The following is a 54,473-nucleotide window of genomic DNA, read 5'->3' on the forward strand; positions in this document are numbered from 1 at the left end:
CCTGATCGTCGTACAGCGCCGTGCCAGGCAGCGCGTTCGGGCCGAAGGTGGACTGATCCGCGCGTCAGAGATCCTCGTCGTGATCGAGATCGTCTCTCCCGGTTCCCGTCGCACGGACAACGTGGTCAAGCGAGCCGAGTATGCGGACGCCGGTATTCCGCACTACTGGATCGTCGACATTCAGGAGCCGGCTTCCCTCCTCGCCTGTCATCTGACCGACAAGTTCGGCTACCTCGACTCCGAAGTGGTCGGCGGCACCTTCGCCGGCACCGACCCGTTCCAGGTGACTCTGGACCTCGAAGACCTTCACTGACAAGGCAGAACACAGGACAGCAGAACGCGCAGGTCAGCGGGGCTGACCTGCGCGTTCTCAAGGGGTGGAGGTGGCGGGAATCGAACCCGCGTCCTTCGGCGTTGCTCCAAGACTTCTCCGGGCGCAGTCTGAATGGCGCTTTTCTCGGCCCCAGCGTTTATACAGACATCTCGCTGACAGGCTCAGTCACTGTAAATGTCCCGTGTTAACCCCGTGACCGGGCTAACAAAGCAAGCTCTCTAGATGAGGCCAGGGGCCGGGGCGAGAGCATCCCCGGGCTGACCGCTTCTTTAAGTGCTCAGGCCGTCAGGCGGCGAGAGCGAAGCTACTGCGCGACTTAGAGTTGGCAGTTGTTGGTTTCCAGAGATCGTTAACGAGATAACCCTGGATCCTCGGCCCGCTTCTCTTCGAACATACGTCCAAAGTCGAAACCGTTCACCCCCTGTTGAGTTGTCAAACTCCCACCCGTACCGCGGTGGAAGGACCACACTACCAAGTCCAACCAGGCGGCCGCACCCGACATTCCCTCAGCCCGCCGGGGCCAGGACGAAGATCGTGGCCGCGGCGGCGACCACCGCGCCGGCGAGGGCGATCACCCAGGCGGTGCTGGCCTGGAGCAGGAGCGCGCCGGCCGCGGCGCCGGCGAGCATCGCGAGGATGGAGCCGAGGCGGCGGTACGGCGGGGCGGCGCGGCCGTTGCCGAGGACGCTGTCGGCGGCCAGGCCCGTGAGGGTGAGCGTGAGGACCGTCGTGGTCATGTCCTTCGGGGCGACGTGCCGTACGGTCGCGTTCTGCAGGCCGAAGCAGCCCGCGAGCGCGAGGATCAGCAGGTACGACGTACCGCCGGAGTCCCGCAGTACGCCGAGCCCGACCAGCAGGGCGCACACCAGCAGCAGCCCCGCCTGGACGCCGAACGCGATCCCGAGCCAGCGCCGCGGGCGGGCCTCCAGGAGTCGGGCCGCCCGGCCGCCGAGGAGCGAGCCGAGGACGAACCCGAGGACCGCGACCACCGGCGGCCCGAGCCGGAAACCCGACTGGGGCGCGACCGCGAAGCCGAGGAACACGACGTTCCCGGTCATGTTCGCGACGAAGGTATGTCCGAGCTTCAGGTAGCTGACCGCGTCGATCAGGCCGGTCGCCGCGGTCAGGCCGAGGAACGCACCGACCTCCCACCGCGGCCCGACCGGAACACCCATTCCAGCAGGGTAGGGCCTACTTGATCAGGCGCAGCGTGAACGGGTACCGGAACTTGCCGCCGGCCGCCGTCGCGAGGCCGCCGATGCCGGTCAGCAGGAACCACAGGATCCCGAGGATCGGGAACAGGAACCCGAGGAACCCGTGCGTGAACCCGGTCATGATGCCGAGCAGCGCGAACGCGCCGACCGCGGTGAGCTGGAAGTTCAGCGCCTCGACGGCGTGCCGGCGTACGGCGGGGTTCTTCTGGCCGGCGGTCGCGACGACGAGCGCCGGGCCGACGAAGAACGTCGGGTACCCGAGCCAGTGCGCGATCGTACCCATCCCGCGGCCGTCGCCCTGGTACGTCTGCAGCGGCGCGGGCCGGGTGAAGGCGGCCGGGGCGAACGTCGGGACCGGGCGGGCGACGAGGCCGTCGAACGTGCTGTTCAGCTCGGCCCGGGTCCGCGCCTTGAGCGCCTTGTCCAGCCGGAGGTCGAACTCCATGTGGTCCAGGCGGCCGTCGGCGTACATCTCTTTGAGGATCTCGACGGCCCGATCCCGCTGCGCCGACGTCACCAGCAACTCTGAAGTGGACATGCTTCCACTGTGCGCGCCCAACCACCCCCACCCCATCCGGTTCAGCCCGGACCAACCCCTGACCGAACCCCAACCTCAGCCGCGGCGGCGGTCGGAGAGGGCTCGTTGGGCTTCGCGGTCGGCCTGGCGTTCGGCGAGGGCGTGGCGTTTGTCGTAGTCCTTCTTGCCGCGGCCGGTCGCGAGCTCGACCTTGGCGTAGCCGTCCTTGAAGTACAGCGACAGCGGGATCAGCGACACGCCCTGCTGCTCGACGGCGCGGATGAGTTTCTGGACCTCGTCCTTGTGCAGCAGCAGCTTGCGGGTACGGCGGGGCTCGTGGTTGGTCCAGGTGCCGTGCTTGTACTCCGGGATGTGCATGCCCTGCAGCCACAGCTCGTGGCCGCGGACGGCGGCGAACGCGTCGACGAGGGAGGCCCGGCCCTGCCGGAGGGACTTGACCTCGGTCCCGGTCAGCACCAGCCCGGCCTCCACCACGTCATCGATGTGGTAGTCGTGTCGCGCCTTGCGGTTCTGCGCGATCGGCTTCTCCCGGCCGGACTGTTTCACCATCCGGCCAGTATCCCAGATACCTCAGAGGGTGTCCGGGAATTCTGCGCCGTAACGAGGAGGTGCCCGGTGCGGTAGCTCGGCGTGCGGGGGCGAAGGTCTCGATGCGGAGCATCGTGGCCTTTGCACCCGTGCGGCGAGGTGCCGTGCCGGGTGCCCCGCAGTAGGCGCAGAATTCCCGGACACCCTCTTACAGCCACCCCATGGGATTAACGACGTTGCCGTCCTTGTAGACCATGAAGTGCAGGTGGCAGCCGGTCGAGTACCCCGTCGTACCGGACCAGGCGATGATCTCGCCGCGCTGGACCCGGTCGCCGACGTGCGCCTTGTACTTCGACAGGTGGTTGTAGACCGTCGTGATCGAGTGCCCGCCCATCACCCCGTGTGAGATGAACAGCCGGTTCCCGTAGCCACCGTTGAAGTACTTGTCGGTCACCACCCCGTCGGCCGCGGCGCGGACCGGCGTACCGCAGGGTGCGCGGAAGTCGGTGCCGTCGTGCAGCTTCCAGATGTGCAGGACCGGGTGGAACCGCATCCCGTACGGCGACGTGATGTAGCTGCTGACCGGGTACCCGAGCCGCCCGCCACCGGTCGGCACCGGATCCGGGACGTTCCGCGGCGGACGGTGCTCCTTGCGTGCCTTCGCCCGCTCGGCCGCCTCGGCTGCCGCCTTCCGGCGGGCGGCCGCTGCCTTCTCGGCCTTCGCCTGGGCGATCAGCATCTGCTGGACCCGGTTGCGTTCCTTCAGCAGCGAGTTGTACTGCGCGAGTTCGGAGTTCTTCTCCTTCTCCGCAGCCTTGAACGCGGTCAGCTTGACCGCCGCGACCGATGCCGCCTCCGCTCGGTCGGCCGCGACCTGCTTGGTCAGCTCCGTGACCTTCTTGACCGTCGCGGCCGCGTCAGCACGGGCGGTCTCGGCCTCCTTCTCCGCGGCGGTCAGCTTGACCTGCTTGCTGGCCAGCTGCGCCTGCGCGGTGTTCAGGTTCGCGATCGCGTTGCTCTGGATCCCGAACACGTTCCGCTGCACCTGCATGCCGGTGGCGATGTCGGCCGGAGCCGCGCCGCGAAGCGCGATCGACAGCCCGACCAGGCCGTTCTGCTGCTGGTACGCCGACCGTACGGCGCGGCCCGCGACGGCCCGCTTCTCGGCGATCTGGCGCTGGCCGGCGGCCACGTCCGAGGTCGCCGTACGGAGCGCCGCCTCGGCCGCGACAAGCTTGCCCGCGGCAACCGCGTCGGCGGCCTTCGCGGCGGCGAGCTGCCCCTGCGCGGCGGCGTACCGGGCCTGCACGGCCTGGTACTTCGCGACCGACTGGTTGTACGCGGCAACGGACTTGCCGAGCTGGTCGGAGGCGTCGTCGAGATCAGCCTTGGACTGGTTGATCTTCGAGTCGAGTTGTTTCTTCTTGGCGGCTGGATCCGGTGGTCTCGCCTCCGCGGACGGAGCGTACGGGACCGCGGCCAGGACGCCGGCGGACAGGGACAGGACAAGGCAGCAAGCGGTAACAACGCTCTGCCGGCCCGGCGGTCGATTGCGTGATCGCGGGTACGGCGCGGCTGGGGTACCGGTGCTGTCGTCTCGCTTGATGCTCCCCCGCTCAGGCGGGTTCGCACCGGGGAAGTGCGGGACCACAGGTCGACCCCTTGCTCTGGATGAAGTTTTCGTGCGGTACAGGAGTTACTCGTGTGACTCCTGATACTGCACGATAGGTCACCAGGGTCAGACTTTGAGGTATTTCCGCGTTGTCAGGAATGTCGGGATGACCGCCAGCACCAGGCCGACCAGCACCATGATCAGCGTCACCCGGAACGTCTCGGACGCCCCGACCCACTGCCAGACCCGGAACGTCGCCTGCGCCTGCCGCATGACCATGAAGTACACGATCATCCACAGCGTGCCGCAGGCCAGCGCGGCGCCGATCACGGCGGCCAGCACCGCTTCCAGCAGGAACGGCAGCTGGATGTAGAAGTTGGACGCCCCCACGAGCCGCATGATCCCGATCTCACGTCTGCGCGCGTACGCCGCCAGCCGGATCGTGTTCGCGATCTGCATCAGCGCCGCGACCAGCAGCAGGCCCGCTCCGAAGTACGACCCGACCTGGAGCCAGTTCAGCGCCTTGAACAGCGGGTCGAGGTACTGCCGGAGGTCCTGGACGGTGTCCACCCCCGGGAGGCCGGCGACCGCGCTGACCAGGTTCTGGTACCGCTGCGGGTCCTTCAGCCGGATCCGGAACGACTCCTGCATCTGGTCCTGGGTGACCGTGCTGACGATCGGCGAGTCCTTGTACAGCTTCTTGAACGACTCGAACGCCTGCGCCTTCGACTCGGTGAACACGCCGTCCGGCGCGGTGTCCGGGTTCGACTCGATGACCTGCTGGATCCGGTTCTTCTGCTCCTGGGTCACCTCGGCGCCGGAGCAGCCGCGGCCGCCGGAGTCCTTGGTGCAGAGGAAGACCGAGATCTGGATCTTGTCGTACCAGTTCCCCTTCATCAGGTTGACCTGCTCGTGAGCGAGCAGCGCGCTGCCGAACAGCGACAGCGAGACCCAGATGGTGACGACGACCGCGATCGTCATCGAGAGGTTCCGCTTCAGACCGATGCCGAGGTCGGAGAGGATGTAGTTCAAGCGCATCTGTAAGTCAGTCCCCTGGTCAGTGCTGGTAGCCGTAGACGCCGCGCGACTCGTCGCGGACGACATGACCGTTCTCCAGCTCGATCACGCGCTTGCGCATCTGATCGACGATCGACACGTCGTGGGTCGCCATCACGACCGTGGTCCCGGTGCGGTTGATCCGGTCCAGCAGCTTCATGATGCCCACCGACGTACCGGGGTCGAGGTTTCCGGTCGGCTCGTCGGCGATCAGGATCATCGGCCGGTTCACGAACGCGCGGGCGATCGCCACCCGCTGCTGCTCACCGCCGGACAGCTCGTCCGGGAGCCGATCCTCCTTGCCGTCCAGACCGACCAGCTCGAGCACCTCGGGGACCGTCTTGCGGATGTGCGAACGCGGCTTGCCGATCACCTGCAGCGCGAACGCGACGTTCTCCGCGACGGTCTTGTTCGGCAGCAGCCGGAAGTCCTGGAACACGGTTCCGATCTGCCGCCGCATCTGCGGGATCCGCCAGCTGGCGAGCCGGTTCAGGTCCTTGCCGGCCACCATGATGTGGCCCTTGGACGTCCGGTGCTCACGGAGGACGAGGCGCAGGAACGTCGACTTGCCGGACCCGGAGGTACCGACCAGGAAGACGAACTCGCCTTTCTCGATCTCGACGTTGACGTTCAGCAGAGCGGCCTTGGACTGGCCCTCGTACGTCTTGGAAACATTCTCGAAGCGGATCACGGATTCATCCGGCCGTGGTCGGGAACAGGGAGCGACGCGACGGTAACCACGAAGTGCACCGTACGCCACCGGAGCGGCCGGCAGTCAGTCTAGGGCTTCCACGGCGTGCCGCGGACCGGACCTGCCGCTCCGTACGCCGCCGTCCGATACCCGGAGCGCGGACCTACGCGTCGGACAGCCGGGCGATCGTCGCGGAGGCGCGGCGGACGATCGGGACCGGGCCGGCCGGCAGTACGTCGCCGATGAACGCGTAGTGCCGCAGTACGTCGGGATCGACGTCGCCGGGGCGGTGCCGGCTGTGGTCGCGGACCCAGTCGATGATGTCGCCCCAGCCCGGCGCGGCCAGCGAACCGCCGAAGTGCTGCACGGACAACCCGGCGCACAGGTTGCCGAACGCCAGCCGGTGGGCCAGCGGCCAGCCGCGGAGCGTGCCGAGCACGAGGGAGGCCAGGAACACGTCGCCGGCGCCGGTCGGGTCGTACGAGTGCACCGGCAGCGCCGGGACCTGCTCCTCCTCGCCGGTCGTCTGGTCGATCGCGAGGACGCCGTCGGCGCCGTTCGTGACCACGGCGAGCGGGACCCGCTCGGCGAGCTTGTGCAGCGCGGCCTTCGGGTTGTCGGTCCGGGTGTATGCCATCGCCTCGTCGGCGTTCGGCGTGAACGCATGGAAACCGTCCAGTACGTCGAGCACGGCCGGTGACCACTCGTCCGTCGGGTCCCAGCCGACGTCCCCGAACAGCAGCGCGCCGGACTCGCGGGCCTCGACCGTCCAGCCGGGCAGGTCCTCCGCGACCGGGACGATCGCGGAACGGGTCTTCAGCCCCGGGCCGACCAGCTTGCTCGGGTCGCCCGGCGCCTCGTGAGCGTGGGTGACCATCGCGCGGTCGCGGTTGATCGACATCGACACCGTCACCGGGGAGTGCCAGTGCCCGATCCGGCGGGAGTGCGACAGGTCGACGCCCTCCTGGTCGGCGAGCGTCCGCCAGCAGAAGTCGGCGTACACGTCGTCACCGAACACGGCGGCCAGACCGCTGCGCAGGCCGAGCCGGGCGGCCGCGATCGCGAAGTTCGCGACACCGCCGGGGCAGGAGCCCATGCCTTCGGCGAAGATCTCGGTGCCGGTGGTCGGGGCGGACGCCAGGCCGGTCATGACGATGTCGTAGAACACGGTCCCTTGTACGAAGACGTCGTACCCGTCCTGCTGGTCCGTCACGGTGACACTACTCCTTGTCATCCTGGTCGGTCGGTCGTGGAATGCTCCTTCGTAGCATCATCGTCCGTTCAAGACCACGGAATTGGGAGGGCAACGATGAGCATCGGGATGTGTCTGTGATTCCGACCTGGATCTCGGTCGTCGGGGTCGTGATGACGGTGTTGTCACCGCTGCTCGCGCTCGGCGGCGTGGTGCTCGGGGCGTACCTGACCCGCAAGTCCGACCGCGAGCTCGACACCTGGCGGCACCGCGAGGAGACGATGCGGATGGTGCGCTGGGCGGTCGAGCAGATCCTCGAGGGCGAGGACGCGGGCACCGACGCCGGCGTCGTCACGCTCCGTTCACTGATGCGCTCGGAGCTGTTACAACCCGAGGACTACGACCTGGTCGCCGCGCTGACCGCGGCCGTTGCGATCGACCGGGTCGGGGCGGACGCGTACGCTGATATTGCGGAAGCTGACATCGAGGTCGTCGAGGGAGACAGTGACCATGGCTGACAAGCGGACCGTCAAGGTCTCCCGCCAGGTGATCGAGCTGGCCCGCCTCCACGTCGAAGCCGCCCGCCGAGCCGGCCGCAAACCCGACGAGGCGGTGGCCCGGATCGCCAACGCACACCCCGACAACGGCAACGAGTCCCCTACCCCCGCACCTGCCTGAGCGCTAACAGGGCCAGGAGGACCCCTCCGGCGACGAAGCCCCAGGTCGGGCTGGTGTGCTGAACGAGGACGCCGGCAGCGGCGGAGCCGGCTGCGGAGCCCAGGTTGTTGCTGGTGTTGATCCACGTGCTGGCTTCAGTGCGTTGGTGGGGTGGAGTCACCGTGTCGGCCGCCAGGTAGGCGACTACGAAGAGTGGTGCTACAGCTGCACCCGCTACGCCTAGTACTGCGCCCAACGGGATCAGGCCAGGCACGACGGACGCTGTGAGTAGACCAGCGGCCAAGACGGCGATCAACGCGGCCAGGTGGGTCGACAGCGAGCGCGTGTGGGAGCGCCGCGCCCAGAGGATCCCGCCTACGACGCTGCCGGCTGCTATGGCTGCTTCGACGTACCCAGCCGCGCCAGGGTGGGCCGCCTGCTGAGCTACCGCGGCTACGCAGAGGTACGCCGTACTGATGCCGGCTGCGGTGAGGAGGATGACCACCAGGACCCGGCGGAGGCCCGGGAGGACCAGCGGACCTAGCGGGTGGCGACCGGGTGCTGGTAGAGCAGTGTGGGTGGTCACTGGGCTGGTGACCATTGCGAGGGTGCCCAGCAGCATCAAAGTGGCTGAACAGGCCAGGGAGATCGGCGCGGCGAAGACCCCGATCAGCGTGCCGGCGATCAGCGGCCCGCCGAGGAACAGGCATTCCTCCGCGACCGCGTCCAGCGCGTACGCGCGCTCCTTGAGCGGGAGGCCGTCGGTGAGGAGGCGCCAGTTCGAGCGCATGGACGGCCCCAGCGGCGGCGCTAGCAGGCCGGCTACACCGACCAGGACGAGCAATACGGCGGCGTTCGGCGTACCGGAGATCAGGAACAGGCCGGCGGACGAACCGGCGGCCAGGACCGGAAGGACGCGGCGTTGGCTGAAGCGGTCGACCAGGCGAGCCTTGTACGGCATCGACAACGAGCTGACGCCGAAGAGGGCGACGGCCGCGCCGGCGGTGGCGAAGGAGCCGGTGGAGTGGCGGACGGTCATGAGCAGGGACAACGGGAGCAGACCGTACGACAGCCGGCCGACCAGCGCGGGCACGAACGTGCGCAGCGCTGACGGCAACAGCAGGACGTCACGGTAGCTCCCGGCACGAAGAGTGCCGGACACAGGAACGCTCCTAGGAATTCACGACGGAATGGGGGCTCAGGACGGGAGCCGCGCTCTAGTCACGAAGTGAATGCATGCCGCACAGCATACGCGAGAAATACCCCCGGCATCAGCCGTTCCGGTCGTAAGGTCGGTGTTCGGTGCGCAGGCTGTGGGACTGCGCTGAACGGAGGCGGCACATGAGCGGGATGACGCGGCGGCGGTTGCTGGGGATCGGCGCCGGACTGTCGGCGATGGCAGTGGCGGGCTGTGGCTCCAACAGCGGACGGCCTTCCACGAGCGGCGGGTCGAAGCCGACCTTGCAGCAGTGGTACCACCAGTACGGCGAAGCGGGCACGCAGCAGGCGGTGGAGAAGTACGCGAAGGCCTACCCGGACGCCACCGTGACGATCCAGTGGTCGCCGGGCGACTACGACAAGAAGGTGTCCACGTCGCTGCTCACCGACCAGGGCCCGGACGTGTTCGAGAACGGCAACGGCCCGTCGATCGACATGATCAAGGGCAAGCAGGTCGTCGAGCTGACCGACCTGCTCGGCGACGCGAAGAGCGACTTCAACCCCGCGCTGCTGGAGCGGATGTCCTACCAGGGCAAGCTGTACGGGATCCCGCAGGTCGTCGACATGCAGCTGCTCGTGTACCGCAAGAGCCTGCTGAGCGCGGCCGGCGTGCAGCCGCCGCAGACCGTGGACGAACTGCTGGCCGCGGCGAAGAAGCTCACCACCGACAAGGTCAAGGGCCTGTTCGTCGGCAACGACGGCGGCGTCGGCGTCCTGGGCGGCCCGGCGCTCTGGTCGGCCGGGCTCGACTACCTGACTCCCGACAACCAGTTCGGCTTCGACGACCCGGCGGCCGTCGAGTCGCTCCGCAAGCTGCGGGAGTTCTGGACCGCGAAGGTTCTGTTGCTGGGGGCACCGACCGACTGGTCCGACCCGTCCGCCTTCACCCAGGGCCTGACCGCGATCCAGTTCACCGGTCTGTGGACCCTGCCTGCCATCGAGAAGGCGCTGCCGGGCGACTACGGCGTCCTCCCGTGGCCGAAGCTGAACGCCACCACAGGCAAGCCGAGCGTCCCGATCGGCGCATACGGGTCCTGCGTGAACGCGAAGTCGAAGAATGTCGACGCGGCCAAGAAGTTCGTGAAGTGGCTGTGGGTCGACCAGACCGACGACCAGCTCGACTTCGCGCAGTCGTACGGGTTCCACATTCCGGCCCGGAAGAGCCTGGTCGAGAAAGCGACCAAGCTGAAGTCCGGCCCGGCCGCCGACGCGGCCAAGCTCGCCACCGAGAACGGCCACGCCCAGACGCCGATGCTCTGGTCGCCGAAGGCCGGCTCGGCGTACACCGACGCGCTGAACAAGATCATCCGCAGTGGTGCCGACCCGGCCGCCGAGATCAAGACCGTTCGCACCGTCACCGAGGCCGAGCTGAAGCGGATCGCCGGATGACGCTCGCGCTGCAGCCGCTGACCGACGACGACCGCGAGCTGATCGAGCTGGCCCGCCGTACGGTCGACGCGAACACCGACGGACCCGACGGCGTCTACACGATGGGCGCCGCGGTCCGCGGGATCGACGGCCGGATGTACGCCGGGATCAACCTGTACCACTTCACCGGCGGCCCGTGCGCGGAACTCGTCGCGCTCGGCCGGGCCCGCGCCGACGGCGCCCGCGAGCTCACCACGATCGTGGCCGTCGGCAACGAAGGCCGCGGCGTGGTCGGCCCGTGCGGCCGGGACCGCCAGGTCTTCGTCGACTATCACCCGACGATGCGCGTCATCCTGCCGTCCCCGGACGGCCCCGCCTCGGTACTCGCCACGGACCTGCTACCAGGCGCATACCGCTGGACGCCCTAGACGTTCGGGATGATGTCCTTCCCGTACGACGCCAGGGTCTGTTCCTTGGCGTCGTGCTGGAGGTAGAGCGCGAACTGGTCGACGCCGAGGTCCTTCAGCTCCGCGAGCCGGGCCAGGTGGTTCTCGACCGGGCCGAGGATGCAGAACCGGTCGACGACCTCGTCCGGGACGAACGCCGTGTGCGTGTTCCCGGCCCGCCCGTGCTCGGCATAGTCGTAGCCCTTCCGCCCTTCGATGTAGTCGGTGAGGGCCTTCGGTACGGCGCCGGACGTGCCGTACCGCGCGACGATGTCGGCCACGTGGTTCCCGACCATGCCGCCGAACCAGCGGGTCTGCTCGCGCTGGTGCTCGAGATCGTCCCCGACGTACGCCGGCGCCGCCACGCAGAACTTGATCGCCTGCGGATCACGGCCCGCCTGTTCCGCGGCCCGGCGTACCGCGGTGATCATCCACGCGGCGATGTCCGGGTCGGCGAGCTGCAGGATGTACCCGTCGCCGACCTGTCCGGTCGCTTCCAGGGCCTTCGGGCCGTACGCCGCGACCCACACGTCGAGCGCCCCGTTCTCGACCCAGGCGAACTTCAACTGCTGACCGCGATAGGAAACGGTCTCGCCGCAGGCCAGCGCGCGGACCACCTCGACGCACTCCTTCAGCTCGGCGATCGTCCCGGGTTTCGCGCCGAGCGTACGGAGTGCCGAGTCGCCGCGGCCGATCCCGCAGATCGTCCGGTGACCGAACATCTCGTTCAGCGTCGCGAACTGGGATGCGATCACGGTCCAGTCCCGGGTCCCCGGGTTCGTCACCATCGGGCCGACGATCACCCGCTCGGTGGCCGCGAGGATCTGGCTGTAGATGACGAACGGCTCCTGCCAGAGCAGGTGCGAGTCGAAGGTCCACACGTACCCGAACCCCGCGTCCTCCGCCTGCCGGGCCAACTGCACGACCGTGGACGCGGGCGGATCACACTGGAACACCACACCGAACTCCACGGCGTCTCCCCCTACATCAAGTACGACGACAGGCCGCGCTTGAGGAACTTCCCACGCCCCTTGCGGCCCTGGTAGTTGCCGTCAGCCACGATCACCTCGCCGCGCGAGATCACCGTACCCACCCGGCCCTGGATCTCGACCCCTTCGTACGCCGAATAGTCCATGTTCATGTGGTGCGTCGCGACACCGATCCGGGTCGTTCCGTTCGGGTCGTAGATGACCAGGTCCGCGTCCGAGCCGGGCTGCACGATCCCCTTCTGCGGGTACAGCCCGAACATCCGGGCCGGCGTGGTCGCGATCGTCTCCACCCAGCGCTCCAGCGAAAGCTTGCCGTCGACAACGCCCTGGAAGACCAGGTCGACCCGGTGCTCGACGCCGCCGATCCCGTTCGGGATCTTGGAGAAGTCGCCGAGGCCGAGCTCCTTTTGGTCCTTCATGCAGAACGGGCAGTGGTCGGTCGACACGACCGCGAGCTCGTTGGTCCGCAGGCCCTTCCAGAGGTCGCGCTGGTGCGACTCGTGCTTGCTGCGCAGCGGCGTCGAGCAGACCCACTTCGCGCCCTCGAACCCGGGCGCGCCGAGCTGGTCCTCGAGAGTCAGGTAGAGGTACTGCGGGCAGGTCTCCGCGAACACGTTGCGGCCCTCGTGCCGCGCGGCCGCGACCTTCTCGAGCGCCTGGCTCGCGGACAGGTGCACGATGTACAGCGGGCAGTCGCGGGCCACCTCGGCGAGCGCGATCGCCCGGTTCGTCGCCTCGGCCTCGAGCGCGGCCGGGCGGGTGATGCCATGGTGGATCGGGTCGGTCTGCCCGCGTTCGATCGACTGCTGGACCAGGACGTCGATCGCGATCCCGTTCTCGGCGTGCATCATGATCATCGCGCCGTTGTCCCGCGCGGTCTGCATCGCGCGCAGGATCTGCCCGTCGTCGGAGTAGAAGACGCCCGGGTAGGCCATGAACAGCTTGAAGCTCGTGATCCCCTCGTCCGCGACCAGCTGGTCCATCGCCTTCAGCGCGTCCGCGTCGACACCCCCGAGGATCATGTGGAACGCGTAGTCGATGTGGCACTCGCCCTCGGTCTTCGCGTGCCAGGCGGCCAGCCCGTCCTGCACGACCTCGCCGGTGCGCTGGATCGCGAAGTCGATGATCGTCGTGGTCCCGCCGTACGCCGCGGCGCGGGTCCCGGTGTCGAACGTGTCACTGGCCGACGTACCGCCGAACGGCATCTCCATGTGCGTGTGCGCGTCGATCCCACCCGGGATCACGTACTTGCCGGCAGCATCGATCACCTGATCGGCGGTGATCGTGGGCGTGACCGACGGATCGAGGACAGCAACGATCTTCTCGCCGTCGACGAGCACGTCGGCTGTTTGGGTTCCGGTCGGTCCGACGACAGTTCCACCTTTGACGAGCAACGACATGCGTGGTCTCCTCTACGGCGTAGTCAGGTCTCCGTAGGCGTCCGGCCTGCGGTCGCGGTAGAACTGCCAGCGGTCGCGGACGGTGTCCAGCAGCCCGAGGTCCAGGTCGCGGATGATCAGTTCCGGATCGTGGTCGTGCCCGACGTCGCCGACGAACTTCCCCTCCGGGTCGACGAAGTACGACGTACCGTAGAAGTCGTTGTCGCCGAACTCGGCCTCGACACCGACCCGGTTGATCGCCCCGATGAAGTACTCGTTCGCGACCGCCGACGCGGGCTGCTCGAGCTTCCACAGGTACGCCGACAGCCCGCGGCTGGTCGCCGACGGGTTGAACACGATCTTCGCCCCGGCCAGTCCGAGCGCCCGCCAGCCCTCCGGGAAGTGCCGGTCGTAGCAGATGTACACCCCGATCCGCCCGACCGCGGTGTCGAAGATCGGATACCCGAGGTTGCCCGGCCGGAAGTAGAACTTCTCCCAGAACCCCTTCACCTGCGGGATATGGTTCTTCCGGTACTTTCCGAGATAGGTGCCGTCGGCATCGATCACGGCGGCCGTGTTGTACAGCACCCCCGGCTGCTCCTGCTCGTACACCGGCAGGACCATCACCATCCCGAGCTCCCGCGCCAGCTCCGCGAACCGCTCGGTGGTCGGACCCGGCACGGACTCGGCGTACTCGTAGTACTCCGCGTCCTGCTGCTGACAGAAGTACGGCCCGTAGAACAACTCCTGAAAACAAATCACCTTCGCCCCGGCCGCGGCAGCCTGCCGCGCGTAGTCCTCGTGCGCCTTGATCATGGACTCCTTGTCACCCGTCCACGACGTCTGAACAAGCGCAGCCCTGACAACCTCCGCCACAAGAACCTCCCCAAGTAGCCGAGCCCCCATGCTCCATCCGCCACCACCCACCCGTCAACGGATGCACCGATGCTGGGCCTGGTGAGGGCGTACCGGAGTGCGGGGTCGGTGGGGACCCGGACGACCTCGATGCGCAGGTCGGTCGGCTAGAGAACGGCGATCGCGGCGACGACGGCGATCAGGATCACCGCGGCACCGACGATGGCCAGCACCCGGCCGTTGATCTTCGGTTCGGTCTTGGCCTCGGTCTGGGCCTCGTTGACGAAGGCGCGGAACATCTGCGTGCTCGCGCCCGGGTCCTGCTCGTTCTCCACGTTCTGCGGGACGTTCTGGTCAGCCATGGCCCAAGACCCTACCTGCCGCCGGTGCCCGGCAGGCAGCCCGCCCGGCCAGACCTCACACAGACCTGATGTACCATTTGGTACATGCGCTTCGATCACTCCACCACGATCCAGGCCGCGCCCGAGCGGGTCTGGGAGGTCTTCAGCGACGTCGAGCGGTGGCCCGACTGGACCCCGACCGTCGATTCCGTCGAGCGGCTGGACGCGGGCCGGATCCACGTCGGCTCCCGGACCCGGATCCGCCAGCCCAAGCTCGCCGTGGCGGTCTGGGAGGTCACCGAGTTCAAGGACGGTGAGTACTTCGAATGGGTCTCGAAGGGCCCCGGGATCAGGACGACCGGCGGCCACCGGGTGACGAGTACGCCGGAGGGTACGGTGGCGACCTCCACGATCATCCAGGAAGGTCCGATGGCGTGGCTGTTCGGCCGGATGTACGCCCGGCTGACCCAGAGCTACATCGAGACCGAGACCGCCAAGCTGAAGGAAGTCAGTGAGTCGCGCAACGCTGCTAGCTGATGCGGTTGAGCATTTCGCGAAGAACGGGATCGGGGATGCGAGCCTGCGGGCGATCGCGACCTCGATCGGTACGAGTCACCGGATGCTGATCTACCACTTCGGCTCCCGCGAGGGCCTGCTGGCCGAAGTGGTCCGCACCGTCGAGCAGCAGCAACGCGACCTGCTGGCGGACCTGTCGGACCTGCCGATCGAGGAGCAGGCGGAGCAGTTCTGGCGCTGGGTGACCGAGGCCGCGCTCGTCTACGGCCCGCTGTTCTTCGAGTTGAGCGCGCACGCGATGCAGGACCTCCCGCACACCGAGCCGCTCAAGGCGGACCTGATCAACGTCTGGCTGCCGCCGCTGATCGACCTGTGCGTCCGCGCCGGCATCCCCGCCGATCAGGCGCCGGCGTACGCGCGGCTCGGTCTGGCGGCGTCCCGCGGCCTCCTGTTCGACCTGCTGCTGACCGGTGACCGTACGGGCGTCGACGAGGCGTCGGCGCTGCTCACCCGGCTGTTCACTCCGCCGGTTCGGTAGGTACCTCGACCGAGCCGGCGACGATCGGCAGCCGCGAGTCCCGCAGTACGGCGACGAACGCGAACGGCCGGTCGAGCGTGACCTCGAGCCGCCGCCCCTTGCTGGTCACCATCGCGGCCCGCGTCATCGCCATCGCGGTCACGGCGGCCGCCTCGAACCCGGTCGCGAAGAACCGGGCGAGCACCCGCTGCCGGGCCTGGTCGATCCGCAGCGGCGTCGGACTGAGCGCGCTGAAGTGCCCCTGCGCTCCCGGATCCGACGACACCGTCGTCAGCCCGAACAGCTCCCGCGACGCCATCAGGTCGTGCTCGACGTCGACGCTGAACGCCGGTACCGACAGCCGGACCTGCTGCCGCGACGCCGTCGTCTCCCCGATCCGCACCCCCGGCGCGGCCTCCGACCCGACGTCGCCCTGCTCGATCAGCGCCTCCCCCGAGACCCCGCCGTCAGGATCACGAGAGGCGTCGAGCAGACCAGCCAGTACGTCGTCCTGCGCCGTCCCCGGCTGCCCGATCCCGAGCAGTACGTCGACGTCCGCGTCGCCCGCGACGGTGGCGACCGTGAGCCAGGCCGCGGACGGATGCTCGTACCGGCGGACGCTGTCGAGGTCCGTCGTGGACCGTTCGAGCCAGCCCCAGGACCCGGCCCACGGACCGTCCGGGATCCGCCGCGTGTGCTCCTCGAACGGGCGGACCCACTTCGTCCGCAGCAGGATCGCCGACGCGAGCAGCAGCTCGATGCCGCCATCCAGGTCGACCGGCATGTCGCGGATCAGGTCGTCGGTGTGGTCGGCCGCCCACGCGTCCAGTTTCGGCTTGTCGACGGCGGGGTTGCCGGTCAGCATGCCGACCAGCGGCGCCGGCACGACGCTGTCGAAGGTCTCCGCGAGCTTGAGCTGCTCGTCCACCCAGACGCCGAGCGCGGCGTGCAGGTCGGCGGACTGCTCGATCGCCTCGATCAGCCGGATCGCGTCGGTCGCGCCGGTCGCGGGGTCGACCCCGGCGGCGGCCGCGAGCTCCGTCCGGCCGGGTTCGTCCGCGCCGGTCGACAGCATCGCCAGCAGCGGCCACAGGCCCAGCCCGGCGATCACCTGGTTCTCGCCGTTCCCGGCGGGCAGCGCCCGCGCCCAGCGGCTGGTGAGTTCGTTGACTGCACGCACCACGTCGGCATCCATACCTCAACCCTGCCACACGGCCAGCAATGACGGTGATTTTCATTTCCAAAGGATTTCTGCCAGCATTTCGCGCATGCCGACCGCCAAGCAGGAGGAGTCGACGGGGTCATCGGTCGCCTTCACCGTGACACTGGTCCTGCTGGTCGCCGCGGCGCTGTTCGGACGGCGGCTGTTCGCCGGGTGGTTCACCGCCGAAGGGATCCGGACGTGGGCCACCGTGTTCGTCGGCGTGACCGTGCAGGCGGTGCCGTTCCTGGTGCTCGGCGTACTGCTGTCGGCCGCGCTCACCGCGTTCGTCCCGGCGTCGTTCTTCGCGAAGGCGCTCCCGAAGCACCCGGCCCTCGCCGTACCGGTCGCCAGCGCGTCGGGCGTCATCCTGCCCGGCTGTGAGTGCGCGTCCGTACCGGTGTCGGCCGCGTTGATGAACCGCGGCGTCACGCCGGCCGCGGCGATCGCGTTCCTGCTGTCGGCGCCCGCGGTCAACCCCGTCGTCCTGGCGTCGACCGCGGTCGCGTTCCCCGGTCAGCCGAAGGTGGTGGTCGCGCGGGCGGTGACGTCGCTCGCGGTGTCGATGATCCTCGGCTGGGTGTGGTTGCTGACCGGCAAGGGCATGCGGCCGCGGGTGGACCGGCATGCGCACGGCGACGGCAAGTTCGAGATGTTCCGGTCCGCGATGCTGCACGACTTCCTGCACGCCGGCGGCTTCCTGGTGATCGGCGCGGCGGCCGCGGCCACGCTGAACGTCGTCGTCCCGCGCACGTGGCTCGACCACGTCGCCGGGAACCTGCTGTTCTCGGTGCTGATCCTCGGGTTGCTCGCCGTCCTGCTGGCGATCTGTTCCGAAGCGGACGCGTTCGTGGCGGCGAGCCTGACGCAGTTCTCGCTGACCGCGCGGCTCGCGTTCATGGTGGTCGGCCCGATCGTCGACGTGAAGCTGATCGCGATGCAGGCCGGGACGTTCGGCCCGAAGTTCGCGGTCCGGTTCGCGCCCGCGACGTTCGTGGTCGCCGTACTGGCCAGTCTCCTCGTCGGATGGTGGTTGCTGTGAAGCGCAGTGTTGCCGGGCTGGTGATCGTGTTCGTGGGGGCCGCCGTACTGCAACTCGCGATCTCGGGGACGTACCTGCGGTACGTGAAGCCCGGGATGCGGTGGATGCTGCTCGCGGCCGGGGTGGTGCTGATCGGATTGGCGGTGAGTGACGTGTTCGCGCGCAATCGGCAGACCCACGACCACGGGTTGCCGCGGGCGGCGTGGCTGCTGCTGATCCCGGTGTTCGCGTTGCTGGTGGTGGATCCGCCGGCGCTCGGCGCGGACGCGGCGCGACGGCAGTCACCGGTCGCCGCGAAACCTGCCGCGCCGGAGGGGAACTCGTACTGGCGGGGGCAGCATTCGTACGACGCGCAGCAGATCGCGGTGCGCGACTACGCGACCTGGGCGGTGTGGAACCAGGACTCGATGAAGGGACGCACGTTCCGGCTGACCGGATTCGTCACCCCGGACAAGAAGGGCGTCTGGTACGTGACCCGGATCGGCGTCACCTGCTGCGTCGCGGACGCGTCCGCGTTCATGGTCGAGGCCCGCGGCCACGCCGCACCGGCGAAGAACCAGTGGGTGATCGTCACCGGAACGTGGGCCACACCAACGAGACGGGTCGACGGCGACGTCGCCGCGCTCGTCGTCCAGTCGGTCGAGCCGACGACCGCGCCCGCCAACCCCTACGAGTAGTTCACCCAGCCGGCCACCACCGGTACGCCGGTCGGCCGATGCACCGCGACGAATCCGAACGGCCGGTCCAGGTTCACCGACAGCGCCCTCGCGGTGACCGTCGGCGCCGCCCCGGCCGCCACCGCCATCGCCGTCACGGCCGCCGCCTCGAACCCGGTCGCGGAGAACCGGGCCATCACCACCTGCCGCGCCTGGTCGATCGCGAGCGGCTGCGGGCTCAACCCGGGGAAGTGCCCGCGGCGCGGGTCGGCGGCGGCCGTCAGCCCGAACACCTCGCGATGCTGCAGGAGATCGTGGTCGGCGTCGATCTCGAAGTACGGCAGCGAGAGCAGCACCGCCGGCGCATCGCGTCGACCACCTCGATTCCCGGCGCGGACCGTTCCGCGGCGAGCACCTCGGCGCCCGGCATCCCGTCGTCCTCGACCGTCAGGGCGGCGGACAGTACGGCCGCGCGCCCACCGTCCCCGACCACCAGCCGTACGTCGAACTCCCCCGCGCCCCGCACCGTCACCACGGTCAACGGACCCGTCGCGCCCTCGTACACGCGCAGGCTGTCCAGGTCCTCGTCCGCCCGGCTCAGCCACCGCCGAACGCCCCGCGTGTACTCGTTGAACGGCAGCTCCCAGTCCGTCTTCAGCGCCAACGCCGACGCCAGCACCAGCAGAACGTCGGGCGTCAGCTGTACCGGCATCTGCCGCAGCAACCCGTCCGTCTGCTCGACGACCCACGCATCCAGCGCGACCTGATCGGTCAACGTCCCGCGGACCTCGGGCGGCAGGAACCGGTCCACGCCGGCCTGCAGCTCGACGTCCGGCCGTGTCCACAGCCCGAGCGCCATCCGCAGACCGGGCGCCTCGAGCAGTCCGCCGTACCGCTCGCCGGCCGCCTCGGCCAGCTCGCTGTGGGCCGGCTCGTCCGCGACTTCGGCGAGCATCGCGAGCAGCGGCTGCACGCCGAGCCCGGAGACCACCGTGCTGTCCTCGCCGGGCAGTTCGGCGATCCAGCGCGCGGTCAGTCGGGCGATCTGCTGAGCGTCCACTCACACATCCTCGCGCATCCGCGTTCCACGCGCATGAAGCGAACAGTCCAGCCCAAGGTCCTCTACTTCGGTACGCCGGTCGTCCTGATCAGCTCCCGCAACCCCGACGGCAGTACGAACCTCGCGCCGATGTCGTCCGCGTGGTGGCTCGGGTACACCGCGATGCTCGGGATGGGGACCAGCGCGCAGACCGTGAAGAACCTCGCCGTCCGGCCGGAGATCGTGCTGAACCTGGTCGATCCGGACATGGTCGCAGGCCTCGACCGGATCGCCCTGCTGACCGGGTCGGAGGAGATGTCGGAGGCGAAACGCGGCCGCGGGTACCGGTACGAACCGGACAAGTTCGCGGCCGCCGGGCTGACCCGCGAGGCCACCGAACTCGGCCTGGACGGCGTCGCCGAGAGCCCGATCAACCTCGAAGGACGGATCCAGGCGATCCACGAGATCGGCGGCCCGGACTCGCACCTGTGCGCGCTGGAGATGCGGGTCGAGCGGGTCCAGGTCCGCGAGGACCTGCTGATGAGCAACGACCGCTACATCGACCCGCTGCGCTGGGATCCGCTGATCATGAAGTTCACCGAGTACTTCGCGGGCGGCGCGCCGGCGTACCCGTCGTCGCTGGCGCGCGGTTGGGAGATGCCGCCGATGGTGGTCTCAGGCCGCTGAGACGAGGTCGCCGGACTCCGTCTTGCGCTTCCGCGGGGTCCGGCGGCGGACGATCGTGCATGCCATCCCGCCGATCACCAGCACGGCCGCGATCGCCTGCTGCAGCCCGACCGCCTCGCCGCGCAGCACCCAGGCCGCGGACATCCCGACGATCGGCACCAGCAACGAGAACGGCGCGACCGTACTCGCGTCGTACTGCCGCAGCAGGTATCCCCAGACGCCGAACCCGAACAGCGTCGCCGCGAACGCGAGGTACGCGATCGCCCCGATGCCGCTGAGCCGGATCCCGCAGAGCGCGTCGGCGTCGGCGCGCGGCCCCTCGGTGAGCAGCGAGAGCAGCACCAGCGGTACGACGGCGACGGCGCTGACCCAGACCATGAAGCGCAGCGTGTCCGGCGGCTTGGCGTACCGGGTGATCGTGTTCGACACACCCCAGAAACCGGCGGCGACGATCACCAGTACCAGCGCGCCGAGCGGTGCCGACAGCTGCTGGTCGAGCACGATCAGCGCGATCCCGGCGCACGCGACCACGATGCCGGCGATCTGCGCCGGCCGCGGGCGTTCGCGCAGTACGGCGATCGCGAACAGCACCGTGAAGATCACCTGGCTCTGCAGCACCAGCGACGACAGCCCGGCCGGTACGCCGTGGTCCATCGCGATGAACAGCAACCCGAACTTCGCGACCCCGAGCGCGAGCCCGACACCGACGACGTACCGCCACGGGACCCGCGGTTTGCCGAGGACGAAGATCGCCGGGACGGCGGCAAAGAAGAACCGCAGCGCGGACAGCAGCAGCGGCGGGATGCCTTCCAGGCCGACGTCGATGACGACGAAGTTGATGCCCCAGACAACGACGACGGCGAGTGCGAGGAGCAGGTCACGAGGCTTCATACGGTCAAGTGTCGGCAGGAGTACACTTAAGGACCAGCACTGATTGCTACCGCCTTTGATGTAGGAGTGCTACATGATCGATCTGGGTCGGCTGCGCGCGCTGCATGCCGTCGCGCAGTACGGATCGGTCAACCGCGCGGCCGAGGTGCTCGGGTACACGCCGTCCGCGGTGTCGCAGCAGCTCGCGAAGCTGGAGCGCGAGACGCGGACCACGCTGGTCGAGCGGCAGGGGCGCGGGATCGTCCTGACGGACGCGGCGCGGCAGTTGGCGGCAACAGCGGCGCGGATTCTGGAGCTGGTCGAGGACGCCGAGCTGACGCTCGAAGAGCAGCGCGGCGAGACGATCGGGACGTTGAGCATCGCCGCGTTCCCGACGGCGGCGCGCGGGCTGCTGCCGCCGGCGCTGGCGCGGCTGATCCACGATCATCCCGGTCTGGACGTCCGGGTACTCGAGACCGACCCGTTCGAGGCGGTCGCCGCGGTGCATCGCGGCGAGCTCGACATCGCGCTCGTCCACGACTGGCAGAACACGCCGCTCGGGCTGCCCGAGGGACTGTCCCGGGTGCGGCTCGGCGTCGACCCGGCCGACGTCCTGGTGCCCGCGACGCATCGGCTGGCCGGCAAGGAGTTCGTCCGCGCGGAGGACCTGGTCGGCGAGCGCTGGATCTGCCAGCCGGCCGGCTCGATCTGTCACGAGTGGCTGATCCGGACGATGCGCCGCGCGGGCGTGGAGCCGGAGGTCGCGTACTCGGTCGCGGAGTACCAGACCCAGCTCGCGATGCTCGCCCGCGGGATCGGCATCGGCCTGCTCCCCCGCCTCGGCCGCGGGCCGGTCCCGGACGGCGTGGTCGTCGTACCTTTGCAGCCCGCACCGACGCGCCGGCTGTATGCGGTCTGGCGGACGACCACGTCCCGGCGTCCGGCGATCACGGCCGCGCTCGGCATCCTGAAAGCCGCCTGGCCGGACCGCGACACGGCGTGAACCGTTGACAACACTCCGCGACAACCTCTAGGTTCACGTGAACTGTTAGGAAACCTTCCTAATCATCCTCCCCGACGCCCCCTCGGAGGAAGTTCATGATCCGAACGCTCGTGGCCGGCGTCCTGCTGGCCGCCTCGACCGTCCTTCCCGCCCAAGCCGCGGACACGCCTGTCGGCCGCAACGGCCAGTTGCACGTGTGCGGCACCAAGCTCTGCAACGAGCGCAACGAACCCGTCCAGCTGCGCGGGATGAGTACGCACGGCCTCCAGTGGTACGCGAACTGCCTCAAGACCGCCTCGCTCGACGCCCTCGCGAACGACTGGAAAGCCGACATCCTGCGCATCTCGATGTACGTGCAGGAAGGCGGCTACGAGACTGACCCCGTCAAGTACACCAAGCTTGTCGACAACCTGATCGAGGAAGCCACCAAGCGCGGCCTCTATGCCCTGGTCGACTGGCACCAACTCGACCCCGGCGACCCGAACGCGAACCTCGCACTCGCCAAGAAGTTCTTCGCCGAGATCGCCGATCGGCACAAGGACAAGAACAACATCATCTACGACATCGCCAATGAGCCGAACGGCGTCTCGTGGGCCGGCATCAAGTCGTACGCCGAGCAACTGGTCCCGGTGATCCGCGCCAAGGACCCGGACGGCGTGATCTTCGTCGGCACCCACGGCTGGTCCTCGCTCGGCGTCTCCGACGGCCGGACCGAGGCAGACGTGATCGACAACCCGGTCAAGGCGTCCAACCTGATGTACACGTTCCACTTCTACGCGGCGTCCCACCGGCAGGAGTACCTGGACGCGCTGAGCCGGGCCGCGGACAAGATCCCGTTGTTCGTCACGGAGTTCGGCACCCAGACGTACACCGGTGACGGCGGCAACGACTTCACCTGGTCGCAGAAGTACCTGGACTTCCTGGACAGCAAGCAGATCGGCTGGACGAACTGGAACTTCTCCGACGACTTCCGCTCCGGCGCCGTCTTCAAGGAAGGCACCTGCGCGGGGAACGACTTCGCCGGTACGTCGATGCTCAAACCGGCCGGCGTGTGGATCCGCGACCACCTCCGCAACCGGACGGTTTCGGCAGCGGCCGACGTCAGTACCTCCGCCGAGCTCAAGGCCGCGCTCGCGAACGCCAAGCCCGGCGACACCATCGAGCTCGCCGACGGAACGTATTCCGGAAACTTCAAGACAACGGTTTCCGGAAGTTCCTCCGCGCCGATCACGCTAGCCGGATCCGCGAAGGCCGTGCTCACCGCGAGCGGCGGCTACGGCCTGCACCTGAACGGCGCGTCGTACTGGAACGTCCGCGGCATCACGGTCACCGGCGGCCAGAAGGGCATCATGGTCGACGGCGCCACCCACGTCACGATCGACGGCGTGACCGTGCACGGCCTCGACATGGAAGGCGTGCACTTCCGGAACAGCTCGACGTACGGCGTGATCCGGAACTCGCGGATCTACGACACCGGCAACGACGGCCGCGGGATGGGCGAGGGCGTGTACGTCGGCACCGCGGGCGGCACGTCGGACAGGTCCGACCACGTGCAGATCGTCGGCAACACGATCGGCCCGGACGTCGGCGGCGAGGCGGTCGACCTCAAGGAGGGGACGACCGGCGGGCTGGTGTCCGGGAACACCTTCGACGGCAAGGGCCTGACCGGCGCGAACTTCGACGACAGCTGGGTCGATGCCAAGGGCAACGACTACGTGATCGAGAACAACACCGGCAAGAACACCACGAACAACGGGTACGAGACGCACACCCAGCAGTCCGGATGGGGTTGCGGGACGGTGTTCCGCGGCAACAAGTCCGACCTCACCGGCGCGACCGGGAGCGGGCGGTACGCGTTCAACATCACCAACTACAACGCATCCACATGCAAGGTGACGGTTGCCCGCAGCAACACCATGACCGGCGGGAAGGCGCTGACCAACCCGGGGATCCCGATCAGCTGACGAAGACTCCCCGGCCGTCCTGCCCGGCGGCCGGGGCCCGGCCCGGCTGGCCCGCCCCGGCAGCCGGGCCATCCGTCTGTGTCTCTGTCTGTGTCTCCGTCTGTGCGCAGGCTGGGGTCGCGGCCGGCGCGGCGACGATCCGGCGGAGCTTGTCCTCGGTCTCGTCGTCGAACGCCGTGTACACGGTCGCCCGGAGCGGCCCGAGCTGCGACAGCCAGAGGTTCACCGGGTCGATCCGGAGCAGCCCGTACCCCGCCACGTCGAGCGTCTTCATCCGGGTGCTCGGCGCCGCCACGTCGTACCGCTCCCACAGCTCCGCGAAGTACGGCGAACTGCTCAGCAGCCCCTCGATCAGGTCCTGCCAGAGCGCGTCACCGACGTGTTCGGCCGACGCGGAACGGAACGCCGCGACCATGTGGTGCTTGGTCGTCTCGGCGTCGACGAAGGTGCACTTCCAGGCCTCCGACACGAAGTTCAGCCAGAGCATGTTCCGCTCCTCGACCGGCACCCGCTCCAGATCCAGGACGACCCGGCAGTACGCCTCGTTGAACGCGAGGATGTCGTACCGCTCGTTCAGCACCAGCGCCGGGTACGGCGAGACCGCGTCCAGGGTCTTGCGGACTGACGGCGGCAACGCCGAGCACGCGCCCTGCGTCGGCCCGAACTGCAGCCCGGCCAGCCGGAACAGGTGCGTCCGCTCCTGCCGGTCGAAGCGGAGTGCGGTCGCGATCGCGTCCAGCACCTGCGCGGACACGTTGATGTCGCGGCCCTGCTCCAGCCAGGTGTACCAGGTGACACCGACGCCGGCGAGCAGCGCGACCTCCTCCCGCCGCAGCCCCGGCGTCCGGCGGCGGCCGCCCGGCGCGAAGCCGACCTCGTCCGGCCGGATACGTTCGCGGCGGCTGCGCAGGAAGACCCCGAGCTCACGGCGCTGGGCCGTTGCCGTTGTGTCGGTGGCGGCTGTCATGCTTCCATCATGGACATCGTCCGAGCCGGGTGCCAGGTGCTGCGAGTAATAGGATAACCAGGCTCTCACCACCAGGCTCGGGATGCGCTCACGCTGGTCACATGACAGACCAGCTCCAAGCCACCACTGTCCCGGTCGGCGCCCGGTCACGGGCCGCCACGGGGTTGGGGCCGATGGCCCTCTCCAGCTTGCTCTTCGGCGCCCTGCTGCCGGCGCTTTCCTTCTTTATGATCAACGTCTCGCTCCCGGCCATCGCGAAGGACTTGCGCGCGGACGCCGGCCAACTGCAGCTCGTCGTCGGCGGGTACGGCATCGCGGTCGCGACGCTGCTGGTCGTCGGCGGGCGGCTCGGCGACAGCTTCGGCCGCCGCCGGCTGTTCCTGATCGGGCTCGCGGGTTTCACCGTGACCGCCCTGATCTGCGCGATCGCCCCGACGATCGGCGTCCTGCTCGCGGCCCGGATCGTCCAGGGCGTCTCCGGCGCCGCGGTCACGCCGCAGGTCCTCGCGTCGATCACGAGCCTGCTGTCCGGCGAGCACCGGGCTCGCGCGATGGCCTGGTTCGGCGTCGCCAACGGGATCGCGGCCGCACTCGGCCAGATCCTCGGCGGCGTCCTGATCGAGGCGAACCTGTTCGGGCTCGGCTGGCGCGCGGTGTTCCTGATCTTCGTCCCGGTCGGCATCCTGGCGATCATCGCCGCGCTCCGGGTAGTACCGGAGAGCAAGGCGGACCAGGTGCACCGCGTTGACCTGGTAGGCGCCGTACTGCTCGCAATCACGCTCGTACTGCTGCTGTTGCCGCTCACGGAAGGCAGGCCGCTCGGCTGGCCGCTGTGGACGTGGCTGAGCCTGGCCGCCGTCATCCCGGCCACAGCCGGCCTGGCAGTGCACCAGCACCGGGCTGAACGCTCCGGGCGCTCCCCGTTGATCCCACCGACCGTCCTGCGGCTACGCGCGATGCGGCTCGGCCTACTGCTGGCGGTCGGCTTCTTCACCACCTTCGGCGGCTTCATGTTCTGCTTCGCACTCGCCACACAAGGCGAAGCGCACATGACTCCACTGGAAGGCGGTCTGAGCCTGCTCCCCCTGGCTGTCGGCTTCCTGATCACCTCGGTCTACGGCCCCCAACTCCAACAACGCTACGGAGCAGGCCTCATCCTCCGAGGCTGGATCATCCAGGCCGTCGGCTACGCCCTCCTCGCCGTAGTCGCCCTCACCCTCTGGCCCCACGTCACGCCACTCACCATCGGCGCACCGCTCCTGGTAGCCGGTGTGGGCTCCGGGCTCGTCATGGTGCCCCTCATCGGCGTAGTAGTCGGCCAGGTCCCACCAACCCAAGCAGGCATGGGCAGCGGCATCCTCCTCACCACCCAACAGACCTGCCTCGCCCTGGGCGCCGCCACAGTAGGCACGGCCTACCTGTCCCTCTCCGCAACCTCATGGGGCCAAGGCGGCGCACTAGCTGCGGTAGGCCTGGCCATCACGGTCATCTCGCTGCTGATGACCCCGGTCACTCATCTGCTGCGTACCAGTGGGAAGGGCGCGTAAGAGCGGTTGGGAGCTTGGTGCTTTGGTCGCCTTGTGCGGCGTTGACCTGGGATTGGGTGAGGAAGAGGGCGCCCGTCAGGTCGGCGCCGCGGAGGTCTGTGGTGCGGAGGTCGGCGCCGATCAGGTCTGCCTGACGGAGGTTGGCGTTGCGGAGGTCGGCGCCGATCAGGTAGGCGCCGCGGAGGTTGGCCTTCGAGAGGTCGGCGTTGCGGAGGCGGGCTCCGACGAGGTCGGCGCCGCGGCGCTCCTTCTTCTTGGGTTGCTTGCCGCGGACAGCCAGGCTGGTCTGCAGGAGGATCTCGTTGACCAGGGCCCGTTCCGCGGCGACGTCGACGGCTTCGAGGTTCGGCGTACGGCTGATGGCCTCGACGCGGTCGATCGCCGGTTGCGCGTTCGCGTTGTACTCAAGGGCTTCCGTCAAGTACCACAGGAGCTCGTGGAGCTGGCGGAGGATCGGGAGGGCGGCGTACAGCTCCGGTCCGCGCCGCGTCAGCTCCTGGCCGGCACCGAAGCAGTCGTACACGGTGCAGCCCGGGAAGCCCTCGCCGCGGAGCCGGCTGTGGATCGTGCAGCGGTGGTCGGCGCTCAGGTTCGGGCAGGGGTCACCCGCGGGCTTGTCGATGGCGAAGTCCGCCGACTTCGCGAACGTCAGTACGACACAGCAGAGGCCGACGCACATACTACAGTCGGCGCGGAGCCTGCTTCGGGGGTCAGTTCTGGTCGGCAACCGTCTGGCCGGTCCGGCGCCAGCGGATGCCGGCCTCGATGAACTCGTCGATCTCGCCGTCGAAGACACCGGACGTGTTCCCGGACTCGTACTGCGTCCGCAGGTCCTTCACCATCTGGTACGGGTGCAGGACGTACGAGCGCATCTGGTCGCCCCACGAACCGGCCACGTCGCCGCGCAGCGCGTCCAGCTGCGCCCGCTCCTCGGCCTTCTTCAGCGCGAGCAGCTTGGCCTTCAGGATGACCATCGCGCTGGCCTTGTTCTGCAGCTGGGACTTCTCGTTCTGGCAGGAGACCACGGTGCCGGTCGGAAGGTGCGTGATCCGGACCGCGGAGTCGGTGGTGTTGACGCTCTGCCCGCCCGGCCCCGACGACCGGTACACGTCGATCCGCAGCTCTTCTTCCGGTACGTCGATCTCGTCGGTCTGCTCGAGCACCGGGACCACCTCGACGGCGGCGAACGACGTCTGCCGGCGGCCCTGGTTGTCGAACGGCGAGATCCGCACCAGCCGGTGCGTACCCGACTCGACGGACAGCGTCCCGTACGCGTACGGCGCCTTGACCCCGAAGGTCGTCGACTTGATCCCGGCCTCTTCGGCGTACGACGTGTCGTAGACCTCGGTCGGGTACCCGTGCCGTTCGGCGTACCGCAGGTACATCCGCTGCAGCATCTCGGCGAAGTCCGCCGCGTCCACGCCGCCCGCCCCGGAACGGATCGTGACCAGCGCCTCACGCTCGTCGTACTCGCCGGACAGCAGCGTGCGGACCTCGAGCGACTGGATCGCCTTAGCGACCGAGCCCAGCTCCTTCTCCGCCTCGGCCAGGCTGTCCGCGTCGTTCTCCTCACGGCCCAGCTCGACCAGCACCCCGAGGTCGTCGAGCCGGCCGCGCAGTCCGGTGACCCGCTCGACGTCGGCCTGCAGGCTGGACAGTCGCGACGTCACCTTCTGCGCGTTCGCCTGGTCGTCCCAGAGGTCGGGCGCAGCGACCTGCTCGCCGAGCTCGTCGATCTCCTTGCGCAGCGCAGGGAGATCGAGCACCTTCTCGATCGAGGTCATCGTCGCGTCGAGCTGCTTCAGCTCCGCGTCAAAATCCAGTCCAGCCACAACCAAGGAGCTTAGCTCAGCCGAGACCGCGACGAAGAACGGTAAAGACTTCGGCGACCGCCAGCTCCAGCTCCCGCTGCGCCTGGGCGAGCTCCGCGGGCGACGCGTCGTCGGGCAGGACCGTCATCAACCGCTCCTCCAGCACCTTCTGCGCGGCGGCGTACAAGGCGGCCGTCAGGCGGTTCTTCAGGTGATCCGGGGACCGCTCGTCGAGCGCCTCGGTGAGCGACCGCTCCAGCTCCTCGGCGGTCAGCCGCCGCCGCGCCAGCAAGGCAGGACTGCCCTCGATCGTGCGCACGAACTGCTTCCAGGTGGCCAGATGCCCGACCTCGAGCCGCTCCCGGGTCTCCTTCAGGTACTGCGTTTCCAGCACGCCGACCGGATCCGCATCGGCCGGCGCCTCGCGCACCGCCCGCGCCGGGCCGCGCCACCACCCGGCCTCGTCGAAGAACAGGTCCTCCTTGGCCGGGAAGTGGTTGAACACGGTCTGTACGGCGACGTCCGCGGCCCGGGCCACTTCGGCGACCGTGACCGCGTCGAAGCCGCGCTCGAGGAACAGACCGGTGGCCACATCCGAGATGGCCTGCCGTGTCTGCTGCTTCTTGCGTTCCCGCCGCCCGAGCTCCATTGCGCTCACTCTAGTGGATCTGTTTTACTGAATCCATTCTTGTAGTCACTACATCTTTGGAGCACATCCAATGACGATTCTCGTCACCGGCGGCCGCGGCGCGATCGCCCGCGCCGTCACCGCGCTGCTGACCGAGGCCGGCCAGGACGTCCGCGTCGCCAGCCGCGAGCCGTCCGCCATCACCTCGGCGGTCGCGTACGACGCCGCCGACCCGGCCCCCGCCCTCCAGGGCATCAGCCAAGTCTTCCTGTACTCCGACCCGTCGACGGCGCCCGCCTTCGTGGCCGCGGCCGAAGCCGCCGGCGTCAAGCAGGTCGTGCTGCTCTCGTCGCTGTCGTCACTCGGCGGCCCGGAGGACCCGCACGCCAAGACCGAGCAGGTGATCGCCACCGGTTCGTACGCGACCACCCGGCTGCAGCCCGGCGCGTTCATGAGCAACGCGAAGTACTGGGCGTACCAGGTCCGCGCGACCGGCCAGATCCGGCTGCCGTACCTGGATGCCGAGGAGGCGCCGATCCACGAGCGCGACATCGCCGACGCCGCGGTCCGGGTCCTGCTGGACGGTCCGGGCAACCGGCACGACGGCCGCGGGTACCCGATGACCGGGCCGGAGTCGATGACGCGGCGGCACCAGATCGAGCTCGTCACGGCGGTTACCGGCGTACCGATCGAGGCTGTCGACCTGACGCCGGACGAGGCCCGCGCCGAGCTGGGGATGCGCGACGAAGGGCAACGCGAGACGCTGCTGGCCTACTGGGCGTCCCGCGTCGGGTCCCCCGCCACGATCGAGCCCGGCGTCGAACTCCTCACCGGCCACACCGCACGGACCTTCACAACCTGGCTGAACGACAACCCCGGCCTGTTCAACGGATAGGGACGATCGCGGCGGATTCGGACGCCACGTCGGCGGTGCCGGGGAAGCCCGGCGGGCGGAACGGCAGCTGGGTCGTGGACGTGAGGCGGACCGTCACCGTCGTACCCTCGACGTCCACCGACCAGTCGAGGTTGTCGAACCTGTTGCTCGCGGCCACATCGTCGAGGTAGTCCGCGGTCAGCCGCCGCGCCTGGTCCGGATCGATCGCGGCGTTCGCGCCCGCGCCGGGCTGCGCGTAGACCGCGGCGAGCCCGTTCGCGGCGGCGAGGACAGCGCCGTCGGCGGTGGAATCCAGATCGCGACGGACCAGGAACGCCTTGGAGATGTCGGTCACCACGACCACCATCAGCAGGATCACCACGGTGAACCCGACGATCAGCATGGTCATCTGCCCGTCCTCGCCGCGCTTGCGGCGGGTCATCCGTCCCCCTTGGCTTCGCGGTAGTCGCCGAACGCCTCGGTGTGCGAGGCGCTGATCCGGATCGCCGGCGGCTCACCGCCGAGCGCGTCCGGGATCAGCGGCAACCGGACCTTGGTCTCCAGCGACACGGTCACGGTCGACCCAGGCTGCAGACACGCCGGGTTGCAGCTGATCCGGAGCTCGTCCGTTGACAGCTCCATCCCCTGGTCCCTCATCGCCAGCTGCGCGGCCGCGAACGCCCGCGCCCGCGCCTCGTCCTCGGACACCCCGTCCGGCACGATCACGAACGCCCGCCCCGCGGCCCGCGTCGCCGCGGTCGCGCCGTACGACGCCCGCTGGACGTCGAACACCCCGAGCATCATGTACACCAGCGGCACCATCAGCAGAATCGCCAGCCAGGAGAACTCCACCACCGCGCTGCCCCGCTCGTCCCTGCGGCGCTTCACTCGCCTGTCTCCTTCACCGCATGGCCCTGGACGGTGAAGGCGATGCCCGGGCCCCACATCCCGAGCGGGGGCATGTGGGCACGCACCGACACCACGACGCCGGGCTGCCCGTCGATGTCGGTCGCGTCGCCCGACACCGAGTCGACCAGGTTGTCCGCGACCACGCCACTGATCAGCTCCCGGGTCCGCGTCGCACCGTCGGCCGGTGCCCGGTTCAGCACGGCCGCGTAGTGCGCGCCTTCGGAGGCGGCGGCGGTCACGGTGTTGCGGACGTACAGGAACAGGCCGACCTGCAGGATGCCGAGGAACAGCGGCACCAGGATCGTCGAGACCAGGACGAAGTCGACGACAGCCGATCCCCGCTCGCCGCGGGATCGGCCCATTACTTGTTGGTGACCGACGACAGCGCGTCGCTGAGCATCTTGGCGAGCTGGTCGCCGGCCAGCTTCCAGATCGCGACGACCAGGCCGGCCGTCATCACGGTGATCAGCACCCAGCCGGGGACGTCGCCGCGCTCGGTCCGCGCCGGACGCGGCTTCAGCAGCAGCGTCAGGAACAGCCTCGTCAGGTACAGGGACATGACCTCTCCTCAATTCATCCGGCGATCAGCCGGATTCCGACAGCGCCCGGGTAGAAGGCGAATGCGATGGTCACCGGCAAGACCAGGAAGATCACCGGGACCATCATGGCGACCTCGCGGCGCGCGCCGGACTCGATCAGCTCGCGGCGCCCGGCTTCCCGGATGTCGCCGGCCTGCGCCCGCAGGACGTCGGCCAGTGGGGTGCCGCGTTCGAGCGCCACCGCCAGCCCGTCCGCGAAGCGCGACAGCGCCAGCAACCCGGTCCGGTCCGCGAGCGCGTCGAGCGCACGGACCAGAGACTCTCCCGCCCTGGTCTCCGCCAGGACGCGTTTCAGCTCGTTCGCCAGCTCGCCGCGCGACGATCGCGCGACCCGGTCGAGCGCGGCGGCCGGACCTTCACCGGCGGCGACCGACAACGCCAGCAGCTCGGCCACGGTCGGCAGCTCCGCCAGCAGCCGCCGCTCCCGCCGCCGCACCTGGGACGTCAGGTACGTGTCCCGGCCGAGCACACCGGTGATCCCGAGCACCAGGCAGAAGATCAGCAACGCCACCGGATCGCCGAGACCGACCGCGACCGCGACGATCGAGATCACCAGCCCGGCCCCGAACGCGATCGCACCCCAGAGCAACTGCTCGATCCGGAACTCCTCGACCGTCCGGTCCATCCCGGCCCGCTGCAGCCGCCGGCGGATCGTGTTCGCGCCGCCGAGGATCCGCTCGAGCCGCCCGGCCGCGGATCGCAGCGACGGACCGAAGAGCCGCAGGATCGCGTAGAACGGCGACCGCGAGTCGACGACGCCGACGAACACGTCGGGCGCGCCGAGATCCCGCAGGTACGGCGAGATCCGCTCGTCCACGGTGGGTTTCCGCAGGAACGGCAACCGCAGTACGACGATCAGCACCCCGGCGCCGAGCACCGCGCCGAGGAAACCGCCGAGCAGGAACGGGTTCATCGCAGCACCCGCTCGGGCTCGGGCAGCCGGCCGATCCGCAGCATCACGCGGTATGCGATCACGCAGATGACGGCGCCGACCGCGATGATCAGCGCGCCGACGGGCGAGTTGTACCGCTGGATGACGTCGCCCTGGAACGACAGCAGCAGCAACACCAGCCAGGGCGCCGCGACCGCGACCCGAGCGCCGTTGACCGACCACGACTGCCGCGACTCGAGCTCGGACCGGGTCCGCGCGTCCTCGCGCAGGAACGACGACAGCGACCGCAGCAGCCGGCCGAGGTCGCCACCTCCGACCTCACGCGCGATCCGCAACGCCTCCACGACGCGGTCACCGACCGGGTCGGCCAGCCGCGCCTTCAACCGGTCCAGCGACTCGGCGAACCGCCCGGTCGAGGCGTAGTCCGCACCGAACCGCCGGAACGGGTCGCGCAACGGCAACGGCCCGCGCTCACCGACCTGGGCGAGCGCCTCCGACAACGACAGCCCGGCCCGGACGGCCGACGCGATGTTGTCCACCACGTCCGGCCACAGCTCACGGAACTCGGCCAGCCGCTTCCGGGCCCGCGACCGGACCAGCGCGATCGGCACCCAGCCCGCCATCAACGCGAAGACCAAGGCCACCGGCAACGTCTTGGACACCACGAACATCAGCAGGAACGCGACCACCGCCATGATCACGCAGGCGCCGATGAACGCCCCCGGCGTCAGCCCTTCGATCCCCGCGCTCGCGAGCAGGTCCCGGCTCCGGCCGCGCAACCGCCCGTCCGCGCCCGGCACGGTCTCGGCGGGCGCCACGAACGCCGCGATGATCAGCAGCAGCCCGACCCCGAAGAACAACCCGATCAGCAGCCCCATCAGCCGCCGCCTCGCGGCAGCTCGGTGAGCAGGCCGGCCACGTTGTACCCCGCCTGCTGGAACCGGTCCACATGCGGCAACTGCCCCTCCGCACGCCGCAGGTACCCGTCGTGCGTCGCGAACAGCGTCTCGGTCTCGATCGCCTGCTCCTCGAGCCGCCCGGTCACCGCGACGATCTCGCGCACCCGGCGCCGCCCGTCCGCCGCGACCCCGAGGTGTACGACGAGGTCGACGCAGCCGGCCACGGTCGGCAGCACGAACCGGGAGCCGATGTTCTCCCCGGCCAGCAGCGGCAGCGTGCACATCTTGGTCAGCGCCTCGCGGGCCGAGTTCGCATGGATGGTGCACATGCCGGGGAGGCCGCTGTTCAGCGCCAGCAGCAGGTCGAGGCACTCCTCGCCGCGCACCTCGCCGACGATCACCCGGGACGGCCGCATCCGCAGCGACTCCTTCACCAGGTCGCGCAGCCGCACCTCGCCGGTGCCCTCGAGCCCGGCCTGCCGGGTCTGCATCGACACCCAGTCGGGGATCGGCAGCTTGATCTCGAAGACCTCCTCGCAGCTGATCACCCGCTCGCTGCCGGGGATCGAGCCGGCCAGCGCGTTCAGCATCGTGGTCTTGCCGGCCTGGGTGCCGCCGGAGACCAGCACATTGAGGCCGACGGCAACGGAGGCCTCGAGCACCGCGGCCGCGTGCGGCGTCAGCGACCCGAGCTGCACCATGTCGGTCAGCCGGGTCGCCCGGACGGTGAACTTGCGGATGTTGATCGCGGCGTACCGTTGGGTGATGCCGCCGAGCACGATGTGCACCCGGCTGCCGTCCGGGAGCCGGGCGTCGGTGAACGGCTGCGAGACGTCGATCCGGCGGCCGGTGGTCTTCAGCATCCGCTCGACCAGGTCGCCGACCTCCTCCTCGGTCAGCACCGTGGTGGTCAGCTCGTGCCGGCCGTCGCGGGCGATGAACACCCGGCTCGGCTCGTTGATCCAGATCTCCTCGACGGTCGGGTCGTCCAGGTAGCGCTGCAGCGGCCCGAAGCCCGCGACCCGGTCGTGCACCTCGCGGCTGACCGCCTCCAGGTCACCGATCGGCGGCACCACGCCGGTCAAGCTGCGCTCGTCGTACTCCCGGACGACGTTCGCGACGATCTGGTTCACCGCGCCCGGGTCGCGGAGCGGGTCGATGCCCTCGCGGCGGACCAGGTCACGCACCTGGGCGTCGATCAGCTCAATCGCGCCGTTCCAGCCGGAGCGGTGCGCGTCGAGCCTGTCCGCTGTCATCGATCTCCCCGTGTCGGTCCCGTCCGGCGACCACGCTCGGTCACCATCCGCGACCATCCTTTCAACTCCTGCGCACCGGACGCCACTCGCATCAGGCCGCCTGTGGATAACCGTGACATGCCGGTGGCTCACTCACCGTATCGGTCGGCTTACGGGAGGTCCAGAATCTTGCATCTTGTTGCAATCGGCCACGTAACGGTCCGCGGCCGCCAGGGTGGGTCAGCGGTGCACGAGCGTGTGCTCGAACGAGTAGCGGCTCGCGCGGTACAGGTGGGAGCCGTACTCGACCGGCTGGCCGTGGTCGTCGTACGTGATCCGGGTCGTCGCCAGCAACGGTGCGCCCGGCTCCTCCGACAGCAGCCGCGCCTGCTCGGCCGTCGCGGGAATGGCCGAGATGGTCTGATGCGCGACCTTCAGCCGGACGCCCTCGGCGCGCAGTAATTGGTAGAGCCCGCGTTCGGCAAGCGTTGCCGGATCCGTCTCGAGGATCTCGGGCGGCAACCAGTTCCGCATCAGTGCCAGCGGTTCGCCGTCGGCACGCCGGAGTCGTTCCAGGCGTAGTACCCGGTCGTCCTGCTCGCATTGCAGGGCGGCAGCAACTTCCGCGGTGGCCGGAGAGATGCCGAAGCGCAGTACGTCGGTCTCCGGTTTGCGGTGCGCCGCGGTCAGGTCGTCGTACAGGCTGGTCAGTTCGAGGGAACGGCGTACCTGTCCGGAGCTGCCGACGACCTGGGTGCCGACACCGCGCTTACGCACCAGCAGGCCCTGGTCGACCAGCCGGGCGATCGCCTGCCGCACAGTCGGGCGGCTGAGGCCGTACGCCTCCGCCAGGTCCACCTCGTTGCTCAGTCGGGAGCCGACCGGCAGCTCACCGTCCTGAATGGCCGCCTCCAGCTGCTGCGCCAGCTGCACGTGCAACGGCGTCCGGCTGTTCCGATCGACCTGGACCTGGACGGTACTCATGGGCTCATCCTGAGGGCTGGACCGGCTTCCGTCGAGCCGCCGAGGGGATTTGATCAGACATGCCCGGCGGTGAACGTTCGGTGAACCGAGTCCGGATCCCGGGCAGCCGGTGTCCGGCGGCACCGCCCGTCAGGCAGGATGGCGCGTTCGCCGTCGACGCAGGGGGCTACTTACCGGCGGAACACGCCCCTCGAACGCACCGCCGTACCGGATTCGACCCGTTGTCGACCTGGTGCGGCCGACCCTCGAAGGAGAAGGCATGGAACCGCTGCGGATCGGCATCCTCGGTGCCGCCCGGATCACCGACCGGGCCATCGTCGAGCCGGCCAAGCTGACCGGAGCCCGGCTGGTCGCCGTCGCTGCCCGCGACACCGACCGGGCCACGGCGTTCGCGACCGAGCACGGAGTCGAACGGGTCCATGCGTCGTACCAGGAGCTGCTGGACGATCCCGAGATCGAAGCGATCTACAACCCGTTGGCCAACGGGTTGCACGGCCCGTGGAACCTGCGGGCTCTTGCGGCCGGCAAGCATGTGCTGACCGAGAAGCCCTCGGCCAGCAACGCAGCCGAAGCACTGCAGGTGCAAGAGGCAGTGCATGCGTCCGGGCTGGTGTTCATGGAGGCCTTCCACTACGCCTACCACCCGGTGATGCGCCGGCTGCTGGAGCTGGTATCCAAGGGTGAGCTGGGCGACCTCCAGCACGTCGAGGCGACCATGGTGATGCCTCCGCCGGCTGACGAGGACCCGCGCTGGTCTCTGCCGCTCGCGGGCGGCGCCGTGATGGACGTCGGCTGCTACGCATTGCACGCGCAGCGCATGTTCGCCCAGTGCGCCGGTGGCGCGCCGAAGCTGCTCAACGCCCGCGCGGGCGAGCGTAAGCGGGTCCCTGGCGTGGACGAGTGGCTCAACGCGGAGCTGGAGTTCCCGAGCGGCGCGACCGGCACGGTGCGGACCAGCATGGCTGCCGAGAGCGTCGAGTTCAGCCTGAAGGTCGTCGGCAGCCGTGGCGAGGCGTTCGCACCGGCCTATGTCCTGCCGCAGCACGACGACCGCGTGATCGTGACGACCAAGGAAGACACCTGGGTCGAGCACCTCGGCACCCGTACGTCGTACACGTACCAGCTGGAGGCGTTCGCCGGGGCGATCCGCAACGGCGCCCCGCTGCTCACCGACGCCGACGACGCGCTGGCCACCATGCAGCTGATCGACGAGTGCTACGTCGCCGCCGGGATGACGCCACGGCCGTCCTCGACGCTCTGATCGTTGCGGCCGGCAACGGCATGCGCGAACGCCTGGACGAACGGGCGCGGGCCCGTGCCGCCGCCGCCGGCCCGCGCCGTCGTACCGGCTGAACACCATGCCGTTGTCTGTCAGTAGGCCCAAACGGCTGCTGTCGAGCCCGTAAGAACAGTGATAGCGCTCCGTAGACCGTTCTACTCCCGGCACATCGCCGCACTCGAGAGCGGCTGCTCGAACACGCGGACCCGTTGCTGCTCCGCCCGGACGCCGCGCGGGCCGACGTACGGCGGGCGATCAGGGTGCCGCCGGGCACGCTCACGCTCGCGGCATCGCTACCGGTCGCGTTGCGGGAGGTGCGGCGTACTCGTCCAGGGACCGAGATCACGTTGACCGTCTGCGGGCGTTCGCAGGTGGTGCTCGGTGGGTCGACGCACCGGACCTCGCCGCTCCACTCGCGAACCTCCGCACCCTGCGCGCGCTGATCGCGGCCGGCCATGGCCTGGCTGTTCCCCAGCACGCGGCAGCCGAGGCCCTGGCCGCCGCCCTCTCACATCACCAGTAGTTGCTCAAGGCCCTTACACGTCATCGGCCGGTCCAGCACTCCGACCGCCTCCCGCTCCGCGAACACCGCGCGATCGGCGTCCTCCGGGTCGATCGCCTCGCAGAACGCGTTGTACGACCAGTTGAGCCACCCCGAGATCCCCACCGCGAACGACCCCATCTCCAGCCGCGGCCACGCCCGCACGCCGCCGTACCCGTCCCGGAACGCCCGCAGCCCCTTGGCGTCCGACCGAAACCATTGCGTCAACCCGGATCCGAGCTCCAGCTCCGGCGTCAGCGACCCGGCGAAATCCCATTCCATCGCCATCAGCTCGCCGTCCCGCCGCTGCCGAACATGCGTCGGGATCAGGTTCCGATTGCAGAGCATCAACTGGTCGGGAGCTTCCAGCTCGACCTCCATCAGCTCGCGGACCGTCGGCAGCAACGCCTCGAGCCGCTCCACCCAAGGCTTGTCCTCGGCCCGCGCCCGCCCGAGCAGCTGCTGCCACTCGTCGTACGAACGCCGGTGCGTCAAATACCAGTGGATCGGCTCGTCGCTCGCAATCGCGAGGCTGTGCAGCGTCCCGAACATCGCTCCGGCACGGCGAGCCAGCTCCGCCGACACCGGCAGCACCGGCGATGGGCCAACCTCGAGCCATTCGTGCACCCGCCAGCTCTCGTCACGCACGCTCTCGATCAACCGCCCGTGCGGACTCCGCGCAGGCACCGGCGCCCCCAGCCCCGCGGCCACTGCCGCATCCCGCAACCGGGTACCGAGCTCGGCCTGCTCGTTGGTGATCCATTGGTAGACCGTGACCGCGAGCCATCGCCCGCGGTCCGTCGTGATGTCCCAGCAGCGGCCCATCGCCGTGAACGTCACCGGCCGGGCCGGCGCGATCATCTTCCCCAGACCGAACGCGGCGGCCAGCTCCTCCGCCAGCCCGGCGGGCGCGACGGGTGTGTCCGCCGCCCGCCGCTCGACCTCGGCCTTCAACGCCGGCCAGTCACGTTCGCCGTACTCACCGGCCAGCACCCGCTGCGCTTCCGCAAGCGACGTGTCCGGTGTGGATTCCCGCAGCACAGCCAGGAGATCCTTGGCTTCCTTGCGCAGGTACTCGATACTCGGCCGATCAGGCAGCAGTCTCACAACGCGTCCTCTCGCGCCCGGACTCGCACGGGCCTCAAGAGAGCGTCGGCAAACCGCCTCGTGGGTCGGATTGAGGTGGCTTCCAGCCTTCCGGCGAGTCTCGACGCGCCCTCACGCGCCCTTCGACGCTACCCAACCAGCCCGCGACCGGTCAATCAGTCGTGGGTCGGGAACCCGAGGTTGATCCCGCCGTGCGACGGATCCAGCCAGCGTGACGTCACCACCTTGCCCCGGGTGAAGAAGTGCACCCCCTCGGTCCCGTGCGCATGGGTGTCGCCGAACAGCGAGTTCTTCCAGCCGCCGAACGAGTAGTACGCCATCGGCACCGGGATCGGCACGTTGATCCCGACCATCCCGACCTCGACCTCGTTCTGGAACCGCCGCGCCGCGCCGCCGTCGTTGGTGAAGATCGCCGTCCCGTTCCCGTACGGGTTCGAGTTCACCAGCTCGAGCGCCGCGTCGTACGACGTGGTCCGCAGCACCGAGAGCACCGGCCCGAAGATCTCGTCGGTGTAGATCGACATCTCCGGCGTGACCTTGTCGAACAGCGTCGGGCCCAGCCAGAACCCGTCGTCGGCGCCGTCGAAGTCGCCCGCGCGGCCGTCGACCACCAGCTCCGCGCCGGCCTCGACCCCGGCCGCGACGTACCCGGCGACCTTGTCCCGGTGCTCGCCGGTGACCAGCGGGCCCATGTCGCAGCCGCGGGTCCCGTCGCCGGTCCGCAGCGTGCCCATCCGGTCCTTGATCTTGCCGATCAGCTCGTCCGCGATCGGCTCGACCGCGACCAGCGCCGAGATCGCCATACAGCGCTCGCCCGCCGAGCCGAACCCGGCGTTCACGGCCGCGTCCGCCGCCAGGTCGAGGTCCGCGTCCGGCAGCACGATCATGTGGTTCTTCGCGCCGCCGAGCGCCTGCACCCGCTTCCCGTTGCGGGTCGCGGTCTCGTACACGTAGCGGGCGATCGGCGTCGAGCCGACGAACGACACCGACTTGACGTCCGGATGCTCGAGCAGCCGGTCGACCGACTCCTTGTCGCCGTGTACGACGTTCACGACGCCGTCCGGCAGGCCGGCCTCCTTCCACAGCTCGGCCATCGCATTCGCCGCCGACGGGTCCTTCTCGGACGGCTTGATCACCACACTGTTGCCGCAGGCCACCGCGATCGGGACGAACCACATCGGCACCATGGCCGGGAAGTTGAACGGCGAGATCACCGCGCAGACGCCGAGCGGCTGGCGGATCGAGTACACGTCGACCTTCGTCGAGACGCCTTCGCTGTACCCGCCCTTGAGCAGGTGCGGGATGCCGCACGCGAACTCGATCACCTCGAGCCCGCGGGTCACCTCGCCGAGCGCGTCCGACAGCACCTTGCCGTGCTCCGCGGTGATCAGCGCGGCGATGCGCTCCTTGTCCCGGCTGACGAGCTCGCGGTAGGCGAACAGGATCTGGGCGCGTTTGGTGAGCGAGGTCTGCGCCCAGCCCTTCGAGGCGTCGTGAGCGACCTTCACGACCTCGTCGACGGTCGCCGCCGAGGCAAGGTCCAGCTCGCCGGTGACCTGGCCGGTCGCCGGGTTGTAGACCTTGCTGGTCCGCTCCGACACACCGGTCCACGGGCTGCCGCCGACCAGGTGGGTGATGCGCATGCTCTCAGTACTCACGATTGCTTCCTCAACTTTCCGATGTCATCCGAGGACCTTGCCGCGGTCGGCGAGCGCGACGTCGACCGGTGTGCCGTTGCTCAGCGACGCCAGCCCGGCCTCACAGACGGCCGCCGCGGCGTACCCGTCCCAGGCGCCCGGCCCGTCGATCTCGCCGCGCCGGGTGGCGTCGACCCAGCGCTGGACCTCGAGGTCGTACGCCTGCTCGAACCGGATCCGGAAGTCGGCCGGCATCGCGCCGCCCCACTGCTCACCGGCCCGGGTGAACACGCCGGAGCCGAGCCCGATGGTCGCGCTGCCGCGCTCGGCGACCGCCTCGCACCGGACCTCGTACCCGACCTGGAAGTTCACGAACACCTCGACGTCGGCGATCGCACCGTTCGCCAGCTCGAACACGGCCAGCTGCGGATCGAGTACGCCGTCCGCGACCAGGCTCGTCGGCTTCGGCGTGTGCACGGTGATCCGGGTGATCTCGGCGCCGAACAGCCAGCGGGCGACGTCCACCTCGTGCACCATCGAGTCGCGGACGATCATCTCGCTGCGGAACGACGGCACGGAGGTCTTGTTCCGGTGCACGTTGTGCAGCAGCAGCGTCCGCCCGAGGTCCCCCGAGTCGAGCAGCTGCTTCAACGCGGCGTACTCCGGGTCGAACCGGCGCATGAACCCGACCTGGATCAGCTGCCGGCCGAGCTTGTGTTCGGCCTCGACCACCTGCAGCGACGACGCCGCGTCCATCGTCAGCGGCTTCTCACAGAGCACGGGCTTCCCGTGGTCCAGGCACGCGAACAGTTGCTCGGCGTGCACGGACCCCGGCGAGGCGAGGATCACCGCGTCGACATCGTCGGCGGCGATCAGCTCCAGCGGATCCTCCACCACCCGGACGTCGTCGCCGTACGCCGGACCGCCCGAGTGCCGCGCCGTACTCCCCGGCTCGCCACCCAGGCCCTCCGTCAACCGGGCGGCCAGCGCCTCGGCCCGGCCCTGATCGGCGTCGGACACCGCAACCAGCCGGGCGCCCGACGTCTTCCGCGCGACGCGCTCGGCATGGTCGGCGCCCATCACCCCGACGCCGACGACGCCGACCCTCAGGTCACTCATCGTCCCTCCCCTGTGGTTCGTCCACGACCACTCCAGGATCGATCTCCCGCAGCTCGTGGCTCAAGGCCTCCAGCTCGGAACCGCCGGCCATCTCGGTGGTCAGCTGCTCCAGCGTGATCTCCGACCGGTGCGTGTCCAGCGCCACCCGGCCGAGCTTCAGCACCACGAAGTGGTTGCCGACCAAGTACGCGTGGTGCGGGTTGTGGGTGATGAAGATGACCCCGATGCCCGCGTCGCGGGCCTTCACGACGTACTTCAGCACCACACCCGACTGGTTCACCCCGAGCGCCGCGGTCGGCTCGTCCAGGATCAGCACCTTCGCGCCGAAGTGGATCGCGCGGGCGATCGCGACGCACTGCCGCTGGCCGCCGGACAGCTTCCCGACCGGCTGCTCGAGGTCCGGGATCGAGATGCCCATCTTGATCAGCTCGTCCTGGGCGATCCGCTTCATCGCCGCCGCGTCGAGCTGGCGGAACGGGCCCTTGGCGATCTCGTTGCCGAGGAAGAAGTTCCGCCAGACCGACATCAGCGGCGCCAGCGCGAGGTCCTGGTAGACGGTCGCGATCCCGGCGTCCAGCGACTCCCGCGGCGACGAGAAGTGCCGCTCCTGCCCGTGCACCGACATCCGCCCGGAGGTGTAGTCGTGCAGGCCGGCGATGATCTTGATCAGCGTCGACTTGCCCGCGCCGTTGTCGCCCAGCACGCAGGTGATCTCGCCCTGCCGGACCGCCAGCGACACCCCGCGCAGCGCGTGGATGTTGCCGTAGCTCTTGCCGACGTCCTCGAGCAGCACGATCGGCGTGTTCGGGCTGGTCGCCGCGTCGTCCGCGAACGGTTCCGTGGTGGTCATCGCGCCTCCGCCCGGTTCTTCACGACCAGGTTCACAATCGTTGCCAGCAGCAACATGACGCCGAGGAACGCCTTGAACCAGTCCGGGTTCCAGCCGGCGTACACCACCCCTAGCTGGACCATGCCGAAGATCAGCGCGCCGACCGCGCCGCCGACGACGGAGCCGTAGCCGCCGGTCAGCAGGCAGCCGCCGACGACCGCGGCGATGATGTACAGGAACTCCTTGCCGACGCCCTCACCGGACTGGACGACGCCGTTCTGCACGAAAAGCAGCTGCATGCCGGTGAACCACGCGAAGAACCCGACCGCCATGAACAGGCCGATCTTGACCTTCTTCACCGGTACGCCGACCGCCCGCGCGGCCGCCGCGTCGCCGCCGACCGCGAAGATCCAGTTGCCGATCTGCGTCTTGAGCAGCACCCAGGCGGCGATCGCGACGAACACGATCCACCAGACCACGATGATCTTCACCGTGATGCCGCCGAGCTTGAACTCGGACGCGAAGATCGCCTTCGCCGCGCCGAACCCGTCCATGTCGCTGATCGAGTTCGACGCGACGGCGCCGGAGGTGAGCCGGGTGACCGCGATGTTCAGGCCCTGCAGGATGAAGAACGTGCCCAGCGACACCAGGAAACTGGGCAGTCCGGTCCGCATCAGCAGCCAGCCGTTGAACGCGCCGATCGCCAGCGAGAGCGCCAGCGCGACGACCACGCCGACCCACACGTTCAGGCTGAACTGGTAGGCGAAGATGCCCGCGGTCAGGCCGGACGTCGTCACCGCGACGCCGGCCGACAGGTCGAACTCGCCGCCGATCATCAGCAGCGACACCGGCACCGCCATCACACCGATCAGCGCCGCCTGGTAGAGGATCGTGCCGGTGTTGTCGATGTCACGGAACGGCGGCGCCGCGATCAGGAAGAACACCAGGATCACGGCCGCGCCGACAAGCGATCCGATCTCCGGCCGGCTGAGCAGCCGGGCACCAAGCGACCGGGCCGAGACGCGGTCGTCCGCCGAAGTGGGCGAGGTGATGGTCGATGCCATGGCGCTACCTCAGCGGGTCCCGGCCTCGGCGAACTTCAGCACCGTGGCGATGTTCGACTTGTCGATGAACGCCGGTCCGGTCAGCGTCGCCTGGCCACCGCCGATGGTGTTGCCGTTGGTCTTGTAGAGCCAGATCGCGTCGACCGCGAGGTAGCCCTGCAGGTACGGCTGCTGGTCGACGGCGAACTGCACGGTGCCGTCCTGGACCGCCTTGGCCATCTCCTTGCTCATGTCGAAGCTGCCGACCTTCGCCGAGGAACCCGCGTCCTTGACCGCCTGCACAGTGGTCAGGGCGATGCCGGCGTTCAGCGCGACCACGTAGTCGACGGACTTGTCGGCCTGCAGCTTCGAGGTCAGCGTCGCCTGGGTACCGGGCTGGTCGGTGCCGTTGACGTTCACGTTCTCGACGTTGCCGAACTTGTCCTTGATGCCCTGGCAGCGCGCCTCCAGGCTGACGTTGCCCTGCTCGTGGATCACGCAGAGCACCTTCTTCGCGCCGAGCTCCTTGAGCTTCTCACCGGTGGCCTGCCCGGCGATCCGCTCGTCCTGGCCGAAGTACCCGAGCGCGCCGGTGGTCTTCCACTGGTCGAGCCCGCCGTTCAGGATCGTCACCGGGATACCGGCCGCGATCGCCTTCTTGACGTTCGGGATCACCGCGTCGGGCTTGTTCAGCGTGACCGCGATGCCGTCGACCTTCGAGTCGATCGCGGTCTGCACCAGGTTCGCCTGGGCCGCGCCGTCCGGGTCGGCGGAGTACTGCAACTCGATGTTGTCCTTCTTCGCGGCCGCCTCGGCGCCGCGCCGGACGATGTCCCAGAAGGTGTCGCCGGGGCCCGAATGAGTGATCAGGGCAACCTTCATCCGCGGCGTGTCGGCGACGCTGCCACCGCTGCCGCCGGAGCTCTGCTCCTTCTGCTTGCCGCCGGAGGAGCTGCATGCGGCCAGCGCCGCGGCAAGCGCGACGGCCGCGACCGTGGCGACCGCCTTCTTCTGCCACCGAACCATGAGTTGGTACCAGCCTTTCGGGTGTTTCTTGCGTGGGACCCGAGAGTGTCACACTCCCGCGGCCTTCAGTTCGATTCGCCACCTCCGTGTGACCTCAGATACGCGAGCGTCCGCTCGGCGATCGGCAGCGGTACGTCGGGGGCGCACGGGTACATGTCCTGCTCGACGATCGCGAACACGTCGGCGTCCAGCCCGGCAAGCGCTTCCAGCACCGGCGGCAGCTCCGGTACGCCGTCCGGCGGCTCGCGGAACACGCCCCGCCGTACCGCTTCGTCGACGCTCAGGCCCTCGGCCTCCACCGCGGCGAGGACGTCCGGATCCACCTGCTTCAGGTGCACGTAGCCGATCCGGTCCGGGTACTTCCGGATCAGCTCGAGATTGTCGCCGCCGCAATAGCTGATGTGGCCGGTGTCGAGGCACAGGTTCACGTACGCGGGGTCGGTCTCGGCGAGGAAGCGCTCGACGGTGTCCTGCGTGTCGACGTGCCCGTCCGCGTGCGGGTGGTACTGGGTCCGCAGCCCGAACTCCTCGGTCAGCCTTCGGCCCAGCTCGGTCACCGCCCGGCCGTGCTTCGCCTGACCTTCGTGGTCGAGCCGTTCCTCGACGATCTCGCCGTTGTCACCGCGCCACATCGACGGCATCACGACCAGGTGCTTCGCCCCCATCGCCGCGGTCAGCTCGGCCGTCTTCGCGACGTCACGCCAGGTCGACTCCCAGCCGTCCGGGCGGTGCAGCTGCTCGAAGGTGGTCCCCGCGGTCATGGTCAGGCCGCGCCGGTCCAGCTCGTCCTTCAACCGGACCGGGTCGGTCGGGAGGTACCCGTACGGCCCGAGCTCGATCCGGGTGTAGCCGGCGGCAACGACCTCGTCGAGAAACCGCGTCCACGGCGTCTGCTGTGGGTCGTCGGCGAACCAGACACCCCAGGAGTCCGGCGCCGTACCGATGGTGACCATCAGTTGACTCCGTCCGCCGGCGAAAGGTACGGACGCTGCGCCTTCTTGCTCTCCTCGTACGACGCCGCGGCGTCCTGCGTCGTCCGCAGCTCCGATACCTCGCTGACCGGGACGTCCCACCAGGAGTCGCTGTCCGGCCCGCCGATCAGCGGATCGGTGGTGACGTGGATCGCGATCGGCCCGGTGGCCGCCTTCGCGGTGCGGACCGCCTGCTCCAGCTCGGTCCGGCTGTGCACGTCGATCACGTCGACGCCGAAGCTGCGCACGTTTGCGGCCAGGTCGATCGGCAGGTAGTCGCCGTCCAGCCGGCCGTCGCCGGTGCGCTTGCGGTACGCCGTACCGAACCGCTGCGAGCCGAGCGACTCCGACAGCGCGCCGATCGACGCGAACCCGTGGTTCTGCACGAGGACCACGATGATCTTGATGTTCTCCTGGACCGCGGTGGCCAGCTCGCTGGACATCATCAGGTACGACCCGTCGCCGACCAGCACGAACACGTCGCGGTCCGGGGCGCCGAGCCGGACACCGAGTCCACCGGCGATCTCGTATCCCATGCAGGAGAAGCCATATTCGACGTGGTATCCCTTCGGATCGCGCGTCCGCCACAGTTTGTGGAGGTCGCCGGGCATCGACCCGGCCGCGCAGACCACCACATCAGACGCCGCCGACAATTCGTTGACGGTGCCGATCACCTCGCCCTGGGTGAGCAGCCCTTCGGCCGCCTGCCGGTCGGCCGAGGGCCGGAAAACTGCGTCGACAGTTCCGTTCCAGTTCCTGGTGAGTTCCTGGGTTTCCGCGGTGTACTTGGCGCCAACAGACCACTCGCCGAGCGCGGATCCCAACGCCACAAGGGCTTCCCGCGCATCGGCCACCACCGGGAGGCCGGCATGCTTAGTGCTGTCGAAACGCGCCACGTTGATGTTCAGGAACTTGACCTGCGGATGCTGGAACGCGGTCCGCGACGCCGACGTGAAGTCGCTGTAGCGGGTGCCGATCCCGATCACCAGGTCGGCGTCCCGGGCCAGCGCGTTGGCTGCCGTGGTCCCGGTCGACCCCACCGCGCCCACCGACTGCGGGTGATCGTAGCTCAGCGATCCCTTACCCGCTTGGGTTTCCGCCACCGGGATCCCGGTCCGCTCGGCGAAGTCCCGCAGTGCGTCCTCGGCGCCCGAGTAGTGCACGCCGCCGCCGGCCACGATCAGCGGCCGCTGCGCAGACCGGAGGAGATCTACCGCCTTGTCGACAATTGATGCCTCCGGCAAGGGGCGTGCGACGTACCAGGTGCGCTCCGCGAAGAGCTCGTCCGGCCAGTCGTAGGCCTCGGCCTGCACGTCCTGCGGCAGCGCCAGCGTCACCGCCCCGGTCTCGACCGGATCGGTGAGCACACGCATCGCGTTCATCAGCGCCGACGGCAACTGCTCCGGCCGCCACACCCGGTCGAAGTACTTCGACACCGGGCGGAAGGCGTCGTTGACCGACACGTCACCGGCGCCGAAGCTCTCCAGCTCCTGCAGCACGGGTGTCGCCACCCGGGTCGCGAACACGTCCGAAGGGAGGATCAGCACCGGCAGCCGGTTGATCGTGGCCAGGGCCGCGCCGGTCACCATGTTGGTCGAGCCCGGACCGACGCTTGCCGTGCAGGCGTAGGTCTGGAGCCGGTCGCGGGTCCGGGCGAAGGCCGCCGCCGTATGCACCATCGCCTGCTCGTTACGGGCCAGGATGTACGGCAGCGCCTTCGGGTCCTGGAGTTCGGACTGCAGCAACGCCTGGCCGACCCCGGCCACGTTGCCGTGACCGAAGATCCCGAGGCTCCCCGCGATCAGCCGCTGCCGTACCCCGTCCCGCTCCGAGTACTGGACGCTCAGGAATCGCACCAGGGCCTGCGCGACCGTGAGACGCACCGTCATGAGTCTTTCCCTCCAAAAGGCAACCGAGGATCGATATGTTGCGCATTCCACAACTCGCGGACCCACGCATGCTGCGGGTCGTCGGTGATCAGCCACCGGCGTTCCGTGCCGGGTCCGGCCATCACGTTCAGGTAGTACATGTCGTAGCCGGGCGGCGCCATCGCCGGGCCGTGCCACCCGTGCGGGACCAGCACGACGTCGCCGGTCCGGACCTCGGCGAGGACGTCGATCGGCCGCTCCTCGGTGCCGTAGACCCGCTGGTAGCCGATCGGATCGTTGCCCTTGACACCTTCCGGGACGTCGTCGGACAGCTGCAGCTCGAAGTAGTAGATCTCCTCGAGCTCGCTCTCCTTCCCCGGCCGGTGCTCGTCGTGCTTGTGCGGCGGGTAGGACGACCAGTTGCCGGCCGGCGTGATCACCTCGCAGGCGATGATCGAGTCCGCGTCGAGCACCCCCGGCGTACCGAAGTTCCGCACCTGGCGGGACGCGACGCCGGCGCCGCGCAGCTCGGTCTCCACCTCGTCCGCGGCGACCCGACGGAACGGGTGGTCCGCCGCCGCCTTCGCGTGCGGGAACGCGATCCGCGCCCCACCGGCGCTGACCACGGCGAACGTCGAGTTCCGCGGTACGTACGCGAGATCCGTCGTACCGGCGAACACGTCCGCCCGGCCGCCGAGCGGGACGGATTCGCCGTCCACGATCACCTCCGCGGACCCGCTGAGCGGCAGCACGATGTACTCGCAGTCCCCGGTGTCGATCTCCACCGACTGCCCGGGCAGCAACGTCCGTACCAGCAGGCCGCTGTGATGCCAGTCCGGCTCACCGGGCCGTACCACCACGTCGTACCCGTCGCCCACCGCCGTACCGGCCGGCCGAACCCATTCAGTCATCCCAATCGCCCTTCGTCGGAAACCCCGAGCGCCCGGGGGCCGGTCATGTGGTGCTGCCGTGCACCAGCGCAGCCGCGTGGTCGACCGCCGCGGCCACATCGCCGTCCGGCGGGAACAGCAAGGCCCGCCCCACCACGAGCCCACGCACCGACGGCAGCTCGAGCGCCTTGCCCCACGAGGCGTACGTCGCCTCCGGGGCCGCGGTCGGGTCACCGCCGAGCAGCAGCGTCGGCAGGGTCGTTGCCTCCATCACCCGCTCGAGTTCGTCGACGACCGGCAGCTTGAGCCACGTGTAGGCACTCGTCGCACCGAGCCCCGACGCGATCTGGATCGACTTGATCACCGAGTCCGGATCGAGCAGGTTCGTCACCCGCCCGTCCTCACCCCGTGTCGACCAGAACGGCTCGACCATCGCCATCAACTTGTGCTCGGCCAGCCCGGTCACCGCCGCGGCACTGCTCTCCAACGTCGCCACGGTCCCCGGATCCGCCAGATCGATCCGGGTCAGCATCTTCCCGCCGTCGAGCCGCCGCCCCGCGATCTCCGCAGCCGTCCGGTACGCCGTGAACCGATCGTCCAACTCGAACGCCGACCCCTGCAGCCCGCCCCGGTTCATCGACCCGATGACGACCTTGCCCTCCAACGCCCCGAGCAGCAACAGATCCTCGAGCACATCAGGCGTAGCCAGTACCCCGTCCACCCCCGGCCGCTGCAACGCGACCACCAACCGAGCCACCAACTCCACCCGGCTCCCCATGGCCATCCGCTCGCCCCGAACCCCCAACGCCCCCCGCGCCGGATGATCCGCAGCCACAATCAAAAGCCGTCCGTCCTCCCCCACCAACGCCCGAGTCCGCCGCCGCAACCACCCCTCAGCCACCCGCCCCGGCTCCCGAACCCGAACCTCCGTCAACTCCCGAACCCGCCCCGCAACCAGATCCCACCCACCCCGCAACCCAACCCCACGCCCACCCTCAGCCGAGTCCCCCCACACCGCCTCATCACCCACAACCTCTGCACCACCGGCCGACTCTGCACCACCACCCTGCGCACCCTCGCCACCTGCAACTGCTCGGCCCTCCGCAGCAACAACACCCGCGGCAATTGCACCTGTGGCAACTGGACCTGCAACCACTCCTGCTGCAGCTCCCCCCACACCTCCTGCAGCACCACCGGAAGCACCTGCCCCGGCGACCGCGGACGTACCAGCTTCATCCGCTCCGGCCATCCCCAAGACAACTCCGGCCCCATCTGCCTCCTGCGAGCCATCACCGGCGTTCACAGCAGCCCCAGCACGCATGCCGTCTCCAGCACCGTCCCGCGGACCCACGGCCCGCTCCAGATCTCCCGAACCATCCCCGCGCGCCCCACTCGCCGGCGACTCCTCCCCATCACCCACACGCTCACCCGGCGCGCCCAACCCAGCACCCACTCCAGCAACAGCACCCGTCAGCCCAGCGCTCTGAACACCCGCCGCATCCTCCTGCTGACCACCGCCAGGCGACCGCTCACCCCGACCGCCCTCGCCCCGATCAGCCCCACCCCGCTCGTCGACCTGCTCACCAACCCCTTGCTGGCCCCGCGCCTGCTCGGCCAACGAAGCACCAGCGTCGAACTGCTCCCCCGAAAGCGTCTCCGCCGAGAGCTCTCCTCCCGAGCCCTGTTCACCCGCGAGCTGTCCTACCGAGTCCTGCTCCACCGAGAACTGTCCTGCCGAAGCCCGTTCCACGGCAGACTGTTCTGCCGAGGACCGTCCCACGGCAGCCTGCTCTGCGCTGGACTGCTCCACCTGAGGCTGTTCTGCCCGAGGCTCCTCCGCCCGGGACCCCTCCGCCCGAGGCTGCTCCGGCTGGAGTTGTTGCACCGAGGACCGTCCCACGGCGAGCTGCTCTGCGCCGGACTGCTCCACCAGCGGCTGTCCTGCCCGAGGCTGCTCCGGCTGGGGCTGTTCCGGCTGGGGTTGTTGCGCCTCGGGCTGTTGTGCCTGGGGTTGCGTGGCTTGGGGCGGGCGGCGGGTGGAGATGTTTGCCTGTTGAGGACCGCGTACGGTTTGCCCACTCAGCTGATGCCCGAGCGGAGCACCCGACGTACCTGACAGTCCACCACTCGCGGAGGACGACTCAGCTGCAGGCAGCGCTCCACTCGCCGCCAGCTGCCCCGGCGCCGTCTCCTCGTCCCCCATCGAGCGCCCACCGTCGGACGTCTGCCCGCCACGAGCCGTCTGTTCACGGCCGGGCTGCTCGTCCTGCGGAGCGCGGTTGGCTCGAGCTTCGTCGCCCGCAGCCTCACCAGCAGGCGCCTGCTGCGAACGGGCGCCGCTCGCAGCAGGCGGATCAGCAGGCAGGTTGAGACTTCCTATGACGGTTGTCTGACCATCGGGGCTCGCGCTGATCAGAACCGTCGCGTCGTCCGGTCCGACAGCATCAGGACGGCGTCCTACGACAGTCGGGTCGTTCACGCCAACATTCGCGTCGGTCGAATCCGAAATCACCGTCGGATCGTCAGGCCCCGGCACACCAGAGTTGCCGGACTGCTCCACGCCGGCCGCGTCGGCCCGCGGCACGATCACAGTCGGCTCGTTCGACCCGGCATACGCCCCCGCACTCAAGTCATGCGGCCGCCGCGCAACCACCGTCGGATCATTCGCCCCGACAGCCCGCCCGCCCTGCTCATCCACACCAACACCACGAGCCACGTCATCCCGCGCCACCCCACGACCACCCGCCTCACCAGACGCCGCCCCACGAGCCACATCACCCGCCGACGCACCTCCAGCCCTCACGTCACCAGACGCCGCACCACGCGGACCCACGTCACCCGGCGCCGAGCCACGCGGACCAACAGCACCAGATGCTGCATCGCGCGGGCCGGCACCAGACGCTGCGCCGCGCGTGCTCGCACCACCATGTGCTGCGCCGCGGGGACCCATGTCGGCAGATGCTCCGTCGCCTGGACCCGCGGTGCGGGGCATTTCGGCGGGCGGCGTCTGGGAAGCCGTGTGGGGAGTGCGGTGTGACGCGGCCGGTGCGTCGGCGGAGGGGTTGGGGTATTGGGGGTAGTCGGTGGGGGCTACCCACCAGGTGCCTTGCGGTTGGGGTGGGGTGATGACGGTTGGGTCGTCGGGGGCGGGGGTGCGGGGGGTCAGGACCGTGGGGTCGCTGGTGGTGGGGGTGAGGACGGTGGCGTCCGGGTCTTCGGTGGGGATGGTGGTGTCCGGGTGTTGGGTGGGGCGGCGGATGGGGATGGGGCGGGCTTCCTCGGAGTACCGGTCGTCGGTGGATCGGTCATGGGTGGGCCGGTCGTGGGTGGGCCGGGCTCCGGTGGGCCGACCTTCCGGTCGTTGGCCTTCGGCTGGCTGGTTGTTGGTTGGCTCGCCTTCCACGCGCGGGTCTTGGGGGGTGGAGGGGGAGTTCTCGTTGTCGGGGGTCATGCTTGGGGTCCGAGGTGGGTGAGGACTTCTTCGGTTGTGGGCATGGCGGTGGAGCATTCGAGGCGGCCGGCTACGAGGGCGCCGGCGGTGTTGGCGAAGCGGATGATCTTTTCGAGGGGCCAGCCGGATAGGAGGCCGTGGCAGAGGGCGCCGCCGAAGCCGTCGCCGGCGCCCAGGCCGTTGACCACCTCGACGGGGTACGGCGGGACTTCGACGCGTTCGTCGCGGGTGCGGGCGAGGGTGCCGCGGGGACCCTGCTTGACGACGGCCAGGTCGAGGCCGCGGTCGAGGAGGGCCTGGGCGGCCTTGTCGGGGTCGGTTTCGCCGACGGCGACCTCGCACTCCTCGCGGTTGCCGACGGCAACTGTGCAGTGCTCCAGGGCTCGCGAGACCTGCTCGTGCGCCTCCGAAGGGTCCGCCCAGAACATCGGGCGGTAGTCGAGGTCCAGCACGGTCAGCGGTTTGCGGCCGCGGGCTTCCCAGGCGGCGAAGTGCGACGAGCGCGAGGGTTCGGCGGAGAGGCCGGTGACGGTGGACCAGTAGATGCGGGCGTCGCGGATCGCGTCCAGGTCCAGCTCGGAGGGGTTGATGACGAGGTCGGGGGCTTTGGGGAAGCGGTAGAAGTACAGCGGGAAGTTGTCCGGCGGGAAGATCTCGCAGAACGTGATCGGGGTCGGCAGGTCGTCGACGGGGCTGACGAAGCGATCGTCGACGCCGAGCTCGCCGAGGGTGCGGTGGATGAAGGTGCCGAACGGGTCGTTGCCGGTGCGGCTGATCACCGCCGATTTCCGGCCGTGGCGGGCCGCGGCGACGGCGACGTTGGTCGCGCTCCCGCCGAGGAACTTCCCGAACGAGGTCACATCCTCCAGGTGCGTCCCGAGCTGCAGCGGGTAGAGGTCGACCCCGATCCGCCCGATCGTCAGTACGTCCAGCTGTACGTCGTCCACCATCAGACCTTCCCATCCCGCCGGTCCGTCGGTACCCCGCATCCCCCGCAACCACGCAGTGTCATCGGACCGTCGCCGCGATCTCGTGCAGATGGGCGATGCTGGCGCGGACGTCGGCGAGCGGGCCCTCGCCGGTCGGGCGGTCCTGCAGGATCGTGTCCTGTTCGAGGACGTACCAGCCGCCGTACCCGGACTTCTCGAGCGTGCTGACGATCGTGGTGATGTCGATGTCGCCCAAGCCCAACGGCCGATAGAGACCGGCCCGTACGGCGTCCGTGTACGTGACCTCGCCCGCCTGCACCCGGGCGGCCCACGCGGCGTCGACGTCCTTCAGGTGGGTGTGCCGGATCCGCGCGGCGTTGTCGACCGCGAGCGCGACCGGGTCGACCCCGCCGATCAGCAGGTGGCCGGTGTCGAGGGTGAGCCCGATCGACGACCCTTCCAGTACCCGCGCGACGTCGTCCGCGTTCTCGACCATCGTCCCGACATGCGGGTGGATCGTCGCCAGGACACCGCGCGAGGCCGCGAGGGCGGACAGCTTGTCGAGGTTCGCGAGCAAGGTGCTCCACCCGGCGGCGTCGAGCACCGGCCGGTCGTCGTACCCGTCCTGGCCCGTCGCCGCGGCGAGCACCAGCGTCCCGGCGCCGGCCGCCACGAACCCGTCCAGCGCGCGCAGCACCTCGTCCGAAGGATCGCCTTCGTGCAGTACGACGGGAACGAACCCGCCGACCGCGCGCAGTCCGACGTCCGCGAGGGTCTTGGCCTTGTCGGACGGGTCGTCGGGCAGGAACCCGTCCGGGCCGAACTCGGTCGCGGCGAGCCCGGCCTCACGCATCTCGGCGAGCACGGTCGCGGCGTCGTACTGCCAACCCCATCCCGGCACCTCGCAGACGCCCCAGGAGATCGGGGCGCCGGCGATCCGGGCAGCAATTTCGGTCATGTGAACAGGCCCCTCAGAGCGTGACGATGCGGTTTTCGTGGCGGGACAGCTCGCAGGCGTCGGCGATCCGGGACGCGGCGAGCGCGTCGCGGACCGTGCACGGTACCTCGCGGGTCCCGGCGACGACCTCGGTGAACGCGGTCAGCTCGGCGACGTACGCGGGCTGGAACCGGTCCATGAACGTCATGTGCGGCGGCCCCTCGGGGAACGCGACGCCCGGTTCGGCCGAGCGCAGCGCGGTGTGCGCGTCGAGGCCGACGGCGAGCGAGCCGAGGCTGCCGTGGAGCTCCATCCGTACGTCGTGCCCGGCGCCGTTGTACCGGGTCCCGCTGACCGCGACGAACGTGCTGTCGTCGAGGGTCAGCAGCGCCGCGGCCGAGTCGACGTCGCCGTACTCACCGAAGAATGTCTCGCCGCGGTTCGCGCCGGTCGCGTAGACGCTGACCACCTCGCGGCCGGTGACGTACCGGATGATGTCGAAGTCGTGCACCGTGCAGTCGCGGAAGAAGCCGCCGCTCTGCGGGATGTAGTCCTGGTGCGGCGGGAACGCGTCGTTCGTGTTCGCCCGGATGTGATGCACGAAGCCGAGTTCACCGGACGCGACGGCGGCCCGCGCCGCCTGGTAGCCGGCGTCGAACCGGCGCTGGAAACCGATGTGTACCGGCACCGTCGACGCCTCGACCAACTCCACCACCCGCGACGTCTCCGCCAGGTCCAGCGCGACCGGCTTCTCGCAGAACGTCGGCACCCCGGCCGCCAGCCCCGCCTCGATCAGGGACGCGTGCGCGGACGTCGCGGCCGCGATCACGAACCCGTCCAGCTCCGAGGCCAGCAGCGCCGGTACGTCGGGGGCCGACAACACGCCCAGTTCCTTCGCGACCGCCTCGGCGCGGGCGGGGTCCGCGTCGGCGACGACCACCTGATCCACCGCCGGCAAACCCTTCAGCGTCGCGGCATGGAACGCCCCGATCCGCCCGACCCCGACCAACCCGATCCGCATCGGCACAGCCCTCTCGCGTCAGCGCGCGCCCCGGCGGCGCGCTGGCTGTCAGCCTTCCGGGCCCGTGGCGGGGGTGTCAATACTTTGTTAACACATTCTCACGTACAGACATGACCAGGTAGCATCCGCCCATGAACGTCCCGATCCAGCTCGATCGGAGCAGCCCGGTGCCGTTGTACCACCAGCTGGCCGAGCAGCTGACCGCCGCCATCACGGACGGCCGGCTGCGCCCGGGCGACCCGTTCGAGAACGAGATCGGCATGTCGGACCGGCTGAGCCTGTCCCGGCCAACCGTCCGCCGGGCGATCTCCGAGCTGGTCAACCAGGGCCTGCTGGTCCGCCGCCGCGGCATCGGCACCACGGTCGCGAACCAGATGGTGCACCGCAAGGCCGAGCTGACCAGCCTGTACGACGACCTCGTCCGCGAGGGCCGGACGCCGCACACCGAAGTACTCGCGCTGGACACCAAGGCGCAGGACGACCGCGCCGCCGCCGTCCTCGAACTCCCGCCCGGCACCCCGCTGGTCTCGATCGTCCGGCTCCGGTACGCCGACGACCTGCCGCTCG

General features: G+C 69.4%; 57 protein-coding genes and 1 other RNA gene (2 of these 58 only partly in view). 16 read left to right on the forward strand and 42 right to left on the reverse strand.

Annotated features, from left to right (window positions below):
* A protein-coding gene (locus ACXJJ3_RS13680) for a Uma2 family endonuclease (RefSeq protein WP_458170393.1) crosses the window boundary here: on the forward strand, positions 1-313 show its 3' portion. Its footprint begins 266 nt before the window's first position; only the last 313 of its 579 coding nucleotides appear in the window; the start codon falls outside the window, past its left edge; it ends in the stop codon at positions 311-313.
* A 62-nt stretch (positions 314-375) separates the two neighbouring features.
* On the opposite strand, the gene ssrA is transcribed toward ACXJJ3_RS13680, so the two are convergent.
* The 8 genes from ssrA to ACXJJ3_RS13720 form a co-directional block, all read right to left on the reverse strand.
* Positions 376-756, reverse strand: a transfer-messenger RNA (tmRNA) gene (ssrA, locus tag ACXJJ3_RS13685).
* An 84-nt stretch (positions 757-840) separates the two neighbouring features.
* Positions 841-1,509: a YoaK family protein gene (locus ACXJJ3_RS13690; protein ID WP_458170394.1), complete on the reverse strand. Its 669-nt coding sequence runs from the start codon at positions 1,507-1,509 to the stop codon at positions 841-843.
* A 16-nt stretch (positions 1,510-1,525) separates the two neighbouring features.
* The gene (locus ACXJJ3_RS13695; RefSeq protein ID WP_458170395.1) at positions 1,526-2,086 is read right to left on the reverse strand and encodes a DUF4870 domain-containing protein; all 561 of its coding nucleotides are present in this window, start codon (positions 2,084-2,086) and stop codon (positions 1,526-1,528) included.
* 75 nt (positions 2,087-2,161) lie between these two features.
* A complete protein-coding gene (smpB, locus tag ACXJJ3_RS13700; protein WP_458170396.1) occupies positions 2,162-2,635 on the reverse strand; it encodes an SsrA-binding protein SmpB in 474 nt (157 codons plus the stop codon).
* A 187-nt stretch (positions 2,636-2,822) separates the two neighbouring features.
* Complete coding sequence (locus ACXJJ3_RS13705) at positions 2,823-4,265, reverse strand: peptidoglycan DD-metalloendopeptidase family protein (RefSeq protein ID WP_458170397.1); 1,443 nt, start codon at positions 4,263-4,265, stop codon at positions 2,823-2,825.
* 87 nt (positions 4,266-4,352) lie between these two features.
* Complete coding sequence (gene ftsX / locus ACXJJ3_RS13710; protein ID WP_458170398.1) at positions 4,353-5,264, reverse strand: permease-like cell division protein FtsX; 912 nt, start codon at positions 5,262-5,264, stop codon at positions 4,353-4,355.
* A 19-nt stretch (positions 5,265-5,283) separates the two neighbouring features.
* Positions 5,284-5,973: a cell division ATP-binding protein FtsE gene (gene ftsE / locus ACXJJ3_RS13715; RefSeq protein WP_077013482.1), complete on the reverse strand. Its 690-nt coding sequence runs from the start codon at positions 5,971-5,973 to the stop codon at positions 5,284-5,286.
* 163 nt (positions 5,974-6,136) lie between these two features.
* Positions 6,137-7,186, reverse strand: coding sequence for a carbohydrate kinase family protein (locus tag ACXJJ3_RS13720; protein WP_458170399.1), 1,050 nt, complete (start codon positions 7,184-7,186; stop codon positions 6,137-6,139).
* A 110-nt stretch (positions 7,187-7,296) separates the two neighbouring features.
* On the opposite strand from ACXJJ3_RS13720, the gene ACXJJ3_RS13725 reads away from it, so the two are divergent.
* Together ACXJJ3_RS13725 and ACXJJ3_RS13730 are read left to right on the forward strand one after the other, a co-directional pair.
* Positions 7,297-7,683, forward strand: coding sequence for a hypothetical protein (locus ACXJJ3_RS13725; RefSeq protein WP_458170400.1), 387 nt, complete (start codon positions 7,297-7,299; stop codon positions 7,681-7,683).
* Positions 7,676-7,843, forward strand: coding sequence for a hypothetical protein (locus ACXJJ3_RS13730; protein WP_427884783.1), 168 nt, complete (start codon positions 7,676-7,678; stop codon positions 7,841-7,843). Before ACXJJ3_RS13725 ends, ACXJJ3_RS13730 begins: the two co-directional genes overlap by 8 nt.
* On the opposite strand, the gene ACXJJ3_RS13735 is transcribed toward ACXJJ3_RS13730, so the two are convergent.
* On the reverse strand, positions 7,824-8,984 hold the full coding sequence (locus ACXJJ3_RS13735) for an MFS transporter (RefSeq protein ID WP_458170401.1): 1,161 nt from the start codon (positions 8,982-8,984) through the stop codon (positions 7,824-7,826). The genes ACXJJ3_RS13730 and ACXJJ3_RS13735 overlap by 20 nt on opposite strands.
* A gap of 179 nt (positions 8,985-9,163) precedes the next feature.
* On the opposite strand from ACXJJ3_RS13735, the gene ACXJJ3_RS13740 reads away from it, so the two are divergent.
* Together ACXJJ3_RS13740 and ACXJJ3_RS13745 are read left to right on the forward strand one after the other, a co-directional pair.
* Positions 9,164-10,429, forward strand: a complete 1,266-nt coding sequence (locus tag ACXJJ3_RS13740) for an ABC transporter substrate-binding protein (RefSeq protein ID WP_458170402.1) — start codon at positions 9,164-9,166, stop codon at positions 10,427-10,429.
* Entirely contained in the window at positions 10,426-10,836 is a 411-nt protein-coding gene (locus ACXJJ3_RS13745; RefSeq protein WP_458170403.1) for a cytidine deaminase family protein, read from the forward strand. The genes ACXJJ3_RS13740 and ACXJJ3_RS13745 overlap by 4 nt, the downstream gene beginning before the upstream one ends.
* Here the strand turns inward: ACXJJ3_RS13745 and ACXJJ3_RS13750 are convergent.
* From ACXJJ3_RS13750 to ACXJJ3_RS13765, 4 genes are all read right to left on the reverse strand, one after another.
* On the reverse strand, positions 10,833-11,825 hold the full coding sequence (locus tag ACXJJ3_RS13750) for a TIGR03842 family LLM class F420-dependent oxidoreductase (protein WP_458170404.1): 993 nt from the start codon (positions 11,823-11,825) through the stop codon (positions 10,833-10,835). The two genes, ACXJJ3_RS13745 and ACXJJ3_RS13750, sit on opposite strands and share 4 nt — an antisense overlap.
* Before the next feature lie 11 nt (positions 11,826-11,836).
* Complete coding sequence (gene hydA / locus ACXJJ3_RS13755) at positions 11,837-13,243, reverse strand: dihydropyrimidinase (protein WP_458170405.1); 1,407 nt, start codon at positions 13,241-13,243, stop codon at positions 11,837-11,839.
* A 12-nt stretch (positions 13,244-13,255) separates the two neighbouring features.
* Complete coding sequence (locus ACXJJ3_RS13760) at positions 13,256-14,128, reverse strand: nitrilase-related carbon-nitrogen hydrolase (RefSeq protein WP_458170406.1); 873 nt, start codon at positions 14,126-14,128, stop codon at positions 13,256-13,258.
* A 116-nt stretch (positions 14,129-14,244) separates the two neighbouring features.
* Positions 14,245-14,439 carry a hypothetical protein gene (locus ACXJJ3_RS13765; RefSeq protein ID WP_458170407.1) on the reverse strand — a complete coding sequence of 65 codons (195 nt, stop codon included), beginning with the start codon at positions 14,437-14,439 and terminating at the stop codon, positions 14,245-14,247.
* An 84-nt stretch (positions 14,440-14,523) separates the two neighbouring features.
* Between ACXJJ3_RS13765 and ACXJJ3_RS13770 the strand changes: the two genes are divergently transcribed.
* Positions 14,524-14,955 carry an SRPBCC family protein gene (locus tag ACXJJ3_RS13770; protein ID WP_458170408.1) on the forward strand — a complete coding sequence of 144 codons (432 nt, stop codon included), beginning with the start codon at positions 14,524-14,526 and terminating at the stop codon, positions 14,953-14,955.
* Positions 14,930-15,472 carry a TetR/AcrR family transcriptional regulator gene (locus ACXJJ3_RS13775; RefSeq protein WP_458170409.1) on the forward strand — a complete coding sequence of 181 codons (543 nt, stop codon included), beginning with the start codon at positions 14,930-14,932 and terminating at the stop codon, positions 15,470-15,472. The genes ACXJJ3_RS13770 and ACXJJ3_RS13775 overlap by 26 nt, the downstream gene beginning before the upstream one ends.
* Here the strand turns inward: ACXJJ3_RS13775 and ACXJJ3_RS13780 are convergent.
* Positions 15,453-16,646, reverse strand: a complete 1,194-nt coding sequence (locus ACXJJ3_RS13780; protein ID WP_458170410.1) for a serpin family protein — start codon at positions 16,644-16,646, stop codon at positions 15,453-15,455. The genes ACXJJ3_RS13775 and ACXJJ3_RS13780 overlap by 20 nt on opposite strands.
* A gap of 73 nt (positions 16,647-16,719) precedes the next feature.
* Between ACXJJ3_RS13780 and ACXJJ3_RS13785 the strand changes: the two genes are divergently transcribed.
* The gene (locus ACXJJ3_RS13785) at positions 16,720-17,694 is read left to right on the forward strand and encodes a permease (RefSeq protein ID WP_458170412.1); all 975 of its coding nucleotides are present in this window, start codon (positions 16,720-16,722) and stop codon (positions 17,692-17,694) included.
* On the forward strand, positions 17,691-18,371 hold the full coding sequence (locus ACXJJ3_RS13790) for a TIGR03943 family putative permease subunit (protein ID WP_458170413.1): 681 nt from the start codon (positions 17,691-17,693) through the stop codon (positions 18,369-18,371). Before ACXJJ3_RS13785 ends, ACXJJ3_RS13790 begins: the two co-directional genes overlap by 4 nt.
* Here ACXJJ3_RS13790 and ACXJJ3_RS13795 read toward each other — a convergent pair.
* Entirely contained in the window at positions 18,362-18,706 is a 345-nt protein-coding gene (locus tag ACXJJ3_RS13795) for a serpin family protein (protein ID WP_458170414.1), read from the reverse strand. The two genes, ACXJJ3_RS13790 and ACXJJ3_RS13795, sit on opposite strands and share 10 nt — an antisense overlap.
* Positions 18,631-19,410 (reverse strand): hypothetical protein, encoded by a 780-nt coding sequence (locus ACXJJ3_RS13800; protein ID WP_458170415.1) that lies wholly within the window; start codon positions 19,408-19,410, stop codon positions 18,631-18,633. Before ACXJJ3_RS13800 ends, ACXJJ3_RS13795 begins: the two co-directional genes overlap by 76 nt.
* A 33-nt stretch (positions 19,411-19,443) precedes the next feature.
* Here ACXJJ3_RS13800 and ACXJJ3_RS13805 point away from each other — a divergent pair, with 33 nt between their 5' ends.
* Positions 19,444-20,076, forward strand: coding sequence for a flavin reductase family protein (locus ACXJJ3_RS13805; protein ID WP_458170416.1), 633 nt, complete (start codon positions 19,444-19,446; stop codon positions 20,074-20,076).
* Here ACXJJ3_RS13805 and ACXJJ3_RS13810 read toward each other — a convergent pair.
* A complete protein-coding gene (locus ACXJJ3_RS13810; protein ID WP_458170417.1) occupies positions 20,065-20,967 on the reverse strand; it encodes an EamA family transporter in 903 nt (300 codons plus the stop codon). The genes ACXJJ3_RS13805 and ACXJJ3_RS13810 overlap by 12 nt on opposite strands.
* Positions 20,968-21,040: 73 nt before the next feature.
* Between ACXJJ3_RS13810 and ACXJJ3_RS13815 the strand changes: the two genes are divergently transcribed.
* The gene (locus ACXJJ3_RS13815) at positions 21,041-21,949 is read left to right on the forward strand and encodes a LysR family transcriptional regulator (RefSeq protein ID WP_458170418.1); all 909 of its coding nucleotides are present in this window, start codon (positions 21,041-21,043) and stop codon (positions 21,947-21,949) included.
* 95 nt (positions 21,950-22,044) lie between these two features.
* Positions 22,045-23,913: a cellulase family glycosylhydrolase gene (locus ACXJJ3_RS13820; protein WP_458170419.1), complete on the forward strand. Its 1,869-nt coding sequence runs from the start codon at positions 22,045-22,047 to the stop codon at positions 23,911-23,913.
* On the opposite strand, the gene ACXJJ3_RS13825 is transcribed toward ACXJJ3_RS13820, so the two are convergent.
* The gene (locus ACXJJ3_RS13825; RefSeq protein ID WP_458170420.1) at positions 23,906-24,880 is read right to left on the reverse strand and encodes a helix-turn-helix transcriptional regulator; all 975 of its coding nucleotides are present in this window, start codon (positions 24,878-24,880) and stop codon (positions 23,906-23,908) included. The genes ACXJJ3_RS13820 and ACXJJ3_RS13825 overlap by 8 nt on opposite strands.
* Positions 24,881-24,981: 101 nt before the next feature.
* Between ACXJJ3_RS13825 and ACXJJ3_RS13830 the strand changes: the two genes are divergently transcribed.
* On the forward strand, positions 24,982-26,427 hold the full coding sequence (locus tag ACXJJ3_RS13830) for an MFS transporter (RefSeq protein ID WP_458170422.1): 1,446 nt from the start codon (positions 24,982-24,984) through the stop codon (positions 26,425-26,427).
* Here the strand turns inward: ACXJJ3_RS13830 and ACXJJ3_RS13835 are convergent.
* The 3 genes from ACXJJ3_RS13835 to ACXJJ3_RS13845 are packed head-to-tail and all read right to left on the reverse strand — an operon-like array spanning position 26,390 to position 28,887.
* Entirely contained in the window at positions 26,390-27,106 is a 717-nt protein-coding gene (locus ACXJJ3_RS13835) for a pentapeptide repeat-containing protein (RefSeq protein WP_458170423.1), read from the reverse strand. The genes ACXJJ3_RS13830 and ACXJJ3_RS13835 overlap by 38 nt on opposite strands.
* 31 nt (positions 27,107-27,137) lie before the next feature.
* Entirely contained in the window at positions 27,138-28,259 is a 1,122-nt protein-coding gene (prfB, locus tag ACXJJ3_RS13840) for a peptide chain release factor 2 (protein ID WP_458170424.1), read from the reverse strand.
* A gap of 16 nt (positions 28,260-28,275) precedes the next feature.
* Positions 28,276-28,887, reverse strand: coding sequence for a TetR/AcrR family transcriptional regulator (locus tag ACXJJ3_RS13845; RefSeq protein WP_458170425.1), 612 nt, complete (start codon positions 28,885-28,887; stop codon positions 28,276-28,278).
* Positions 28,888-28,957: 70 nt separating this feature from the next.
* Here ACXJJ3_RS13845 and ACXJJ3_RS13850 point away from each other — a divergent pair, with 70 nt between their 5' ends.
* Positions 28,958-29,761, forward strand: a complete 804-nt coding sequence (locus ACXJJ3_RS13850; RefSeq protein ID WP_458170426.1) for a hypothetical protein — start codon at positions 28,958-28,960, stop codon at positions 29,759-29,761.
* On the opposite strand, the gene ACXJJ3_RS13855 is transcribed toward ACXJJ3_RS13850, so the two are convergent.
* The 8 genes from ACXJJ3_RS13855 to ACXJJ3_RS13890 all read right to left on the reverse strand — a co-directional run bounded on the left by ACXJJ3_RS13855 (position 29,751) and on the right by ACXJJ3_RS13890 (position 35,258).
* Positions 29,751-30,182: a pilus assembly protein TadG-related protein gene (locus tag ACXJJ3_RS13855; RefSeq protein ID WP_458170427.1), complete on the reverse strand. Its 432-nt coding sequence runs from the start codon at positions 30,180-30,182 to the stop codon at positions 29,751-29,753. The genes ACXJJ3_RS13850 and ACXJJ3_RS13855 overlap by 11 nt on opposite strands.
* Entirely contained in the window at positions 30,179-30,628 is a 450-nt protein-coding gene (locus tag ACXJJ3_RS13860; protein ID WP_458170429.1) for a TadE/TadG family type IV pilus assembly protein, read from the reverse strand. The genes ACXJJ3_RS13855 and ACXJJ3_RS13860 overlap by 4 nt, the downstream gene beginning before the upstream one ends.
* On the reverse strand, positions 30,625-31,011 hold the full coding sequence (locus tag ACXJJ3_RS13865) for a TadE/TadG family type IV pilus assembly protein (protein WP_458170430.1): 387 nt from the start codon (positions 31,009-31,011) through the stop codon (positions 30,625-30,627). Before ACXJJ3_RS13865 ends, ACXJJ3_RS13860 begins: the two co-directional genes overlap by 4 nt.
* Positions 31,011-31,208 (reverse strand): hypothetical protein, encoded by a 198-nt coding sequence (locus tag ACXJJ3_RS13870; protein WP_387663912.1) that lies wholly within the window; start codon positions 31,206-31,208, stop codon positions 31,011-31,013. Before ACXJJ3_RS13870 ends, ACXJJ3_RS13865 begins: the two co-directional genes overlap by 1 nt.
* 14 nt (positions 31,209-31,222) lie before the next feature.
* On the reverse strand, positions 31,223-32,161 hold the full coding sequence (locus ACXJJ3_RS13875) for a type II secretion system F family protein (protein ID WP_458170432.1): 939 nt from the start codon (positions 32,159-32,161) through the stop codon (positions 31,223-31,225).
* On the reverse strand, positions 32,158-33,018 hold the full coding sequence (locus ACXJJ3_RS13880) for a type II secretion system F family protein (RefSeq protein WP_458170433.1): 861 nt from the start codon (positions 33,016-33,018) through the stop codon (positions 32,158-32,160). Before ACXJJ3_RS13880 ends, ACXJJ3_RS13875 begins: the two co-directional genes overlap by 4 nt.
* Entirely contained in the window at positions 33,018-34,295 is a 1,278-nt protein-coding gene (locus tag ACXJJ3_RS13885) for a CpaF family protein (RefSeq protein WP_458170435.1), read from the reverse strand. The genes ACXJJ3_RS13880 and ACXJJ3_RS13885 overlap by 1 nt, the downstream gene beginning before the upstream one ends.
* A gap of 219 nt (positions 34,296-34,514) precedes the next feature.
* Positions 34,515-35,258 carry a GntR family transcriptional regulator gene (locus ACXJJ3_RS13890; RefSeq protein WP_458170437.1) on the reverse strand — a complete coding sequence of 248 codons (744 nt, stop codon included), beginning with the start codon at positions 35,256-35,258 and terminating at the stop codon, positions 34,515-34,517.
* 259 nt (positions 35,259-35,517) lie between these two features.
* Between ACXJJ3_RS13890 and ACXJJ3_RS13895 the strand changes: the two genes are divergently transcribed.
* Positions 35,518-36,519, forward strand: coding sequence for a Gfo/Idh/MocA family protein (locus tag ACXJJ3_RS13895; RefSeq protein ID WP_458170438.1), 1,002 nt, complete (start codon positions 35,518-35,520; stop codon positions 36,517-36,519).
* Positions 36,520-37,045: 526 nt separating this feature from the next.
* On the opposite strand, the gene ACXJJ3_RS13900 is transcribed toward ACXJJ3_RS13895, so the two are convergent.
* The 13 genes from ACXJJ3_RS13900 to ACXJJ3_RS13960 all read right to left on the reverse strand — a co-directional run bounded on the left by ACXJJ3_RS13900 (position 37,046) and on the right by ACXJJ3_RS13960 (position 53,906).
* Positions 37,046-38,185 (reverse strand): hypothetical protein, encoded by a 1,140-nt coding sequence (locus tag ACXJJ3_RS13900; RefSeq protein ID WP_458170440.1) that lies wholly within the window; start codon positions 38,183-38,185, stop codon positions 37,046-37,048.
* 155 nt (positions 38,186-38,340) lie between these two features.
* Positions 38,341-39,843: a CoA-acylating methylmalonate-semialdehyde dehydrogenase gene (locus ACXJJ3_RS13905; RefSeq protein ID WP_458170441.1), complete on the reverse strand. Its 1,503-nt coding sequence runs from the start codon at positions 39,841-39,843 to the stop codon at positions 38,341-38,343.
* Between the two features lie 24 nt (positions 39,844-39,867).
* The gene (locus ACXJJ3_RS13910; RefSeq protein ID WP_458170442.1) at positions 39,868-40,941 is read right to left on the reverse strand and encodes a Gfo/Idh/MocA family protein; all 1,074 of its coding nucleotides are present in this window, start codon (positions 40,939-40,941) and stop codon (positions 39,868-39,870) included.
* The gene (locus ACXJJ3_RS13915; protein ID WP_458170443.1) at positions 40,934-41,791 is read right to left on the reverse strand and encodes an ATP-binding cassette domain-containing protein; all 858 of its coding nucleotides are present in this window, start codon (positions 41,789-41,791) and stop codon (positions 40,934-40,936) included. The genes ACXJJ3_RS13910 and ACXJJ3_RS13915 overlap by 8 nt, the downstream gene beginning before the upstream one ends.
* Positions 41,788-42,834 (reverse strand): ABC transporter permease, encoded by a 1,047-nt coding sequence (locus tag ACXJJ3_RS13920; protein ID WP_458170444.1) that lies wholly within the window; start codon positions 42,832-42,834, stop codon positions 41,788-41,790. The genes ACXJJ3_RS13915 and ACXJJ3_RS13920 overlap by 4 nt, the downstream gene beginning before the upstream one ends.
* Positions 42,835-42,843: 9 nt before the next feature.
* Positions 42,844-43,839: a sugar ABC transporter substrate-binding protein gene (locus ACXJJ3_RS13925; RefSeq protein ID WP_458170445.1), complete on the reverse strand. Its 996-nt coding sequence runs from the start codon at positions 43,837-43,839 to the stop codon at positions 42,844-42,846.
* Positions 43,840-43,904: 65 nt separating this feature from the next.
* Positions 43,905-44,792, reverse strand: a complete 888-nt coding sequence (locus ACXJJ3_RS13930) for a TIM barrel protein (protein ID WP_458170446.1) — start codon at positions 44,790-44,792, stop codon at positions 43,905-43,907.
* The gene (gene iolD, locus ACXJJ3_RS13935) at positions 44,792-46,699 is read right to left on the reverse strand and encodes a 3D-(3,5/4)-trihydroxycyclohexane-1,2-dione acylhydrolase (decyclizing) (protein ID WP_458170447.1); all 1,908 of its coding nucleotides are present in this window, start codon (positions 46,697-46,699) and stop codon (positions 44,792-44,794) included. Before iolD ends, ACXJJ3_RS13930 begins: the two co-directional genes overlap by 1 nt.
* Positions 46,696-47,589: a 5-deoxy-glucuronate isomerase gene (gene iolB / locus ACXJJ3_RS13940; RefSeq protein WP_458170448.1), complete on the reverse strand. Its 894-nt coding sequence runs from the start codon at positions 47,587-47,589 to the stop codon at positions 46,696-46,698. The genes iolD and iolB overlap by 4 nt, the downstream gene beginning before the upstream one ends.
* A 43-nt stretch (positions 47,590-47,632) precedes the next feature.
* Positions 47,633-48,526, reverse strand: a complete 894-nt coding sequence (locus ACXJJ3_RS13945) for a Cgl0159 family (beta/alpha)8-fold protein (protein WP_458171887.1) — start codon at positions 48,524-48,526, stop codon at positions 47,633-47,635.
* Positions 48,527-51,015: 2,489 nt separating this feature from the next.
* Positions 51,016-51,969 (reverse strand): 5-dehydro-2-deoxygluconokinase, encoded by a 954-nt coding sequence (iolC, locus tag ACXJJ3_RS13950; RefSeq protein ID WP_458170449.1) that lies wholly within the window; start codon positions 51,967-51,969, stop codon positions 51,016-51,018.
* A 58-nt stretch (positions 51,970-52,027) separates the two neighbouring features.
* A complete protein-coding gene (locus ACXJJ3_RS13955; RefSeq protein WP_458170450.1) occupies positions 52,028-52,906 on the reverse strand; it encodes a sugar phosphate isomerase/epimerase family protein in 879 nt (292 codons plus the stop codon).
* Between the two features lie 13 nt (positions 52,907-52,919).
* Positions 52,920-53,906: a Gfo/Idh/MocA family protein gene (locus ACXJJ3_RS13960; RefSeq protein ID WP_458170451.1), complete on the reverse strand. Its 987-nt coding sequence runs from the start codon at positions 53,904-53,906 to the stop codon at positions 52,920-52,922.
* 131 nt (positions 53,907-54,037) lie between these two features.
* On the opposite strand from ACXJJ3_RS13960, the gene ACXJJ3_RS13965 reads away from it, so the two are divergent.
* On the forward strand, positions 54,038-54,473 hold the 5' portion of the coding sequence (locus ACXJJ3_RS13965; protein ID WP_458170452.1) for a GntR family transcriptional regulator. Its footprint extends 299 nt past the window's final position; only the first 436 of its 735 coding nucleotides appear in the window; it begins with the start codon at positions 54,038-54,040; its stop codon lies off the right edge, out of view.

It is taken from the genome of Kribbella sp. WER1, assembly GCF_054189145.1.

What these genes read in the sequence shown, in the direction of transcription:
- ACXJJ3_RS13690 (WP_458170394.1), bottom strand. Translation starts at nt 1,509, where the DNA reads ATGGGTGTTCCGGTCGGGCCGCGGTGGGAGGTCGGTGCGTTCCTCGGC.
- ACXJJ3_RS13695 (WP_458170395.1), bottom strand. Translation starts at nt 2,086, where the DNA reads ATGTCCACTTCAGAGTTGCTGGTGACGTCGGCGCAGCGGGATCGGGCC.
- smpB (WP_458170396.1), bottom strand. Translation starts at nt 2,635, where the DNA reads ATGGTGAAACAGTCCGGCCGGGAGAAGCCGATCGCGCAGAACCGCAAG.
- ftsX (WP_458170398.1), bottom strand. Translation starts at nt 5,264, where the DNA reads ATGCGCTTGAACTACATCCTCTCCGACCTCGGCATCGGTCTGAAGCGG.
- ACXJJ3_RS13730 (WP_427884783.1), top strand. Translation starts at nt 7,676, where the DNA reads ATGGCTGACAAGCGGACCGTCAAGGTCTCCCGCCAGGTGATCGAGCTG.
- ACXJJ3_RS13740 (WP_458170402.1), top strand. Translation starts at nt 9,164, where the DNA reads ATGAGCGGGATGACGCGGCGGCGGTTGCTGGGGATCGGCGCCGGACTG.
- ACXJJ3_RS13745 (WP_458170403.1), top strand. Translation starts at nt 10,426, where the DNA reads ATGACGCTCGCGCTGCAGCCGCTGACCGACGACGACCGCGAGCTGATC.
- hydA (WP_458170405.1), bottom strand. Translation starts at nt 13,243, where the DNA reads ATGTCGTTGCTCGTCAAAGGTGGAACTGTCGTCGGACCGACCGGAACC.
- ACXJJ3_RS13760 (WP_458170406.1), bottom strand. Translation starts at nt 14,128, where the DNA reads ATGGGGGCTCGGCTACTTGGGGAGGTTCTTGTGGCGGAGGTTGTCAGG.
- ACXJJ3_RS13765 (WP_458170407.1), bottom strand. Translation starts at nt 14,439, where the DNA reads ATGGCTGACCAGAACGTCCCGCAGAACGTGGAGAACGAGCAGGACCCG.
- ACXJJ3_RS13770 (WP_458170408.1), top strand. Translation starts at nt 14,524, where the DNA reads ATGCGCTTCGATCACTCCACCACGATCCAGGCCGCGCCCGAGCGGGTC.
- ACXJJ3_RS13780 (WP_458170410.1), bottom strand. Translation starts at nt 16,646, where the DNA reads ATGGATGCCGACGTGGTGCGTGCAGTCAACGAACTCACCAGCCGCTGG.
- ACXJJ3_RS13785 (WP_458170412.1), top strand. Translation starts at nt 16,720, where the DNA reads ATGCCGACCGCCAAGCAGGAGGAGTCGACGGGGTCATCGGTCGCCTTC.
- ACXJJ3_RS13805 (WP_458170416.1), top strand. Translation starts at nt 19,444, where the DNA reads ATGAAGCGAACAGTCCAGCCCAAGGTCCTCTACTTCGGTACGCCGGTC.
- ACXJJ3_RS13810 (WP_458170417.1), bottom strand. Translation starts at nt 20,967, where the DNA reads ATGAAGCCTCGTGACCTGCTCCTCGCACTCGCCGTCGTCGTTGTCTGG.
- ACXJJ3_RS13815 (WP_458170418.1), top strand. Translation starts at nt 21,041, where the DNA reads ATGATCGATCTGGGTCGGCTGCGCGCGCTGCATGCCGTCGCGCAGTAC.
- ACXJJ3_RS13820 (WP_458170419.1), top strand. Translation starts at nt 22,045, where the DNA reads ATGATCCGAACGCTCGTGGCCGGCGTCCTGCTGGCCGCCTCGACCGTC.
- ACXJJ3_RS13825 (WP_458170420.1), bottom strand. Translation starts at nt 24,880, where the DNA reads ATGACAGCCGCCACCGACACAACGGCAACGGCCCAGCGCCGTGAGCTC.
- ACXJJ3_RS13830 (WP_458170422.1), top strand. Translation starts at nt 24,982, where the DNA reads ATGACAGACCAGCTCCAAGCCACCACTGTCCCGGTCGGCGCCCGGTCA.
- ACXJJ3_RS13835 (WP_458170423.1), bottom strand. Translation starts at nt 27,106, where the DNA reads ATGTGCGTCGGCCTCTGCTGTGTCGTACTGACGTTCGCGAAGTCGGCG.
- ACXJJ3_RS13845 (WP_458170425.1), bottom strand. Translation starts at nt 28,887, where the DNA reads ATGGAGCTCGGGCGGCGGGAACGCAAGAAGCAGCAGACACGGCAGGCC.
- ACXJJ3_RS13850 (WP_458170426.1), top strand. Translation starts at nt 28,958, where the DNA reads ATGACGATTCTCGTCACCGGCGGCCGCGGCGCGATCGCCCGCGCCGTC.
- ACXJJ3_RS13855 (WP_458170427.1), bottom strand. Translation starts at nt 30,182, where the DNA reads ATGACCCGCCGCAAGCGCGGCGAGGACGGGCAGATGACCATGCTGATC.
- ACXJJ3_RS13865 (WP_458170430.1), bottom strand. Translation starts at nt 31,011, where the DNA reads ATGGGCCGATCCCGCGGCGAGCGGGGATCGGCTGTCGTCGACTTCGTC.
- ACXJJ3_RS13870 (WP_387663912.1), bottom strand. Translation starts at nt 31,208, where the DNA reads ATGTCCCTGTACCTGACGAGGCTGTTCCTGACGCTGCTGCTGAAGCCG.
- ACXJJ3_RS13875 (WP_458170432.1), bottom strand. Translation starts at nt 32,161, where the DNA reads ATGAACCCGTTCCTGCTCGGCGGTTTCCTCGGCGCGGTGCTCGGCGCC.
- ACXJJ3_RS13880 (WP_458170433.1), bottom strand. Translation starts at nt 33,018, where the DNA reads ATGGGGCTGCTGATCGGGTTGTTCTTCGGGGTCGGGCTGCTGCTGATC.
- ACXJJ3_RS13885 (WP_458170435.1), bottom strand. Translation starts at nt 34,295, where the DNA reads ATGACAGCGGACAGGCTCGACGCGCACCGCTCCGGCTGGAACGGCGCG.
- ACXJJ3_RS13890 (WP_458170437.1), bottom strand. Translation starts at nt 35,258, where the DNA reads ATGAGTACCGTCCAGGTCCAGGTCGATCGGAACAGCCGGACGCCGTTG.
- ACXJJ3_RS13895 (WP_458170438.1), top strand. Translation starts at nt 35,518, where the DNA reads ATGGAACCGCTGCGGATCGGCATCCTCGGTGCCGCCCGGATCACCGAC.
- ACXJJ3_RS13910 (WP_458170442.1), bottom strand. Translation starts at nt 40,941, where the DNA reads ATGAGTGACCTGAGGGTCGGCGTCGTCGGCGTCGGGGTGATGGGCGCC.
- ACXJJ3_RS13915 (WP_458170443.1), bottom strand. Translation starts at nt 41,791, where the DNA reads ATGACCACCACGGAACCGTTCGCGGACGACGCGGCGACCAGCCCGAAC.
- ACXJJ3_RS13920 (WP_458170444.1), bottom strand. Translation starts at nt 42,834, where the DNA reads ATGGCATCGACCATCACCTCGCCCACTTCGGCGGACGACCGCGTCTCG.
- ACXJJ3_RS13925 (WP_458170445.1), bottom strand. Translation starts at nt 43,839, where the DNA reads ATGGTTCGGTGGCAGAAGAAGGCGGTCGCCACGGTCGCGGCCGTCGCG.
- ACXJJ3_RS13930 (WP_458170446.1), bottom strand. Translation starts at nt 44,792, where the DNA reads ATGGTCACCATCGGTACGGCGCCGGACTCCTGGGGTGTCTGGTTCGCC.
- iolD (WP_458170447.1), bottom strand. Translation starts at nt 46,699, where the DNA reads ATGACGGTGCGTCTCACGGTCGCGCAGGCCCTGGTGCGATTCCTGAGC.
- iolB (WP_458170448.1), bottom strand. Translation starts at nt 47,589, where the DNA reads ATGACTGAATGGGTTCGGCCGGCCGGTACGGCGGTGGGCGACGGGTAC.
- iolC (WP_458170449.1), bottom strand. Translation starts at nt 51,969, where the DNA reads ATGGTGGACGACGTACAGCTGGACGTACTGACGATCGGGCGGATCGGG.
- ACXJJ3_RS13955 (WP_458170450.1), bottom strand. Translation starts at nt 52,906, where the DNA reads ATGACCGAAATTGCTGCCCGGATCGCCGGCGCCCCGATCTCCTGGGGC.
- ACXJJ3_RS13960 (WP_458170451.1), bottom strand. Translation starts at nt 53,906, where the DNA reads ATGCGGATCGGGTTGGTCGGGGTCGGGCGGATCGGGGCGTTCCATGCC.